Source organism: Paracoccus sp. (in: a-proteobacteria), from assembly GCF_032007265.1.
Lineage (GTDB): Bacteria > Pseudomonadota > Alphaproteobacteria > Rhodobacterales > Rhodobacteraceae > Paracoccus.
Window position 1 is genome coordinate 1 of record NZ_DALZMB010000018.1, and the last position, 48336, is coordinate 48336.

General features: G+C 61.6%; 45 protein-coding genes. 16 read left to right on the top strand and 29 right to left on the bottom strand.

The window, feature by feature from the left end:
* The coding region (locus tag RTS12_RS05825) for a GTP-binding protein (protein ID WP_312526472.1) at positions 1-103 on the bottom strand (103 nt) is incomplete at its 3' end.
* Positions 104-317: 214 nt separating this feature from the next.
* Between RTS12_RS05825 and RTS12_RS05830 the strand changes: the two genes are divergently transcribed.
* Positions 318-1295: a tellurite resistance TerB family protein gene (locus tag RTS12_RS05830; RefSeq protein ID WP_312526390.1), complete on the top strand. Its 978-nt coding sequence runs from the start codon at positions 318-320 to the stop codon at positions 1293-1295.
* A gap of 24 nt (positions 1296-1319) precedes the next feature.
* Here RTS12_RS05830 and dinB read toward each other — a convergent pair whose 3' ends face one another.
* Genes dinB through RTS12_RS05845 form a run of 3 tightly spaced genes read right to left on the bottom strand, consistent with a single transcriptional unit; the run spans position 1320 to position 4889 of the window.
* On the bottom strand, positions 1320-2429 hold the full coding sequence (gene dinB, locus RTS12_RS05835) for a DNA polymerase IV (RefSeq protein ID WP_312526392.1): 1110 nt from the start codon (positions 2427-2429) through the stop codon (positions 1320-1322).
* Complete coding sequence (locus RTS12_RS05840) at positions 2426-3145, bottom strand: folate-binding protein (protein WP_312526394.1); 720 nt, start codon at positions 3143-3145, stop codon at positions 2426-2428. The genes dinB and RTS12_RS05840 overlap by 4 nt, the downstream gene beginning before the upstream one ends.
* A gap of 7 nt (positions 3146-3152) precedes the next feature.
* Positions 3153-4889, bottom strand: a complete 1737-nt coding sequence (locus RTS12_RS05845; RefSeq protein ID WP_312526396.1) for an ABC transporter transmembrane domain-containing protein — start codon at positions 4887-4889, stop codon at positions 3153-3155.
* A gap of 519 nt (positions 4890-5408) precedes the next feature.
* Between RTS12_RS05845 and RTS12_RS05850 the strand changes: the two genes are divergently transcribed.
* The gene (locus RTS12_RS05850) at positions 5409-6578 is read left to right on the top strand and encodes an aminotransferase class V-fold PLP-dependent enzyme (protein WP_312526398.1); all 1170 of its coding nucleotides are present in this window, start codon (positions 5409-5411) and stop codon (positions 6576-6578) included.
* Between the two features lie 72 nt (positions 6579-6650).
* On the opposite strand, the gene RTS12_RS05855 is transcribed toward RTS12_RS05850, so the two are convergent.
* Genes RTS12_RS05855 through RTS12_RS05870 form a run of 4 tightly spaced genes read right to left on the bottom strand, consistent with a single transcriptional unit; the run spans position 6651 to position 10412 of the window.
* Complete coding sequence (locus RTS12_RS05855; protein WP_312526400.1) at positions 6651-7424, bottom strand: heme ABC transporter ATP-binding protein; 774 nt, start codon at positions 7422-7424, stop codon at positions 6651-6653.
* Entirely contained in the window at positions 7421-8491 is a 1071-nt protein-coding gene (locus RTS12_RS05860) for an iron ABC transporter permease (protein ID WP_312526402.1), read from the bottom strand. The genes RTS12_RS05855 and RTS12_RS05860 overlap by 4 nt, the downstream gene beginning before the upstream one ends.
* On the bottom strand, positions 8491-9375 hold the full coding sequence (locus tag RTS12_RS05865) for an ABC transporter substrate-binding protein (RefSeq protein ID WP_312526404.1): 885 nt from the start codon (positions 9373-9375) through the stop codon (positions 8491-8493). Before RTS12_RS05865 ends, RTS12_RS05860 begins: the two co-directional genes overlap by 1 nt.
* The gene (locus tag RTS12_RS05870; RefSeq protein ID WP_312526406.1) at positions 9372-10412 is read right to left on the bottom strand and encodes a ChuX/HutX family heme-like substrate-binding protein; all 1041 of its coding nucleotides are present in this window, start codon (positions 10410-10412) and stop codon (positions 9372-9374) included. The genes RTS12_RS05865 and RTS12_RS05870 overlap by 4 nt, the downstream gene beginning before the upstream one ends.
* Before the next feature lie 145 nt (positions 10413-10557).
* Between RTS12_RS05870 and RTS12_RS05875 the strand changes: the two genes are divergently transcribed.
* The 4 genes from RTS12_RS05875 to RTS12_RS05890 all read left to right on the top strand — a co-directional run bounded on the left by RTS12_RS05875 (position 10558) and on the right by RTS12_RS05890 (position 15747).
* Positions 10558-12612, top strand: coding sequence for a TonB-dependent receptor domain-containing protein (locus RTS12_RS05875; protein WP_312526408.1), 2055 nt, complete (start codon positions 10558-10560; stop codon positions 12610-12612).
* A gap of 393 nt (positions 12613-13005) precedes the next feature.
* Positions 13006-14370 (top strand): tonB-system energizer ExbB, encoded by a 1365-nt coding sequence (exbB, locus tag RTS12_RS05880; protein WP_312526410.1) that lies wholly within the window; start codon positions 13006-13008, stop codon positions 14368-14370.
* A 1-nt stretch (position 14371) separates the two neighbouring features.
* Entirely contained in the window at positions 14372-14884 is a 513-nt protein-coding gene (gene exbD / locus RTS12_RS05885; RefSeq protein ID WP_312526412.1) for a TonB system transport protein ExbD, read from the top strand.
* Positions 14881-15747: a TonB C-terminal domain-containing protein gene (locus RTS12_RS05890; RefSeq protein WP_312526413.1), complete on the top strand. Its 867-nt coding sequence runs from the start codon at positions 14881-14883 to the stop codon at positions 15745-15747. Before exbD ends, RTS12_RS05890 begins: the two co-directional genes overlap by 4 nt.
* A gap of 90 nt (positions 15748-15837) precedes the next feature.
* Here RTS12_RS05890 and RTS12_RS05895 read toward each other — a convergent pair whose 3' ends face one another.
* On the bottom strand, positions 15838-16788 hold the full coding sequence (locus RTS12_RS05895; RefSeq protein ID WP_312526415.1) for a hydrogen peroxide-inducible genes activator: 951 nt from the start codon (positions 16786-16788) through the stop codon (positions 15838-15840).
* A gap of 103 nt (positions 16789-16891) precedes the next feature.
* On the opposite strand from RTS12_RS05895, the gene RTS12_RS05900 reads away from it, so the two are divergent.
* Positions 16892-18400: a catalase gene (locus RTS12_RS05900; protein WP_312526417.1), complete on the top strand. Its 1509-nt coding sequence runs from the start codon at positions 16892-16894 to the stop codon at positions 18398-18400.
* A 312-nt stretch (positions 18401-18712) separates the two neighbouring features.
* Here RTS12_RS05900 and RTS12_RS05905 read toward each other — a convergent pair whose 3' ends face one another.
* The 8 genes from RTS12_RS05905 to RTS12_RS05940 all read right to left on the bottom strand — a co-directional run bounded on the left by RTS12_RS05905 (position 18713) and on the right by RTS12_RS05940 (position 25966).
* On the bottom strand, positions 18713-19618 hold the full coding sequence (locus RTS12_RS05905) for an ABC transporter permease (protein WP_312526418.1): 906 nt from the start codon (positions 19616-19618) through the stop codon (positions 18713-18715).
* Positions 19615-20688, bottom strand: a complete 1074-nt coding sequence (locus RTS12_RS05910) for an ABC transporter permease (RefSeq protein WP_312526420.1) — start codon at positions 20686-20688, stop codon at positions 19615-19617. Before RTS12_RS05910 ends, RTS12_RS05905 begins: the two co-directional genes overlap by 4 nt.
* Entirely contained in the window at positions 20678-22198 is a 1521-nt protein-coding gene (locus RTS12_RS05915) for an ABC transporter ATP-binding protein (RefSeq protein WP_312526422.1), read from the bottom strand. The genes RTS12_RS05910 and RTS12_RS05915 overlap by 11 nt, the downstream gene beginning before the upstream one ends.
* Positions 22199-22202: 4 nt before the next feature.
* The gene (locus RTS12_RS05920) at positions 22203-23294 is read right to left on the bottom strand and encodes a BMP family ABC transporter substrate-binding protein (protein WP_312526424.1); all 1092 of its coding nucleotides are present in this window, start codon (positions 23292-23294) and stop codon (positions 22203-22205) included.
* Between the two features lie 125 nt (positions 23295-23419).
* Entirely contained in the window at positions 23420-24079 is a 660-nt protein-coding gene (locus tag RTS12_RS05925) for a glutathione S-transferase family protein (protein ID WP_312526426.1), read from the bottom strand.
* Entirely contained in the window at positions 24076-24921 is an 846-nt protein-coding gene (locus tag RTS12_RS05930) for an aromatic ring-hydroxylating dioxygenase subunit alpha (RefSeq protein WP_312526428.1), read from the bottom strand. Before RTS12_RS05930 ends, RTS12_RS05925 begins: the two co-directional genes overlap by 4 nt.
* Positions 24918-25550 (bottom strand): Rieske (2Fe-2S) protein, encoded by a 633-nt coding sequence (locus tag RTS12_RS05935; RefSeq protein WP_312526430.1) that lies wholly within the window; start codon positions 25548-25550, stop codon positions 24918-24920. The genes RTS12_RS05930 and RTS12_RS05935 overlap by 4 nt, the downstream gene beginning before the upstream one ends.
* A gap of 146 nt (positions 25551-25696) precedes the next feature.
* Positions 25697-25966: an acylphosphatase gene (locus RTS12_RS05940; RefSeq protein WP_312526432.1), complete on the bottom strand. Its 270-nt coding sequence runs from the start codon at positions 25964-25966 to the stop codon at positions 25697-25699.
* 273 nt (positions 25967-26239) lie between these two features.
* Here RTS12_RS05940 and RTS12_RS05945 point away from each other — a divergent pair, with 273 nt between their 5' ends.
* On the top strand, positions 26240-27196 hold the full coding sequence (locus RTS12_RS05945) for a glycosyltransferase family 2 protein (protein WP_312526434.1): 957 nt from the start codon (positions 26240-26242) through the stop codon (positions 27194-27196).
* Between the two features lie 3 nt (positions 27197-27199).
* Here RTS12_RS05945 and RTS12_RS05950 read toward each other — a convergent pair whose 3' ends face one another.
* Genes RTS12_RS05950 through RTS12_RS05960 form a run of 3 tightly spaced genes read right to left on the bottom strand, consistent with a single transcriptional unit; the run spans position 27200 to position 29996 of the window.
* The gene (locus RTS12_RS05950; protein WP_312526436.1) at positions 27200-27961 is read right to left on the bottom strand and encodes a glycosyltransferase family 2 protein; all 762 of its coding nucleotides are present in this window, start codon (positions 27959-27961) and stop codon (positions 27200-27202) included.
* Positions 27961-29664, bottom strand: a complete 1704-nt coding sequence (locus RTS12_RS05955; protein WP_312526438.1) for a hypothetical protein — start codon at positions 29662-29664, stop codon at positions 27961-27963. Before RTS12_RS05955 ends, RTS12_RS05950 begins: the two co-directional genes overlap by 1 nt.
* Positions 29661-29996, bottom strand: a complete 336-nt coding sequence (locus tag RTS12_RS05960) for a lipid-A-disaccharide synthase N-terminal domain-containing protein (protein ID WP_312526440.1) — start codon at positions 29994-29996, stop codon at positions 29661-29663. Before RTS12_RS05960 ends, RTS12_RS05955 begins: the two co-directional genes overlap by 4 nt.
* A 143-nt stretch (positions 29997-30139) precedes the next feature.
* On the opposite strand from RTS12_RS05960, the gene RTS12_RS05965 reads away from it, so the two are divergent.
* From RTS12_RS05965 to RTS12_RS05975, 3 genes are all read left to right on the top strand, one after another.
* Positions 30140-30799 carry a response regulator transcription factor gene (locus RTS12_RS05965; protein ID WP_312526474.1) on the top strand — a complete coding sequence of 220 codons (660 nt, stop codon included), beginning with the start codon at positions 30140-30142 and terminating at the stop codon, positions 30797-30799.
* Positions 30786-32078 carry an ATP-binding protein gene (locus RTS12_RS05970; protein ID WP_312526442.1) on the top strand — a complete coding sequence of 431 codons (1293 nt, stop codon included), beginning with the start codon at positions 30786-30788 and terminating at the stop codon, positions 32076-32078. The genes RTS12_RS05965 and RTS12_RS05970 overlap by 14 nt, the downstream gene beginning before the upstream one ends.
* Positions 32079-32217: 139 nt before the next feature.
* A complete protein-coding gene (locus tag RTS12_RS05975) occupies positions 32218-33513 on the top strand; it encodes an FAD-dependent oxidoreductase (RefSeq protein WP_312526444.1) in 1296 nt (431 codons plus the stop codon).
* Between the two features lie 118 nt (positions 33514-33631).
* Here the strand turns inward: RTS12_RS05975 and RTS12_RS05980 are convergent, their stop codons facing one another.
* Positions 33632-34279, bottom strand: coding sequence for a carbonic anhydrase (locus RTS12_RS05980; protein ID WP_312526446.1), 648 nt, complete (start codon positions 34277-34279; stop codon positions 33632-33634).
* A gap of 141 nt (positions 34280-34420) precedes the next feature.
* Here RTS12_RS05980 and RTS12_RS05985 point away from each other — a divergent pair, with 141 nt between their 5' ends.
* From RTS12_RS05985 to RTS12_RS06000, 4 genes are all read left to right on the top strand, one after another.
* Positions 34421-34804, top strand: coding sequence for a hypothetical protein (locus RTS12_RS05985; protein ID WP_312526448.1), 384 nt, complete (start codon positions 34421-34423; stop codon positions 34802-34804).
* A gap of 104 nt (positions 34805-34908) precedes the next feature.
* Positions 34909-36312: a leucyl aminopeptidase family protein gene (locus RTS12_RS05990; RefSeq protein ID WP_312526450.1), complete on the top strand. Its 1404-nt coding sequence runs from the start codon at positions 34909-34911 to the stop codon at positions 36310-36312.
* A complete protein-coding gene (locus RTS12_RS05995) occupies positions 36309-37175 on the top strand; it encodes a C40 family peptidase (protein WP_312526452.1) in 867 nt (288 codons plus the stop codon). The genes RTS12_RS05990 and RTS12_RS05995 overlap by 4 nt, the downstream gene beginning before the upstream one ends.
* Before the next feature lie 161 nt (positions 37176-37336).
* Positions 37337-38536 (top strand): PQQ-dependent sugar dehydrogenase, encoded by a 1200-nt coding sequence (locus RTS12_RS06000; protein WP_312526454.1) that lies wholly within the window; start codon positions 37337-37339, stop codon positions 38534-38536.
* A gap of 108 nt (positions 38537-38644) precedes the next feature.
* Here RTS12_RS06000 and RTS12_RS06005 read toward each other — a convergent pair whose 3' ends face one another.
* Both RTS12_RS06005 and mutL read right to left on the bottom strand, forming a co-directional pair.
* Entirely contained in the window at positions 38645-39016 is a 372-nt protein-coding gene (locus tag RTS12_RS06005) for a DUF3775 domain-containing protein (RefSeq protein ID WP_312526456.1), read from the bottom strand.
* 56 nt (positions 39017-39072) lie between these two features.
* A complete protein-coding gene (mutL, locus tag RTS12_RS06010; protein WP_312526457.1) occupies positions 39073-40971 on the bottom strand; it encodes a DNA mismatch repair endonuclease MutL in 1899 nt (632 codons plus the stop codon).
* Positions 40972-41096: 125 nt separating this feature from the next.
* Between mutL and RTS12_RS06015 the strand changes: the two genes are divergently transcribed.
* Positions 41097-41273: a hypothetical protein gene (locus RTS12_RS06015; protein ID WP_312526459.1), complete on the top strand. Its 177-nt coding sequence runs from the start codon at positions 41097-41099 to the stop codon at positions 41271-41273.
* A 184-nt stretch (positions 41274-41457) separates the two neighbouring features.
* Here the strand turns inward: RTS12_RS06015 and RTS12_RS06020 are convergent, their stop codons facing one another.
* From RTS12_RS06020 to RTS12_RS06045, 6 genes are all read right to left on the bottom strand, one after another.
* Positions 41458-42789, bottom strand: a complete 1332-nt coding sequence (locus RTS12_RS06020; protein ID WP_312526461.1) for a pitrilysin family protein — start codon at positions 42787-42789, stop codon at positions 41458-41460.
* Positions 42786-44324, bottom strand: a complete 1539-nt coding sequence (locus RTS12_RS06025; RefSeq protein WP_312526463.1) for a pitrilysin family protein — start codon at positions 44322-44324, stop codon at positions 42786-42788. Before RTS12_RS06025 ends, RTS12_RS06020 begins: the two co-directional genes overlap by 4 nt.
* A gap of 227 nt (positions 44325-44551) precedes the next feature.
* Positions 44552-45127, bottom strand: coding sequence for a DUF3035 domain-containing protein (locus RTS12_RS06030; protein WP_312526465.1), 576 nt, complete (start codon positions 45125-45127; stop codon positions 44552-44554).
* Positions 45128-45164: 37 nt separating this feature from the next.
* Positions 45165-45881 carry a signal peptidase II gene (lspA, locus tag RTS12_RS06035; protein ID WP_312526467.1) on the bottom strand — a complete coding sequence of 239 codons (717 nt, stop codon included), beginning with the start codon at positions 45879-45881 and terminating at the stop codon, positions 45165-45167.
* Positions 45882-47471: a bifunctional phosphoribosylaminoimidazolecarboxamide formyltransferase/IMP cyclohydrolase gene (purH, locus tag RTS12_RS06040; RefSeq protein WP_312526469.1), complete on the bottom strand. Its 1590-nt coding sequence runs from the start codon at positions 47469-47471 to the stop codon at positions 45882-45884.
* A gap of 27 nt (positions 47472-47498) precedes the next feature.
* Positions 47499-48336, bottom strand: an 838-nt coding sequence (locus tag RTS12_RS06045) for a heparinase II/III-family protein (RefSeq protein ID WP_312526470.1), incomplete at its 5' end; no start/stop codon positions are given.

Genomic DNA, 48336 nt, shown 5'->3' on the forward strand with positions numbered 1-48336 from the left:
AGCGCGTGATCGCAGCCGTCAGAGTGGTCTTGCCGTGGTCAACGTGGCCAATCGTGCCGATGTTGACGTGCGGTTTGTTACGTTCAAACTTTGCCTTTGCCATCATGGCCTCCTATCGGGGGACCAAAGCAGCCTGGCCCCCATGAATCATCCGCCGCGACTTATAAGCGCCAAGGATAAAAATCAAGGGTCGGCAGGCCTTTGCCTAGCCTTCTGCTGAGATAGGAACCCGGATGCCTCAGTGACGTTGCTTTGCGGGATTGAAACCGGGCCTCGTCTTGATGCCCGGCCAGCACGACCCGCAGGAGGAAAGTCGTATGAGCCTCGTTAAAACACTCGCCCGCGTGGCCGCAGGGGTGGTCCTTGCCAAGGGAATCGGCACTGTCATGCGCAATGCCCAAAACCGGCCCGCCGAAACGGGCAGCGCCTCGGCCGGGCGCAGCCGTCAGACCGGCGGCGGCATTCTGGGCGACCTGCTGGGCAACAACACCCCCAGCGGCACCGGCGCGCAAACCGGGCGCTCGGGTGGCGGTCTGGGCGACATTCTGGGTCAGGTTCTGGGCGGCGGCGCAGGCGCCGGTGGCGCTGGAACGGGTCGGCGCTATGGCGGGCCCAACTCAAGCGGCGCAAGCGGTGGCCTTGGCGGGTTGTTCGACCAGATTACGCGCGGTGCAAGCAACGGCCCCTCCGCAGGCAACCCCAGTTCGGCGGGTCCGGGACGCAGCACGCAAGGCGGACTTGGCGATATTCTGGGCGGCGCGATGACGGGCGGTCTGGGCGGTGTGCTGGGTGGCCTTTTGGGGGGCCGCGGTGCCCAATCCGGCCCGACCGACGGTCTGGCCCATAAGGATTCGCAGCCCCATAGTGATGCAACCTTCGGCGAGGTCTTTAACGAATCCATCTCGACGGGTGCCGAGCCAAGCGTGCCGCCGACCCCGGAACAAAACGCCGTCGCAGGCCTTTTGCTGAAGGCAATGATCCAGGCTGCCAAATCGGATGGCAAGATCGATGACGCTGAAAAGCAGCGCCTTTTGGCTGAGGTGGGCGAGCTGGACGATGCTGAGCGCAGCTTTATCCGCGATCAGATGGCGGCCCCGGTCGATCCTGCGGCTTTGGCCAGTGAAACCCCCGCGGGCCTTGGTCCGCAGGTCTATCTGATGTCGCTTATGGCCATCGATTTCGACAATGAGGCCGAGGCGCGCTATCTTCATGCGCTGGCGCAGGCACTGAAACTGGATCAGGCGCAGGTAAATGAGATCCACGAAAAGGTGGGCGTACAGAATCTGTACGCCTGACCCCAAGGCCAGCTTGGATCGGGTCTAGCCCTGATCAAAAAGGCCTAGCTGGCGCGGCTCTTCGTCCTCCCGAAGGGTCGCGCCCTCTAATGCGGACAAAGTGACACCCAACAGCCGCACCCCATGCGGATCGACAAAGACCGGGCCAAGCAGATCCTGCGCGATCAGCAGCATTTCCTGGGCATCATGCACGGTATGCGGGATTGAACGCGCGCGGGTGATCTGGCGAAAATCACCGTATTTGACCTTGAGCGTGACCGTGCGCCCCCGGATCTGGGTCTTTTCGCAATGTCGCCAAACCTTTTCGGCCAAGGGGCGCAATTCCTCGCGCGCCTCGGCCAGGTCGCGCAAATCGGTCAAGAAGGTCGTCTCGGCCCCAATCGATTTTCGAACCCGATCGGGGCGAACCTCGCGCAGATCGACACCACGGGCGATGTTCCAATAATAATTGCCGGATTTTCCGAAACGTGCGGTCAGAAACTCAAGCGATTGACGTCGCAGATCGGCCCCGGTGCGAATACCATGCTCTTCCATCCGGGCGGCGGTCGCAGGGCCGATGCCGTGGAATTTACCAATCGGCAGCCGTGCGACAAATTCCTCGCCTGCTTCGGGGGGAATGACGAAAAGCCCATCCGGTTTGCGCTGATCCGAGGCCATTTTCGCCAGAAACTTGTTATAGCTTACCCCCGCCGAAGCCGTCAGTCCCGTTTGCGCCAGGATACGCGAGCGGATCTCTTGCGCGATCCGGGTGGCGGTACGCCCGTTCAACCTGTCGGTCAGATCCAGATAGGCCTCGTCCAGCGACAAGGGCTCGATCAGATCCGTATATTCCGCGAAAATTGCCCGGATCTGCTGGCTGATGGCACGATAGATCTCGAAGCGGGGTTTGACAAAAATAATCTCGGGGCAGAGCCGCAACGCCCGGCTGGAGGGGATGGCCGAGCGCACGCCGAAACGGCGCGCCTCGTAGCTGGCAGCGGCCACCACCCCGCGCTGGATGCCCCCAACTGCAACTGGCTTTCCGCGCAACTCTGGGTTGTCTCGCTGCTCGACCGATGCGTAAAACGCATCCATATCGACATGGACGATCCGACGGATACGCGCGGGCGTATCATCGGAAGGCGCCACGCTCACGGCAGGATCTTGGCCCCGGCAGCGGTCAGCCCCTCGACCATGCGGTCAAAGCGCATATAGGCAATCGCCCGATCTTTGGATTGGGTGTAAAGCGTGCCCGCCTCGCGTCCGTCCGCCATTAGAATGGGAGTGCCCGGCGAAGCAGCACCCTCGATCCCGACATTGACCAAGCCTTTGCGCAATTCGGTCTTGTGGCGCATCCGCGCAGTGACCTCTTGGCCGACATAGCAGCCCTTGCGAAAATCGACCCCGTTCAGACGGTCAAAGCCCGCCTCAAGGATAAAGGTCTCGTTCGGGATCAGCTCGATCAGCGTCTCTGGAATGATATGGGCCACGCGGATCGCGTCGAAATCCGTGCCGTCATCGCCGGCCGCCGCACCATAAAGCCGCCAACCAAGGGCCGCATGGCGTGGATCGGCAATCGCCCCCTCGGGGGCCGGTCCCGTTCCACGTGTAACATTCAAGTCCATTATGGCTAGATCGACCTTAGAGCGCAGCTTGTACATCGACAGCCTGCGCAACAGATCATCCGCCAGTCGGGCATCGACATCCACAACCAAAGCCTCGCCCTGCGGCACGATCAGGAAATCCACCAGATACTTGCCCTGCGGCGTCAGCATCGCCGCCCAGATCGGCGCGCGCGATACATCATTGCTGACCAAACCCTGAAGAAACTCGATCCGGTCCGGTCCAGTGACCGAAATCATCCGTCGCATCATTGCCTCACTTCCCGAATTGCAGCCGGACCAGCGCCGCATAGGCACCGCCCTTGGCCATTAGCTGGTCGTGCGTCCCCTCCTCGACAACCCTGCCCGCCTCGATCACGACGATCTTATCTGCTTGGCGAATGGTCGACAGACGATGCGCAATCACCAGCGTCGTGCGCCCGACCGACAGCGTGTCCAATGCCTGCTGCACCAGCCGCTCCGAGGCCGCATCCAGCGCCGAAGTCGCCTCATCCAGCAGCAAGATCGGGGCATCGCGCAAAATCGCACGCGCAATCGCCACTCGCTGGCGCTGTCCCCCCGACAAGGCAGATCCGCGCGGCCCGGCTGCCGTATCCAGGCCCATGGGCAAAACATCGGCAAAATCGGCAACATGCGCCGCATCAACCGCGCGCCGCAACGCATCCTCTTGAGCAATCTGTCCCAGCAGGATGTTCTCGCGCAACGTCTCGTCAAACAGGGCCGCATCCTGGCTGACGGTCGAATATTGATCGCGCAGCACATTCAGATCGTAATCCGAAACCGGCAGCCCGCCCAACAAAACCTGCCCCGAAGCCGGGTCGATCATGCGGGTCAGCAGGTTGAACACGGTCGATTTGCCCGCACCCGACGGTCCGACCAAAGCGGTGGTCTGCCCTGCTTCCGCCGTAAAGCTCAGCCCGTTCAGCACCGGATGGCCATCATAGCTCAAATGAACATCGCGCAGCTCGATCCGGGTCGAGGGCGGTGCCTCGCTACGTCCCCCCGAGACGATCTTGGGACGCAGATCCAGCACATCATAGATCCGCTCCAGCGAAGCCGCCGCGGTCTGCCACGTGCCTGCCAGCCCACCCAGGCGACGCAAGGGCTGAAACGCCAGCGCGATCGCGGTGAAAAACGACATGAAATCACCGATCGAGCGCGTGCCCTCGGTCACCTCCGTGCCCCCCAGCGCCAAGACGCCGACAAAGCCGATCCCGGTCACAATATCGACCAGCGCGGGAATGATCGCACCAATCGCCGACATCTTGATCTGACCCTTGCGGATCGAATCGACGATGCTCGAGAAGCGCGCGGATTGATATGCCTCCATCCGGTTCAACTTGACCGCATGAATGCCGTGCAAAACCTCGTCGATACGGGTGGTTCGCTGGCTGGCGATCTGGCGGTTTTGCCGCATCTTGCGCCGGATATAGCGCTGGACCAGAATCATCGGCAGCACCAGAAGCGGCGCACCGATCAGCGCCGTGACCGTCCAGCCCGGATCAATCGTAATCGCCACCGCGAAAAGCGAGACCAGCGAAACAATGTCGCGCCCCATCCCTGAAATGAAGGTCGACCAGACCCCCTGCACGGCCTGGCTGTCACCCTGAATGCGCTCGATCAGCGCGCCCGGCGGATGCGCTTGGAAAAAGTCCCCGTCCAGCGTCATGATGTGATCCATCATATCCTTCTGGATCTGCGACGAGACCGACAGCGACACCGAGGTCATCAAGCTGCGGTTAATGACATAGGTCACGGCCCGGACCATGAACAGCGCGAAAATCGCGCCCCCGACCCACCAGATCGCCGAGGTCTGCCCGCCCACAAAAACCTTGTCGAACAAAGGCTTAAGAAGCCAGCTCAACAGGCCAAGCGTCGAACCTTCGACGATCAGAAACAGCAGCGCCAGCCCAATGCGCGCCCAATAGGGCCTAAGGTAATCTTGCCACATCCGGCCAAAAAGTCCGGCCCTGCGCTTAGCCCTGCCCTGCATCCTGATCCTTGCCGGTAAAGTCGTATCAAACCTCAGGGATACTTGTCGCAGCCTCAGGGGGCAAGCTGGCAGATCGCCCGCCCCACAGCAGCCCCCGCCTGCAATCGGTGCCTTGCGCGTTCTTCATCACCCAAATACCCAAAAAACTGGCCTGCAAACCATGCTGCCGCATCTGTGAACGATGGGCCTTGCAACCGGGTCAGATAGCCCTTGGGTGCGCAAGGATATGCGGGGCTGCCCTCTCGATCACGCTTTGCTTGTGTCGCGCGATCTATCAAGCCTGCCTGCCAGCCCGCATCAGACCAGCCCCGTCCCCATGGTCAAAGCCTTGATCTTGATACAGGGCGGCCCGCCGCAGCACCGCCAGTCATGCCGCAGCCCCACTCTCTCATACTGGCACCTGCCCGCCATAGACCTGCACTTTTTGATCCACCTAAGGCGCCAACTGTGGCTTGGTGATTGACCGCAAGCCGCCGCAGGGCTTACCGCTAGGGCATTCCAAATCAAGGCGTTGATGCAATGAGTTTCGCCCAAGGTCGTCCGGTTGTCGCCATTCCCGGTCCCTCTCCCCTGCCTGACCGTGTCAGCCGCGCCATGGCGCGACCTTCGCCCGATATCTATTCGGATGAACTTGCCCGCCTGAATCTGCATATGATGGGCCAGCTCAAGCGACTGGCGGGCACCCAAGCCCACCTTGCAGCCTATATCGGCAATGGTCACGCCGGATGGGAGGCCGCGATCGCCAACCTGTTCCAGCGCGCCGATCAGGTCCTGGTGCTGACTTCGGGCCAGTTCGGGCAGGGCTGGGCACAAGCCGCCCGCGCCATGGGCCTCGAGGTCGAGACGATGGATTTTGGCCCCCATGCCCCCTGCCCCACACGCCTCAGCGAACGTCTGGCACAGGATCTTGATCACCGGATCAAAGCGGTCATGGTCTGTCAGATCGACACGGCCAGCTCGGTGCGCGCAGATATCGCCGCGCTCAAATCCGCGATGGGCAGCCATCCCGCGCTTGTGGCGGTCGACGCCATTGCCTCGCTTGGCTGCGAGGTCATGCACATGGACGACTGGGGCGTGGATGTCCTGGTTTCCGCAAGCCAAAAGGGGCTGATGCTGCCTCCGGGCATGGCATTCGTCTGGTTTTCCGACCGTGCCAAGGCGCTGGGTCCGACTGACCTGACCACCCCCTATTGGAACTGGCACCCCCGCGCCGAGGCGACACAGCTTTGGCAATTCTGGGATGGCACACCCCCGGTCCAACATATCTATGGCGCGATCGAGGCCCTAGCTATGTTGCTGGACGACGAGGGGCTGGATGCCGCCTGGGCCCGCCACGAGGGGCTTGCCCAAGCCGTATGGGCCGCTTTCGAGGCTTGGTCACAAGGCTCTGGCATCGCGCTGACGGTGGCTGACCCGGACGCGCGCGCACGCTCGGTGACCGCAGCGACCGTGCCGGGGGCAGATCAGTTGCGCGCATGGTGTGCAGACAAGGCCGGGTTGGTTCTGGGTGTCGGCTTGGGGGCCGCAGATCCGGCCAATGCCTTACGACTGGCGCATATGGGCCATTGTTCGGCCCATCAAGTTCTGGGCAGCCTTGCCGTCATCGAGGCCGGGATGATTGCCCTCGCCATTCCCCATGGCCCGGGCGCGATCGAGGCCGCGGCACGCGTCATCGCCCTACGCGCCTGACGGGCGCATCATCCGCCAGCCGACAAGATCAGGGGTGGGCGCGATCTGATGCGCACCACCCCTGACCCCGCTTCAGGCGGCAGCATGAGGCAAAATCCAGATCCCCTGCTTGGGCAGCGTATTCACCGCAAGCGTGCAACCATAGGCCGCCGACAGGCTGTGGTTGGTCAAAACCTCGTCCGGACGACCTTGCACGACCACCTGCCCCGCGGCCAAAAGCGCAATGCTATCGGCAAACATCGCGGTCAGGTTCAAATCATGCATGACCGCCACAACGCCGCCGCCACGTTTGGCGTAATCGGCGGCCAATCGCATGACTGTCAATTGATGGGCAATGTCCAGACTGCTGACCGGCTCGTCCAGAAACAGCCAGCGTGGGCCATCATCGCCCACAGGCTGCCATACCTGCACCAGAACCCGCGCCAGCTGCACGCGCTGCTGCTCGCCACCAGAAAGCTGCTGGTAATAGCGCCCGGCAAAGCCCGCCAGATCGACCCGGTCCAGCGCCGCCAGGATCAGCGCATCCGCCGCCGCACCGCGCGCGTCATGGCCCAGCCGCACGACCTCGGCCACGGTAAAGGGAAAGGACAGAACCGTGGCCTGCGGCAGGACACCCCTGATTTGAGCCATTCTTTCGGGCGCGGTCGTGGCAATGGCATGGCCATTCAGCGAAATCTGGCCCTTGGGCCGCAACTCGCCGGTAAGCGCACGCAAAAGCGTCGTCTTGCCCGAGCCGTTGGGGCCGACGATTGCAGTGAACTGTCCGGCTTGGGCGCGAAAATCGATCCCGCGCAGGATCTCTTTGCGACCCAGAGACAGATGGATATCCTTGGCAATCAGGCTCATAGGTCAATCACCCCGCGATTACGCAGCAAGATCCACAAAAAGATCGGCCCGCCCAGAATGGCGGTGATGATGCCGATCGGCAGCTCGGCCGGGGCGATGATCGTGCGGCTGATCACATCTGCCAAAATCAGCATGGTTGCCCCCATCAACCCGGCATTGACCAGCAACCAGCGGTGATCTGGTCCCGTGGCCAGGCGCAAAAGATGCGGCACGACAATGCCGACAAAACCGATCCCGCCCGAGGCCGCAACCGCCGCCCCTGTGGCCGCTGAAACCGTCACAATCGCCAGGTTCTTGACCCGCTGAACGCGGATGCCGGTATGCGCGGCGGCGGCCTCGCCCAATGCCAGCGCATTCAGCCCGCGCGACAGCATTGGCGCAAATGCCAGCGCCCCGCAGATGACGGGGGCCGCTGCCATGACCTTAAGCCAATTCGAACCCGCCAATGAGCCAAGACCCCAGAATGTCAGGTCACGCAATTGACGGTCATCAGCCATATAGACCAGCACCCCCGAGATCGCCCCGGTCAACGCCCCCAGCACGATCCCGGCCAGCAGCATCGTAGCGATCGAGGTCCGCCCGCTGCGGGTCGCGATGCGATATAGCACCATCATACTGGCCCAACCGCCGACAAAGGCCGCGACCGGAACCAGATACCAGCCGAAAAATCCGGCAATGCTGACCGGCAATAATCCGGCCAAGACAATCGCCGAAATCGCCCCAAGCGAGGCCCCGGCACTGACGCCCACCAGCCCCGGATCAGCCAGGGGGTTGCGAAACAGCCCCTGCATCACCGCGCCCGACACGGCCAAAGCCGCGCCGACCAGCACGCCCATGATCAGGCGGGGCAGTCGGATATCCAAGATGATGATGCGATCTTGCGCGGCAATCTCGCGACCGGCCAGCAGATCACCCAAAAACCGCGTCACCGAGGTTCCCGATGCGCCCCAACCCAAGGAAAACAACCCCGCCCCGATCAAGATCACGATCAGGGCCAGACAAACCAGCCGGGCCCGATGGCTACGATCGCCATCCAGCCGCAGCGTTTCAGGACAGATCGCCACCATCACTCGGCCTTGTAAATCGCGTGATGCAATTCCCGCGCGGCCTCGGCGGTGCGCGGACCAAAGCCCAAAAGCAAAAGCCCGTCCATAAAGACCACCGCGCCATTTTGACCCGCCGGAGTGGTCTTGATCGCCGCCAGATCAAGCGCATTCTGGCTTGCCTGCGCATGGTCCGAGCTGCCATTGGCGGCCGCATCGGCATCCGCCGCCCCACGATCCATCATCAAGATGACATCGGGCTGCGCGGCGGTGACGGCTTCATCGGTGATTGGCTTATAGCCCGAAATCCCTTGCAAGGCATTGGTGCCCCCGGCAAGCGAGATGATTGCATCAGCTGCGGTGCCTTCTCCGCCCGCCATGATGCGGCCGCCCTGCAAGGACAGGATGAACATCACCTTTTTCGGGGCCTCAACCTTTGCGCCCAGATCTGCGATGTCAGACAGATCCGTGCGTACCTTGCCCGCAAGCGCCGCCCCTTTATCGGGAACGCCAAGTGCATCGGCGACCAGCGTGATCTTGGTGACAATGCCCTCGGCCGAGTAGGTATCAGGCACTTCGACAAAGGGGATATTTGCCCCCTTGAGAACCGAAAGCGCCTCGGGCGGGCCTGCGCCTTGATCGGCAATGATCAGATCGGGACCGACCGACAGCACCCCTTCAGGCGACAAGGCACGGACATAGCCGACATCGGGCAAGGCCAAGGCCGCCGCTGGATAGCTCGAGGTCGTGTCACGCCCCACCAGCCGGCCTTCCTCGCCCAAAGCATAGACGATTTCGGTCAATGTGCCGCCAATCGACAGCACTTTCTTCGCTTCGGGATAGCTTTCGGCCATCGCCGATGCGGCGGGCGCGGCCAAGATCATGGCCGCGAGCGCCGCGCGGATCATTCCGCAGCCTCTGCCAATTGCGGCAGATTGCGGGCCAGATTGGCCCATGCCGCTGCATCCCCGCCCTTTTCCTCGCGCATGCCAAAGCATTGGAAGATCAAGGCACCGGCTTCGTCAAAAGCCTCGACGGAAATGGCCGGGCCGCGCTTGGTGGGCTTTTCGACCAGCCAAACCTCGGCCACGTGATCGCCGCGCAGATGCAGGTTGAACCGCGGATCCATGACGTTGATCCAAGGCCCCATCGGCTTCACCGACAAAATCGGGCCCGAGTGGATCTCGATACAGCCCATGTTGCCCACAAAGAACATCACCTGCGTCCCCGAGGCCAGCACCTGATCGAAAAGCTGGGGCACGGCCTCGATCGCCAGCGGGCGCGCCAAAGGCGTGCCAGCGATCCGATAGGCGCCCAGTCGATTCATCTTCAGGCTGCGCATCAGCCCGTTGAACTGATGGGTATCGGTCATTGCCTGCCATTCACGGCGCAGCTCATCGACCTTATCCAGCGCAGCCTTGGGTGCATCGACTGCAGCGCGCGGGGTAAAAGTGATCTCATCGGATTGGTCTTGCAGCGCCAGATCGCGCTTCAGCGCTTCCCAAGCATCCAGATCCGAATTTTCGCGCAAGTGGATTTTGTGAACCGCATCACCTGCCGCATCGAAAACCTGGACCGAGCGGCGCGTGCCCTTTTCGGTTTGGGTTTCGACGGCCATGGCGTGGACAAACTGGCGCGGAAAAAACCGCAGATCAATCTCGGGATCCAGCGTCATTGCCGCATGATCACCGTCGTGAAAGTTGTTGTAGGTGCCGATCTTTTCTATGACGCACGAGCGGTTACGGGTCAAAGCCATGACCTCGCCCAGGGAATGAATTGCCGGAATCAGGCGTCCCGGCGCGGCTTCGATGCGCGTGGTGCCATGCCCCACCTCGGCCGCGACCAACGCGGCTTCGGGCACATCCAGCTTGGCAGCAAGATCAAAAGGACGGCCGGTATCTTCAGATTTCAGCTTGCGCAGTTCGACCGCAGTATATTGCGTCATCGTCTTCCCTCATGTGGCTAGTCGCAGAGCACTGGCGGGGATTTGCATCGTGGCTGTGTGCTTGACAATTTTACTCAGAATTCCTATCGGACGCAAGACAGCCAGCACACCTGCCAGCCGAACACCTCTTCGCTGAGTAGGGACAATGATTTCAAAGACAATCCGCGCGGCCCTGCTGGCCAGCGCCTCTGGGCTGATTGCCATGCCCGTTCTGGCACAAGAGCCCGCCGCCGTTTCTGCCGATGATAAAGCGGTATTCGTGCTGGATCCGGTCGTGATCCGGGCAGGAAAACCCAAGGTTGCCTCGGATGTGCCGCAATCGGTTTCCGTGGTTGGGAGCGAACAGATCGACGAGATCGACCCGATCCATATCGGCGAGATTCTGGCCACGGTTCCCGGGGTTGCGGGCGTCGGCTCGGGCAGCTTTTTTGGCCAGGGCTTCAACATCCGCGGCTTTGGCGCTTCGTCCTTGGCCGCATCTGAGGCCGGGATCGTTCAGCTGATCGACGGCGAAAAGAAGTACTACGAATCATATCGTCAGGGCTCTCTCTTCGTCGAGCCAGACTTCCTGCGCCAGGTCGAGGTTCTGCGTGGCCCCGGCTCATCGACGCTTTACGGCTCGGGTGCGCTAGGTGGCGTGATCGCGATGGAGACGATCGAGGCAGGGGATCTGATCGCCGAAGGCGCCACCTCGGGCGGGCGGGCCAAGCTGGGTTATGCCTCTAACCCCAACACGCAATTTGGCTCGATCGCATATGGCTGGCGCCCGACCGAAGATTTCGAGGCCTTGGCCGCCTTCGCCTATCGCAAGCTGGGCGACACCAAAGACGCCGATGGCAATGTCACGGTGCGCTCGAATTCTGATACGCCGAACCTGTTGCTGAAGGCAAAAAAGACCCTGGGCGATCACTATGTTGCCTTTTCTTATCAGCACCTTGAGGCCAAAGGCGACAATCAGGACTTCAACCAGCTGGAAGGGGCGCAAGTTGGCGTTTTCTATCCTGGTTTTCCGGGTTGGGGCGTGGGCGACATCACCACGCGCGATCAGACCGCCCGTCTGGTCTGGGGATGGAATCCCGCCGATAACCGCTACATCGATATGACCGCCACGCTGTCTTATTCGAATACGGTCAAGGATATTCGCCAAGGTGACGACCCGTCCGAGCCGATCATGGCGTCGCTGCTGGGCCGTCGCGATTATGCTTTGTGGAAGTTGAGGCTGAACAACGTCGCCGATCTGTCGGGCGAGACCTACGAGCATTTCCTGACCACCGGGGTCGAGCTGTCCAAGCAAGACCGCAGCTCAAGCGTGACCTCGGCCTCGCATCCCGAGGCGATGACCCGGACCTGGTCGGCCTATGCATTGTCGCAGGTGACCTGGGGCGATCTCAGCGTGAACTCTGGTCTGCGCTACGAGCGTCAACGCACCGAGCCCAAAGGCACCGTCAGCTTTGACGCAGATCGCCACAGCTTCAAGGCCGTCGAGCCGCAAATCGCCGCGATCTATCGCCTGAACGATCAATGGGCGGTCTTTGGTTCGCTTGCTTTCGTTAACCGCATGCCCAATGTCGACGAACTTTATGACGGGTCGATGGGCATGGCCCCCAACCCCAATCTGAAGGACGAAAAGGGCAAGAACGTCGAGATTGGCACCTCGTATCGTGGTGAATCGCTGATCCGCGACGGCGACGAGGCGGTGATGAAACTGACCCTGTTCCGCAACCATATCGACGACATGATCGTGCGCGAAGGCGGCGGTGGGCCTAGCTCTTACTATACCAACATCGATCGCGCCTATCTGCGCGGTGGCGAGCTAGAGGCAAGCTATCTGACCGGCGCATGGGAGCTGGGGGCCGCTTTTTCGGTCGTGAACGGTGTGGATCAAGATGGGGCCGATCTGGACAGCCTGCCCAATAACCGCGTGACCCTGTCGGTCAATTGGCGTGCCAATGATGACTGGAAACTGGGCCTGCGCTCGACCTTGGCTGACGGGCGCGACAAGCCGTCGGGTGCGCATCGCGGAGGCTATGGCGTGCATGACGTCTTTGCCACCTGGACCCCGCAGGATGGCGCGGCAAAAGGGATCGAGGTTCACATGGGCGTCGATAACCTGACCGACCGCGACTATACCCCCGCCACTTGGGTCAGCGGTCCGGCACCAGGGCGCAACTTCAAACTTGCGGTCTCGCGCGCGTTCTAAATCTTGGGATCAGGCGTCACGCCTGGCGCTGGCCAACGACATTGGCCCTTATCATTCGGTGAAAGGCCGCCCTCGCAAGGGGCGGCCTTTGGCATGTCGCTGGCATTTATTGCACCGCATTCTCGCCCCCTCTTGGGGGCCGTTACACGGCTTGCGTGAGCTGTTTTGCACGGACAGAATGGCCGAAAATGGTGGGGCAAGTCGCGCTGGAATGGCCTGAATAGTATACAGAAACACTCTGGCCTAATAGTTGACAATTTTACAAAGATAGACGTAAAAAGCCACATATTGCCGCCGAGCCGCGAATCCAGCGTCGCTTTGCCTGCCACTGCGGTGCTGTGTGAACCTGCCGGGAGCCAAGTCCCGGATCTGCCAAGAGGAATAAGAAAGCCTATGCCCGATCAGCCAAAGTCGCTTGCACGGTCCAAGGCTCAGGCCTCAGCAATCGCCGGCCTGTCATTTGCTTGCATGCTGCTGGCCAGCCCGTTGATGGCACAAGAAGCCGCGCCTGCAGCGACAGCCCCCAGTGCCAGCGCCCCCGCTGTCGGCGCGCCCGTCATCACTGCCCCCGCCATCACTGAACCCTCCATCAGCGCGCCTGCAACCGATGCACCGGCAACGCCCGCGCAACCTGCTCAAACCGATCAGGCGGGAACCGGAGCCGCTGTTGCCCCCTCTGGCACGACATCAAGCACGACGCCCGAAGCGCCCCGCGCCGATGCCGCAACGACGCAAAATGATGCCGCCCCGCAATCTGGCGCACAAGCGCCTGCGGCCCAGCCCATCCCGGCCGCGACGGGCGCCACAAGCACTGACCCGAACGGGGCTCCAAGCGCGACCGGTGCCGATGGGGCCACTCCTTCTGCGGCCCCGCAACCCGCGACACCCGATTCTGCCGCCAATCCGGCCGCGGCGGGGGTCGCAGCCGATGGTGCCGCCGTGGCCCCGGCCACCACAACTGAAGCTGTGACAGAACCCCAAGAGGTTCCCTTTGCCCCGAATGCAGACTCGCTTCTGCCGGATGCGGTGCAGCGCGTCTTGGCCCCTGTCCTAAGCCAGACACCGCGCGACCCGAACCTGCCGCATGACCTGTCCCCCATCGGCATGTTCATGGCCGCCGATATCGTGGTCAAAGCCGTGATGATCGGTCTGGCCTTTGCCTCGGTCGCGACCTGGACTGTGCTGGTGGTAAAGCTTCTTGAGCTGGGCCGCGCCTCAAGTAACGCTCTGCGCGCGCGTCGGCGCATCGATGCGGCCTCTTCGCTGTCCGAAGCCGTCACGGCCACCGGCAAGCGCAATGATCCGGCCTCGCGGATGGTTCGCGCCGCAATGGAGGAATATCAGCGTTCCGCCCCCGCGCTGGACCGTGCAGGCGACGAAGGCACCAAGGACCGCGTCGGCTCGATCCTGTCACAAATCGAGGCAAATGCCAGCCGCCGCATCGCCCGTGGAACCGGCGTGCTTGCCACCATCGGCTCGACCGCGCCCTTTGTCGGCCTGTTCGGCACGGTTTGGGGCATTATGAACAGCTTCATCTCGATTTCGGAATCACAGACCACCAACCTTGCCATTGTCGCCCCCGGTATCGCCGAGGCCCTGCTGGCCACCGCGATCGGTCTGGTTGCCGCAATTCCAGCGGTGGTGATCTACAACGTCTTTGCCCGCGCGATCACCGGCTATCGCCTGCGTCTTGCCAATGCTTCGGCAGGGGTGCAGCGTCTGGTCAGCCGAGATCTCGATTTCCGCACGGAGAACTGACATGGCAGGCGGCATCCGCGAAGGACATGGCCACGGCGGCGGCGATGATCTGGTCGAAAACCACGAAATCAACGTGACGCCCTTTATCGATGTCATGCTTGTGTTGCTGATCATCTTTATGGTCGCAGCGCCTTTGGCCACGGTGGATGTCAATATCGACCTGCCGATTTCGAACGCAACCCCGGCGCAACGCCCCGACAAGCCGCTTTATGTGACGGTCCAGCCCGATCTGACGGTCAATCTGGGCAACGATCCGGTGCCGCGCGAGGGCTTGCAGCAGGCGTTGGACATCGCGACTGGCGGGGCGCGCGATCAGCGCATCTTTTTGCGCGCGGACAAGGTCGTGCCTTACGGTGATCTGATGGAAGTGATGAACGAGCTGCGCCAGGCAGGCTATCTGAAGATCGCATTGGTCGGGTTGGAAACCGCAGCCACGGGCGCAATCGCGCCGGCAACGGATGCGGCGACACCGGGGGCTGTGGCAGGACAGGCAAGTCAAGGGGTGGCACCATGAGCGCATCAGCGGGATGGTTGCGCGACAGCGCGGCTTGGGGGACTGCGGGCGCAGTCGTTCTGGCCGCTCATGTCGCCGGGGCGGTATGGCTGATGAACCGCGCTGAGGCCGCGCAGGTCGCGGGCCTGCCCGAAGCGGTTTACGTCGATCTTGCGCCGATGCCGATGGCTGCGGCCCCTTTGGCCCAGCTTGAACAGGTGGACCAAAAGGAATCGCTTAACGACGATCCAGAGCCCGAGCCCGAGGAAGAGCCCGAAGAAGCCGAGATCTCGGATTTCACGCCGCCGCCCCTGCCCGATCTTGAGCCGCTACCGGATATGTCGACCCTGATCGCGGCGCAGGATGCTGTCGTGCTGGAACGCTCGGAACTGCCGCCCAAGCGCCCCGAGCGCGAAGAGCCGCAGCGCGAGGAGCCGATCAAAAAAATCGTCGAAAAGAAGATCGACAAGAAAAAAGACGAGCCGAAAAAGCGCGAGAACAAGGCCCAGCCCTCGACGGAAAGCCGCCGCACGACTCAGGTGCAGGCCCCTCAGGCCGAGCGTACCGCCGCCCCGAATGTCGCCAGAGGCACGACCAGCAATCCGCGTCAGATCGCGACTTGGGAAAGCAAGATCAACAGCGCGGTCGCACGCCACATGCGCCGCACCCGTGTTGGCAATGCGCGGGGCAATGTGACGGCCACCTTGGTCTTTACCTTGACGCCGGGCGGTCAGGCCTCGGGCATGCGCATTGCCAGCTCGACCGGCAATCCGACCATTGATGCCGCGATCAGCCGTCAGGCCGCGCGCATGCCCAATCTGCCGCCCCACCCGTCAGGCACCTCTCGCCCGCTTAGCATTCCGGTGCGCATCAGCTTGCAATAAATGCCAAGCCGGGCTGGTGATCCTGGCCACGGACGGCATCAGAAAAGGGGCCTGCGCTATTTCCAGCCGCAGGCCCTTTCTTTTGTGTAGCTAAAGCGCAGGGCGCGGCTTGCTTGTGGGTTCGGGCAAAGCAGCGACGCCAAGTGCCGGGGCAAGCTGGCGAATGATGCGGGCAAGCGCCGTGGCATCTGCCTCGGCCGGGCCACCTTTGCGCCGCACAACGGCCAGATTGCGCGACGGCACGGGCGCGGAAAACGGCACGATCCGAAGCCGCCCATCCCGATTTTCATCGGCCAAAGCCAAGGTCGGGATCAGCGTGGTGCCCATGCCTGCCGCGACCATCCGCATCAATGTCGCCATCGAGGTCGCCTCAAGATTGACCTTGCGACGCGCTTCGCGGCGACCGCAAATCTCTAGCGCCTGATCGCGCAGACAATGCCCATCCGCCAGCAGAAGCAGCCGATCCACCTCGATCATCTCGGGTTGCGCGGGGCCGACCAGATAGGTGGTGTCATCTTCGGCCAAAGCGATCAGGAAATCATCGCGCAAGACCGGCTCGACGCTAAGGCCCTGACCCGCAATGGGCAAAGCCACGATACCGACATCCAGACGCTGCATGGCGATTTCCTCGAGCAACTCATCGGTCGTGGTTTCGTGCAGCTCAAGCAAAACTTCGGGATAATCCTGGCGCAGGCGTGGGATCAGTTGCGGAATCAGATAGGGCGCGACCGTCGGAATGATTCCCAGCCGCAACGGCCCCGAAAGCGGGCGGCGTGGCGACAGAGCCGCCGCCTGAAACCGTTCGGCCGATTCGATCAGATTGCGCGCATGGGGCAGCAATTCGCTGCCCAACTTGGTCAGCACTACCCCCCCGGCCCCGGGCGCGCGCACGAATAGCTCGGCGCCAAGACGATCCTCGAGCTGGGCGATCTGGCTGGACAGTCCCGGTTGCGAAACATTGACGCTCTCGGCGGCCAGTCGGAAGTTTCCAAACCGGGCAACCGCAAGAAAGTAAGTAATCTGGCGCAGTGTAAAATTCATAACCTTTACTTATCACCAACATTGCAAATAACAACTTTTAATTCAGTTCGCGCCACTGCAATCTAGCGTCACAGCCTCCAGGAATGTCCCAGAAGGAAACCACGTGACCGACCGTAAAACTCTGACGACCAGCGCGGGCGCCCCTTGGCCCAACAATCAAGACAGCATCACCGCAGGCCCCCGTGGCCCGGTCCTGCTGCAAGATTACCAACTGCTGGAAAAGCTGGCCCACCAGAACCGTGAGCGCATTCCCGAGCGCACGGTTCATGCCAAAGGCTGGGGCGCGCATGGCGTTCTGACCATCACGGGCGATTTGTCGAAATATACCAAGGCGGCGGCGCTACAGCCGGGCGCACAGACCCCGATGCTGGCCCGCTTCTCGACCGTGGCCGGCGAGATGGGCGCGGCAGACCACGAGCGCGACGTGCGCGGTTTTGCCCTGAAATTCTACACCTCCGAGGGCAATTGGGATCTTGTTGGCAATAACACCCCGGTGTTTTTTGTCCGCGATCCGCTGAAATTCCCGGATTTCATCCACACCCAAAAGCGCCACCCGCGCACCCATATGCGTTCGACCACGGCAATGTGGGATTTCTGGTCGCTGTCGCCGGAATCGCTGCATCAGGTCACGATCCTGATGTCCGACCGCGGTTTGCCGATCGATCCGATGCATATGAATGGCTATGGCAGCCATACCTATAGCTTCTGGAACGATGCCGGAGAGCGTTACTGGGTCAAGTTCCACTTCAAGACCCAGCAGGGCCATGCCCATTACACCAATGCCGAAGGCGATCAGATCATCGCCCGCACCCGCGAGGGCTATCAAGAGGCATTGTTCGGCGCCATCGAAGAGGGTCGCTTCCCGCGCTGGACGGTTCAGGTTCAGATCATGCCCGAAATGGACGCTGAAAAGACGCCCTATAACCCCTTCGATCTGACCAAGGTTTGGCCTCATGCCGATTACCCGCCGATCGAGATCGGCCATTTCGAGCTGAACCGGAACCCCGACAACTATTTCGCCGAGATCGAAACTGCGGCCTTCTCGCCCTCAAACATCGTGCCGGGCATCTCTTATTCGCCCGATCGCATGTTGCAGGCGCGGCTGTTCAGCTATGCCGATGCCCATCGCCACCGCCTTGGCACGCATTACGAACAGATCCCGGTGAACCAGCCGAAATGCCCGGTCCATCACTACCACCGCGACGGCCAGATGAACGTCATGGGCGGTCTGCAATCGGGACATCCGGACGCCTATTACGAGCCGAACTCGTTCAACGGTCCGCTTGCCGATCGCAGCGCACAAGAGCCGCCGCTGCGCATCTCGGGCGATGCGACGCGCTATGACCACCGTGACGGCCATGACGATTACAGCCAGGTGCGCGAACTGTTTGTCCGTGTCCTGGAGGATGACGAAAAAGAGCGCATGTTCGGCAATATTGCTGGCATGTGGGAGACCGTCCCCGAGGTGATCTGCGAGCGGGCCATCTCGGAATTCACCAAGGTTCATCCCGAATATGGCGCGGGCGTGCGCCGCGCTTGGGACAAGATCAAGGCCGAGGGTCGCTACAAACCCACGATCACCGTTCCCGATCCGAACCCCCAGATCCTGTGATCAAACGCGGGCGACACCATCGCCCGCCCCTTAAAAAAAACGCGCCCGGACTTTTTCCGGGCGCGTCTTTTTATGGGGATCTTGGATCGCTTTTCCGCCCAGCATACAGCCGTCGCGGGATAGGCCGCCCTGCCAAGACCAAGCGATGCCGTCATCTTTGCTGGCCTTGGCCAGACCATGACGCGGAAAAGCCCGTCTCGCACCAGTCACACGATTTTCCGGGCGCGATCAGCTTGTATCAGGCCAAATGGCCACCGACGGTTCTGGACCGTCGGCCGCCGCATCGCCAAGCGGAATTGGCGGTGCGCCCCTTTAGAACGGCTTACCCAATGAGGCGACGGAATTGCGCTTCATTCGCAGCTTGTTCGAGGAAATGATCCCCAAAATCACGATGGTCACGATATAGGGCATCGCCGCAAGCAACTGCGAGGGCAGATGCACGCCTTTGGCTTGTGCGGCCAGCTCGGCCAGCGACAAAGCCCCAAACAGGATCGCGCCGGCAAAGACGCGGCCCGTGACCCAGGTGCCAAAGACCACCAGGGCCAATGCAATCCAGCCCCGTCCGGCGATCATGCCATCCGCCCACATCGGCGTGTAGACCGTTGCAGCATAGGCCCCGGCAAAACCCGCCATCGCCCCGCCAAATGCAATCGCGCCATAGCGGATCGCGATCACGGGATAGCCGATGGCGCGTGCCGCATGGGGGTTTTCCCCAACGGCGCGGATCACCAGACCCAGCCGCGAATATCGCAGGACCACCGCAATAGCGACTGTGGCCAGCAACGTCAGCCACACCACAAGATCTTGTGTGAACAGCCCACCCACTAGCGGAAGTTTGGACAGAACCGGCAACTGGATCTTGTTCAGCCCCGTGGTGATCAGGCTTTCGTAAGGCTTACCGATCAGCGCAGCCAGCCCTTGGCCAAAGATGCCGATGGCCAGCCCGGATGCAACCTGATCGGCGCGAAATTCCAGCGCCAGAACCGCAAAGATCAGCGCGACGGCGATACCTGCAAAGCCTGCGCCGACAAAGGCCAGACCATGCGGGCCGCCGTGATAAACGATGATAAAAGAGACAACTGCGGCCAGCGACATGATGCCCTCGAGGCCAAGGTTCATGACACCCGATTTTTCGACCACCAGCTCGCCGAGGGCGGCCAGCAAAAACGGCGTCGCAGCCGCCAGCATGCCTGACAGTATGAACTCGAAACCGCTCATGCTTTGGCCCCTTTTCTGCGCCACTGAACGCGGTAGCGAATCCAGGTCAACGCCGCGAGATAGGCGATCAGCACCAAGCCTTGGAACACGCGCACCGAGGCCACGGGCAGACCCGCCGAAACCATCGCATTATCTCCGCCGATATAGATCACGGCCAGAAGGAAGGCCGAAAAGATCATGCCAAGCGGGTTCAGCGCCCCCAGATAGGCCACGATAATCGCGGCAAACCCATAGCCGGTCGAAATCGAACGCTGCAATTGGCCCACCGGGCCCGCAACCTCGGCCGCACCGGCAAGCCCTGCGGCCAAACCGCCTGCCAAAAGCGAGATCCAGACCGCACGGCTTTCGCGAAAGCCGGCATAGCCCGCGGCGTCAGGCGCAAGGCCGCCCACCATCAGCTGATACCCCGAGAAGCTGCGCTTGACATAAATCCAAGCCAGCGCCGTCGCCGCCAGTGCAAAAAGGAACGAGATATTCACCCGGGTGCCCGAAATCAGGGTCGGCAGCATCGCCTCGTATTGGAACATCACGCTTTGGGGGAAATTGAACCCCATCGGGTCTTTCCAGGGCCCAAGCAGCAGATAATTCAGCAATTGCGTTGCGATAAAGCCCAGCATCAGCGTGACCAAAATCTCGTTGGCGTTGGTTTTCACCCGCCACAAAGCCGCAATGCCCGCCCAAAGACCGCCACCAATCGCGCCCATGACCATCATGGCAGGCCACAGCCAGATCGAGGTCGATTCCGGGAAATAGACCGGCAGGGCCGAGGCAAAAATCGCCCCCAGAATGAACTGCCCCTCGGCGCCGATGTTAAAGATCTGCGCCCGAAATCCAATCGCCAAGCCCTGCGCGATCAGCAAGAGCGGGCCCATTTTCAGCAGCACCTCGGAAAAGGCCGAGCGCGTCATGAAGGGCTCGATCAAAAGCGCGTAAAGGGCGGCGCCCACGGGTTTACCGGTCAATGCAAACAGCCCCGCACTGGCCAAGGCGGCCAAGGCCACCGCAATCAGCGGCACCAGCAGCATGAGCGCAGTCGAGGGGCGCTCGCGCCGGATCAGTTCAAGCCACATTCTTTGCCTCTTTGGACGCGTGGCCCAGCATATATTCACCGATTTCGGCAGAGTTGGTCTGCGCGGTCAGCAGCGACGGCGACAGCTCGCCATGGTGCAAAACCTGCAAGCGGTCACAAATTTCAAACAGTTCGGACAGTTCATCCGACAAGATCAGGATCGCGGTTCCCGCATCGCGCAAAGCGACCAAACGCCGGCGGATCTCGATCGCAGCGCCAATATCCACCCCCCAGGTCGGCTGCGAACAGACCAGCAATTGGGGGGCCAACAGGATCTCGCGCGCCATGATGAACTTTTGCAAATTGCCGCCCGACAGGTTGGCGGCCTCGACATCAGGTCCGGCGGTGCGCACGTCGAAATCCTGAATGCAGCGGCGGGTATAGTCCCGCTCGCGGGCGCGATTGATCAGCCCCGCGCGAACCATGCCGCGCGAATGGGCCGTCAAAAGCGTGTTATCCGCCAAAGACATGTCCGAGACCGCCCCACGGCCCAGACGCTCTTCGGGGACGAAAGCAAAGCCCAGTTCACGCCGGGCCGATGCCCCAAGATGCCCGACGGGCTGACCCATCATCTGCACCTTGCCGCGATCTGCGCCCGAAAGCCGCGCCTCGCCGGAGATCAGGCGCACAAGTTCTTTCTGGCCATTACCAGAAATCCCCGCCAGCCCCAGAATCTCGCCGCCTTTCAGGTCCAGGCTGATGCCCTTGAGTGTGACACCGAAAGGATCGTCGGGGCTGTGGTCCAGATCGTTGATCGCCAGGCGAACCTCGGCCAAAGCATGGGGCGCGCCGGGTGTGGCCGCAACCATATCGCGACCGATCATCATCCGCGCCAGATCGGCCGAGCTGGCCTGACGCGGATCGATCTGACCCACGACCTGCCCGGCCCGCAGCACCGTCGCCGCATCACAGATCGCCCGGATCTCATCCAGCTTATGCGAGATGAAAAGGATCGAGACCCCCTGATCGCGCAACAGCTTCAAAGTTTCGAACAGACGCAGCACGCTCTGCGGCGGCAGCACCGATGTCGGCTCATCCAGGATCAGCAGCTTGGGGTTCAGCATCAGGCAACGGATGATCTCGACGCGCTGACGTTCGCCCATGGACAAGGAATGAACCAAGGCAAAAGGATCGACCTCTAGCCCGAAACGCTCGCCGAATTCTCGGATGCGCAGGGCCAGATCACTGCGCTTGCCGAGAACGACAAGCGCAATGTTTTCAACGACATTCAAGGTCTCGAACAGCGAGAAATGCTGAAAGACCATGCCAATGCCAAGGCGTCGGGCAGCGGCGGGGCTATCGATATGCACGGTTTTGCCGCGCCATTCGATTTGCCCCTGATCGGGCTGCTCGACCCCATAGATCAGCTTCATCAGCGTCGATTTTCCCGCGCCGTTTTCGCCCAATACAGCATGGATCGACGCCTCACCGACCGTCAGATCGATGGCTTTATTGGCGGCAACCGTCCCATAGCTTTTCGAGACGCCGTGCAGGCGAAGCAGCGTTGTCATCGGATCACTTCGGCAGCGGGGTGACGATGCCCTGAACCTGCCAGTCCATCGACCACAGCTGTTCATCGGTCATATTGGTGCCCGCAGCAGCTAGTTCAGTGCCGTCGTCCTTGATCACCGGCCCGGCAAAGGGCGGGTGAGAGCCATCGGCAATCGCGGCCTCGGCGGCTTTGATCTGTTCCATCGCCGGAGCAGGAATATCTTTGTTCCAATCCGTGCATTTGATCACGCCATCTTTGATGCCCAGCCAATGCGAGGCGCCTTTGAACGTGCCAGCGATATGGGCCTCGATCTCGGATTTGAAATAGGGGGTCCAATCGGTGCCGACATTGCCCAGATATTTCGTGGGCGCATAGCTGACCATGGTCGAGTTCAGGTTGAAGCTATAGACGCCTTCTTTTTCGCAAAGTGCCACCACCGAAGGGGTGTCCTGCGCGTTCGAGAAGATCACATCGCAACCCTGCGAGATCAAAGCCTTTGCCGAATCCTGTTCCTTGGCCGGGTCGAACCATGTGTTCACCCAGATCACCGAAACTTCGATCGTCGGATCGATCGAGCGCGCGCCCAGGGCGAATGCACTGTTCGAGGCCAGCAGCTCGGGGATCGGGAAAGCCCCGACCACGCCCAGCTTCTTCGACTTGGTCACCGCCGCAGCAGCCATACCCATCAGGTAGGTGCCCTCATAGTTGCGGGCAGTGAAGTTCGAGAAATTCGGCATGATCTTGAAGCCCGAAGCATGCAGGACCGTCACATCGGGGTGACGGCGCGCCAGCTGCATCGCGCCATTCATATAACCGAACGAGCCCGCGATGATGACCTTATTGCCATCGGCCACGGCCTTTTCCATGATGCGATCCGCGTCCGGGCCTTCGGTGATATTATCGATCATCGTCAGCTTAAGCGTGCCACCCAGCTCGGCATTCAGCTCTTCCAGCGAGGCCGCCAGCGAACGCGACCAACCCACATCCGAGATGGGCGAGGGCGTGACCAGCGCAACATGCAGCGGCTCGGCCGCAGTTGCACGGCTTACGCCCAGCCCCGCCAAAGCTGCTACGGCAGAGGCAGCGCCCAGAAAGTCGCGGCGATTGAAACTCATCTCGGTCTCTCCTGTCGAACCCGGCTTGGTGATCCAGCGCGGGTGGTTTTGAATAGTATCGCAGTTTCCTTGCGGGATGCCCGTCCCGGCGGTTTGCGAAGGCGGGCATCACTTTCAGGAACAGGTCATGTACCGTGCTGGCTTGGCTCTGGCTCGGCATGCATATCATGCAAGCGGTGAATGCCCGGCATCTCGACAAAGCCCGCAAGCGCGCGCACCGCACGCATCCACAGACGGATCGCAGGATAGGCATCGATCGAGACGCCCCCGTCACCGGCAAGTGCCACATGCGGGAAGCAGGCAATATCGGCGATGCTGGGCTGATCGCCCAGCAAGAAGGCATGACCAGCCAAATGCGCCTCGAAAAGCGCGGCTTCCAGCTGACGCAGGCAAACCACGCCATCCGCCCGCGCGGCGTCGATATCCAGCGGCGCGTTCAGCATATCATGCAGGCGCGCTTGCCCCAGACTGTCGGACAGGCGCTGCGCGAAGGCCAGCCAGTTTTGCAGCCTGGCTGCATCGGCCGGGGTATCATCCCCCATCCAAGCGCCGCCAGCCAGCTTAGCCAGATAGACAAGGATCGCTGCGGAATCGGTCAGGGTCAAATCGCCCTGCTGAAGCACAGGCAGGGTGCCTGCCGGGTTCATCGCCAGAAATTCGGGCTGGCGATGGGCGTCGCCCGGATAGACATCAAGTGCCTGGGTTTCCAGCTTCTGCCCCGTCAACGCCGCCAACAGGCGGACTTTGTAGCAGTTCGGGCTAAGGACGTAGTCGTAAAGAATCATGCCGCCACCAATTGCGCGCCATAGGTAAAGCCGCGTTTCTTAAGCCAGCGCCGATAGGCAATCGAGGTCATATCGGCACGGGTCGGAATTTCCAGGCCCGGATCCAGCGGCAGCTTGCGCGGCAGCTGGTTTTCCAAAATTGAGCGGTCCTGCAAAAAGATCATCTGCTGGAACTGGATCATATCCGCCATCGACGATTCGTCGTCGAAAAGCGCCATCCAAGGCCAAGCATCGCACAGCTCTTCGGTCAAAGGCTGGACGAAAATGCCGATCACATCCATCTCGGAGGGGCGCGGCGGACAGGTTTTATACAAAACCGCACAGGTCGGAGCAGGGACACGATATTGATAATCGGTCTCGATGCCGCCTTCTGCCGATTTCGCGGCCTGAGGCTGGTAGAATTTGATCTTGGTTGCCCAGACCTCATCGACCTCATCGCGGATCTCGACCTGATAGCGATAGACCTCGGTATGAGGTTCCGCGCCCAGAACATCGGTGTGCACAAACGGGAAATGGGCGATATCAAGGAAATTCTCGACGGCGCGAAGCGGCGAGCATTTGACCCGCACGGCACCCACATCGACCAGACGGCGGCCGGGCTGGGTGGCCTCGGGGATCGCGAAAAGCTCTCCTGGCGTTCCAAGCGAGGCCCAGACATGGCCATAGGCCAGCTTGACCGCCAGCTGCGTCCCATCGGTTTTCTCGACTGCCGGGCCGTTCGCGCCAAGATAGACACGAATATCTTCGCCCAGCAGCATGGTCTGACGTTCCTGTCCCTTTTCAACAAAGGCAGAAATCGCGACCGGATACCATTCGTTGCGAATGACGGGATCGGTGATCATGCAGCACTCCTGGACACTGTGGCTTCGATCTGCAGGCGCAGGGTTTCCAGTGCGCGCGAGGCCTTGATTCTGTCGGCCGGGGTGGCGGTTTCGGCCGCAATAAGTGCGTGCAGCACTGTTCCATCCTTACCCGGCTGCGCCAGCAAGGTCAGCCCTTCATGCGTCAGGATCATAGCCTTGGGCTGGGCGCAGGCTGCAGCGATCTGCGCCACCGTCGCCTGAACCGGGATCGAGCGCAGCGCGTCCAGGCCCGGCAATGCGGGCGGCAAATCAGCATTCTCGCTGTCTTCCTGCGGGGCGATCCAGATCACGCCATCCTGTTCGTGGCAGCGCCAGGCGGTGGTGCGGATCGTCGCCGGCGGCTCCAGATCGGGGTGAGCCGGGATCTTGCGGCAAATGCCAGCGCCGTCATAGCGCCAACCGTGATAGATGCAGCTCAAAAGCTCGCCGCGCACAAAACCATGCGACAACCGCATCCCACGATGCGGGCAGCGATCGATCCAAGCCTGCACTTTGCCAGATTCACTGCGCCAAAGCGCCAGATCCTGATCGTTGCAGGTGACCGGGATAACCAGTCGCGGTGGCAGATCGCGCGCTAGGGCGACGGGCGTCCAGACTGTAGAGGGCATATGAATTCCGTCCAGCTTATTCAGGCTCTGCCCTACGTCGAAAGACAGAGAATTTGAAGATGACAGTTAAGAATACTGCAAATCTGACAGCCATCTTTCCTGTCTTTGGCCGCGAATAGGCGACCGACTATAGTTTACACCGCCGCTTACTGCTCGGGTAGGCTGTTCAGCGGGCGGCGTTCGATCTGATCAACCCAGACCTGAAATGGCCCCAGAAGGCAGGCCATTTCCATCGCATCTAACAGCTCGACCGGCCCCGTCAGCACGGCCTCAAGGGTGGCGCGGTCCTGTCGGTCAATGTGGCACGCAACCCCAAGCTTGCGCGCATGCCGTTCAATCCACGGCGGAAATTTGTCGGAATCGACGCGCCCCTGGATGAAGAAGCGCTCATGGGCGACGTTCGCTGATGCAGTCACGGCAGATCTTTCGCTGGTGGTGCAGGTTAAACCCTGAGCCAGCCCATGGCGGAATTCAAGCGCCAAGGTCAAGCGCAAGCAGCCCCATTCCGGTCAGCCAAGCCAATCTGGTCCAAGATCGCTGCGTCATTTTAGCCACAACCCAAAGAAGAATTCGGTCAGGCTTAATCGATTGCCCCCGCGTTAACCTTCAAAGCCGGGCGCGGGCTTAGGCTTGGGCGACCAGATGGGCCGTGAAACGCAGGGCGGTCATCACGTCAAAGGAGGATTGCCATGCCACAGGATCTGCCTGTCCTGATCGCGATTCCCGTTCTGGAAAGACCCGCCCAGATTGCAGCAGCGATTGCGGCGGCGCTGGATCAGTCGCATCCCGATTGCATCGTGCTCGCCATTGATGACGGTTCACGAGACCAGACCTGGCAGGTCATGCAGCGCTTTGCCGATCACCCCCGCCTTAGCCTGATCCGCTTGCGCCGCAATCTGGGAACGGCGCAGGCCAAGAACATTGCCGTTCTGCTGGCCGGATCGCGCGCCCTCAGCTTTCACGATTCCGACGACCGGCCCCATCGCGACAAATTGCTGCGTCAGGCTCGGGTTCTGGCGCAGCCAGGGTTGCGCAGCGATGAGGGGCTGAACTGGCGCATCATCGGGCGCGCAGCCGGGGCCGAGCTGCGCGTTGATGCGGTGTTTTGCCATCACGATCTGATCTTGCCCGATGGTCGCTGTCAGACCATCCGGCGCGAGATTTCGATGTTTGACGATCTTTTTCCCAATGCGCAGCCTCAACCGGCGCCGGGCGATTGGCTGCATGTCAACTCGGGCCTGTTCGATCCGCGCGTCTTTCGTGAGCTGGGCGGCTATTGCGACAGCATTGAAGAGGATCGCGAGTTTCGCAATCGCCTGCTGATGTCGGGCCAGATTCTGCGCGTGATCGAGGAGCCGCTTTTGACCAAGATCGAAACCGCAGGTTCGCTGACGCAGGCCGCAACGACCGGCTATGCCAGCGCGCGGCGCAAAAAGGATCGCCAGCTGGCATGGCAGCGCGTCGAGGAGTGGCTGAACACCCGTCAAGTGCCGCCCCAGCCCATCGATCTGCCCTATGACGCGATTGCCGAGGCGACGAATACCGCCATCCTGTCGCCCTCGCAGGCGCTGATGTCGCAAAAAAGCCGGGCCTTGTTGGCCGCGACGTTCAAGCAGCCCGCAGCCCCATCGCGCGCCAGCGTCTAGGCCTTACTCGGCAGGCAAGGTGCTGGGTTGCTCGTGCTGCGCCTCGGGCTGAGGAACGGATTTCTGGCCGCTGCGGGCAATCAGCCAAGCCGCCCCCAGCAAATCGACCGCGCCCACCAGCCCACGTTGCAGGTTGTTGTAATTCGAGCGGCCAGTTTCGCGGGCGCGGTGCTGAACCGGCGCGGTAAGAACCTGCCAGCCCTCACGCTTGATCATGGCGGGGGTAAAGCGGTGGATGTGGTCGAAAAAGGGCATGGCCAACCAGGCCTCGCGGCGAAACAGCTTTAACCCGCAGCCCGAATCCTGCACCCCATCAGACAAAAGCGCGCCGCGAAGCCGGTTGGCAAACCGCGAGGCCGCGCGCTTGCCCCAGCTGTCCTGCCGCTTAAGGCGCTGCCCCTGCACGATGCCGATACTATCGGGGCAGACCGGCAATGCCTGGATCAGGGTCAGAATCTGATCGGGCGGATTTTGCCCGTCCCCGTCCAGGGTCGCCACCCAATCATAGCTCGCCGCGCGCACACCGCTGCGGATCGCGCTGGACTGGCCGCGCCTTTGACTATGGTGAATGACGCGGATGCGTGCATCCTTTGCGGCAGCACGTTCCAAGATCGCGGCGGTCCCATCATCCGAGCCGTCGTTGACGGCGATCACTTCGACCCGGCCAACTTGGTCAAGCGCGGCCAGGGTTTCGGTAAGCAGGGCCTCGGCGGCACCTTCTTCGTTCAGAAATGGGATGACAACGGAAAGCGACGAAATCTGCATCACTGAACCTCGGGTTGGATGGATGGCGCGGAGGGGCTAAGCCAAAGCCCGTAATCCCGTCCGCGAAAGTTGATGGTCTGGTGGGGCGGCATCTGGGGGTGGCCCTCGTCCATGCGACCCATGACGACGCGGTTGGGCTGCTCGGAAATCCAGACCTCTGCCTCGGCTGGGGTGCTTAGCCGCACCACCGGATCTGCAAGGCGACCCGCAAAGCCAAATTCCCCGGCATAACCGCTATCGAGCGTGGCAATGCCCGCCGCATCGTGATCGCCAAGCTGGCCCCCGATGATCGCCGCATCATAAACCGTGCCGGCTTTGCCCAGAAACAACAGGCTAAGCACGACGATCATCAAAGGTGACATCAATGCCAGCGGCGCGCCCTGACGCCAGATGGCGAGGGCCGCGATCGCAAACATCGCCAGTGCCGTCACGATCAGCAGCCAGTTTGGACCCAGCACCGTCGCCGCATCTCCGCCCGCAAAACCCAAGCTCAGCGCGAGAAAATAAAGCCCCACCCCAAACGGCAAAAGTGCCGAAACGGGGGCACGGGCGCCCTGGGCCAAGGCCGGAGCTGCCAAAATGGCCACGGCGGGCAGCATCGGCACCAGATAGTGGATCTGCTTGCCGCTGATCAGGCTGAAGATCACGACCGTCGCAACGATCCAGACCGCCATCGGCCCTTGCGACAACAGCCCATAGCTGTGCGCAGGCTTTAACCCAAGCTCTGGACCGGCCCCCTGACCCAGCCGGATCAGGCTGCGCCAGAAATCACGAGACCAACTCCAGGGCCATGTCAGGATCGGCAATAAGGGCAGAAAGAACCAGAAGGGCTTTTGATGGGCAAATGATGAAACCACGCGCCCCGCGCTTTGGGTCCACAGGATTTCCTCGCGGTATTGCGCGCCGCCCAGCAAAAGCGCGGGCACCAGCCACAGCAGCACCAACAGCACCGCAACGCCCAGCCCGATTGCAATTCCCCGCGCGGTTCGGCGCAAAGGCAGACCGGCCCAAAGCGGCATGGCCAAGGCCACTGGCAGCAGGTGGATCAAGATCACCGGCCCCTTGCTGATGACCCCCAGCGCGATTGCCGCGCCATAACCGGCCCAAGGCAGCCAGCTATCTGCCCAGGTATCCGCAACGCCAGCCACAGGATCGGTGGTTGCGGTCTGTGGAATGCGCGCGGCATGAACCAGCGCCAAAACGCCCATGACAGTCGCAAAGCACAGCATGGCGTCGAACATGGTCAGCCCGGCGAAAAAGGCAAAACCCGCCATGCCCGCCAATGCCAGCGCCGCATAACCGCCCAGATCCTCGCGCTTTGGAAACAGCGCCTGCGCCAGACGCGAGGTCAACGCAATCGACCCCAGCCCGAACGCGGGCCCCACCAAACGCGCCGCGAAATCCGAAGGACCAGTGACCGCCCAAACCAGATTGATCAGCCAAAACAGCAATGGCGGCTTATGGGCATAAATCTCGCCATTCAGATGGGGAACGATCCAGTTGCCATAGCTGCGCATCTCCCATGCGACGGTCAGATAGCGCGTCTCGTCGATCGGCATGGCCGGGCGCAACAGCACCCCCAGCACCGCCATTGCAGCAAACAGCGTCATCGCAAGAATGGTCAAAGGCAGGCTGCGGCTTTTGCGCCCGGCAGGGGCGTCAGTCGTGACGCGGGCTTGGGGCAAAATTTCCGAGATGCTCATGCGCCCACCTCTGCGGTTGTCGAGGTGAGCGAGGCATCGGCGGTTTCCTGCGAAGGCAATGGCTGGGCCGAGCGGCGTGCCTCACGGCGGATCAGCATCAGATTGCGCAGATAAACGACCAATCCCATGCCCTGACCCAGGCTAAAGACCGGATCGTGGCGCGACAGCGCATACAGAAACAGCAGCACACCGCCCCCGATGCTAAGCCACCAGAATGCTGTGGGAATAACGCTTTTCTTCAGACGCTCACTGGCGATCCACTGCACCAAAAACCGCGAGGTGAACAGCGCCTGCCCCATAAACCCGACGATCAGCCAAAGCTTATCCGTCATGCCCATAACCATGTTCTGTTGCACGTCCTTGTCGCCTCATTGTGACAAGGATAACTTCGAATGCTGACAGTAAGCTGAACATATCTTGCTAATGCGTTAAGCTTGCTGTCAGCCTGATAGGGCACTGATGCAGGATGATGGTATTGCGAGTTCTTTTGATCGAGGATGATCCTGGCTTAGGCAGCGCATTGCGCGATCAGGTGCTGGCTGACAACCATGTGCCGGATTGGGCACAGACATTGTCAGAGGCGGACGATTTCCTTGCGACGACACATTATGATTTGGTCTTGCTGGATGTGAATTTGCCCGATGGAAATGGGTTGGACTTTCTGACTCAGCTGCGTCGCAGGGGCAAAGATATGCCGATCATCATGCTGACCGCGCGCGACCGCGTGACCGATCGCATCACCGGGCTGAATGCCGGTGCGGATGATTACCTGATCAAGCCCTTTGATCTGGCCGAACTATCAGCCCGGATCGGGGCAGTGGCGCGGCGCTATAACGGTCGCCCCAATCCGGAAACCCAACTTGGGGACAATCGCATCAACCTGGCCAAACGCTCGGTAACGGCTCCGGTGGGGCGCATCGATCTCAGCCCGCGCGAATGGGCCATTCTCGAGGCGTTCCTTCAAAATCCGGGCATCATCATGACCAAATCCCGGCTGGAAGAACGGCTTTACGCATTCGATGCCGAGGTCGAAAGCAATACGATCGAGGTCTATGTCAGCCGTCTGCGCAAAAAGCTGGGCCGCGACTCGATCGAGACGCTGCGCGGTCTGGGATACAGACTTGGCCAATCCTAAACAGACCGCCCCAAGCCTAAGGCGCGATCTGGCGCTGCGGCTTGGGCTTTTGATGACCCTGCTTTGGGTGCTGGCGCTGACGGCGGGCTGGCTGACCATGCGCCATGAGGTCGACGAGATCTATGACGCCTCGCTAAAGCGCACCGCTGAACGCATCCAGTCGCTGATCGAATCCTCACCGACCGAGCCCCCCTCAAGCCTGATTGTCGGCGGCGGCTTGTTCTTGCAAATTCGTGCGCCAGATGGCCGCGTTCTGATCGAAACCGACCAGCAGGACGACGCGGTTTTTGCCGGCCCCGACAACAACGGTTTTGGCGAATCCGGTGATGCGCGTACCTATACCCGTCGCGCCGCGGATGGCACGGTGATCCGGCTGGCCGATCCTTTAGCCGAACGTCGGACCGCCGCCTGGGATACGGTCAGCGCGTTTTTCATCGCGGCTGGGCTGATGCTGCCGCTTAACATTTTGGCGCTGCTTTGGCTGACGCATTCCCGACTGCGTCCTGTGACGCGCTTTGCCCAGGACGTTTCGACCCGCGATGCCCGCGATCTTGAGCCGCTCTCGACCCCCAACCTGCCGCAAGAAATCTTGCCGATCGAGGCTTCGGTCAACCGGTTGATGGAACGGGTCGAGCTGGCGCTTCAGATCGAGCGCAGCTTTTCCGCCAATGCCGCGCATGAGCTGCGCACGCCGATTGCCGCGCTTTTGGCCCAAACCCAACGGCTGATCGCCGAAGCCCCCGAGGGGCCGCTGCGCGAACGCGCCACTCGCATGGCGGACGAACAAAAGCGGCTGGCGCGTATCTCGGAAAAGCTGCTGGATCTGGCCCGCGCCGAGGGCGGTGGCGCCCCACCCCAGCCCTTTGACATGCGGGCGGTCGCACAGCTGGTGATCCGCGACTTCAAAGAGGTGACCTGGCAGCCCCCGCCGACAGGCCCGATCTTGATCAGCATGGACCCTGACGGCTTTGCGATCTTGCTGCGCAATTTGCTGGAAAATGCCGTTTTGCACGGCCAGCCCCCCATCACCGTCACGCTTGACCGCGACCGTCTGACGGTCAGCAATGGCGGCCCGGCGATCTTGCCCGAGCTGCTGCCCACTCTCACCCGCCGCTTCGAACGCGCGGGCAGCCGCGCCAGCGGTTCGGGGCTTGGCCTTGCAATCGTTGACACATTGGTGCGCAAGTCTGGGGCCAAGCTAGAGCTGACCTCGCCCCTGCCCGGACGCACCGATGGCTTTGCCGCGACGGTCCATTTTCCGCCTCATGCTTCGGTCTGATGTCGCGATTTTTTGCATAGATCGGACTTGCAGCCTCGGCGCCAAATATGTCTAGTGTTATTCGCTAATCAGAGGCTTTGCCGTATCAGGGCGTAATCGCCAGTGACAATCGGTGTCCCCTCTCTCAGGAGAACGCCACATGGCACATGCAATCATTATCGGCGCAGGCGTGTTGGGCTGCGCCACGGCCTTGGAGCTGGCAAAATCAGGCTGGCAAGTCACCGTCGTCGACAAGGCCCCCGAGGCGGGCTACGGCTCGACTTCGAACTCATCGGCGGTGATCCGTATCAACTATTCGGTCTACGAATCCTGTGCTTTGGCCTATGAAGGCTGGAATTACTGGAGCAATTGGGCCGAATATCTGGCCTTGCCCGCCGATCGTCCGCTGGCCCTTTACCACGAGACCGGAAACCTGGTCATCAAGGCGCAATCTAACGGCTATCTGGAAAACGTCACGGCGATGATGGACCAGATCGGATGCCCCTATACGCAAGTCGCGACCGCCGATATTCCCAACTATTTGCCGGGTGCCGATCTGCAAAGCTATGCCCCCGCCAAGCGCCCCGAGGATGACGGCTTTTGCGAGCCGACGGGCGATGCCGTTGCCGGCGCGGTGCATTTCAAGCTGGCAGGCTATGTGAACGATCCGAAACTGGCTGCGCAAAACCTGCAATGGGCGGCCGAAGCCCATGGCGCCACCTTCCGCTTTCGCACGAAAATCACGGCGATCGAAACCGAGAATGGCCGCACCAGCGGCGTGCGCCTTGAGGATGGCTCGGTGCTGGCGTCGGATGTCGTGGTCAATGTCGGCGGGCCTTGGTCAGCCGGGTTGAACCGGATGGCGGGCGTGGATCAGGGCATGACCATCAAGACACGCGCCAATCGCCAAGAGGTCGCCTATATTCCCGGCCCAGTGAACATGGACTATCGCAAGGACGGCCTGATCGTGGCCGATGCCGATACGGAAATCTATCTGCGCCCCGATCCGATCGGCATCTGTATCGGCTCGACCGATCCGCAATGCGACGAGCGTATCTGGGTGGATGATCCAGATGAGGTCGATACCCGCTTCACCGATGAATGGACCACCATCGTCATGCGTGCGGCGCAGCGCCTGCCCGAGCTGCGCATTCCCGGCCAGGCAAGCGGTGTCGTGGCCATGTACGACGTGTCTGATGATTGGCTGCCGATCTATGACAAATCCGACCTGCCGGGCTTTTACATGGCCTGTGGTTCGTCAGGGAACCAGTTCAAGAACGCCCCGGTGGCTGGCAAGATCATGGCGAAGATCATCTCGGAATGCGAAAATGGCCATGACCATGATGCCGATCCGCTGAACTTCCATCTGGATTACATCGACCGCGACATCAGCCTTGGCACCTATAGCCGCAAGCGCAAAATCAACGCAGATTCCAGCTTTTCGGTGATGGGCTGACCCCATTTCGGCCTAGATCAAAGCCAAAGAAAAGGCCGCGCTTTCGGGCGCGGCCTTTTTGATGGGCTTGGGTGGTCTGGCTTGCCATGCGTGCCGCTGTCAGGGCACCTCAAGGCAATCAGACGTATTCGAAGGACTCTTTGTCGGGGTCGTATTGCAACAAGCCCCCTTCGCCAATCTCGTGCAGGACGCCGTGCAACGATAGCTCTCCCGCCTCGACTGCCGCTTTGACAAAGGGGAAAGTCATCAGGTTTTCCAACGAGATCAGAACCGCTTCACGCTCAAGCGCGCTGATTTGCTGATCCTCGGGCAATGCAACGACACGTTCATAGCCGGGACGCAGGATATCCATCCAGCGACCGACAAAGCTGGTCTTTTCTTCCAGCTCGGGCGCATGGCCCGAACACATGTCGTGGCAGCCCTGAACGCCGCCGCAATTGGTATGGCCCACAATCACCAGATGCGCGACCTTGAGGGTTGTTACCGCATATTCAACCGCCGCCGAGGTCCCGTGCTGCTGCCCATCCGGGGCGTAAGCGGGCACAAGATTGGCAATATTGCGGTGAATAAAGAACTCGCCCGATTCAGCGCCAAAGATCGAGGTGACATGCACGCGCGAGTCGCAGCATGCAATCACCATGGCGCGCGGTCGCTGGCCATCATCTGCCAAGCGTTTGAACCAAGCTTTATTTTCCATAAAGCTCGTCGCCTTCCAGCCATGATAACGATGGACCAGGTAATGCGGTAGAGTACGTGCTTCTTTCATGCTGTCTCACCTTGTTTGAAGGTGTTGATAGACCCCGAACGCATAAAGTTCGAGGGTTTTATTCAATCCGACATAACCTTTTCTTGACCTCGATCTGCGACACAGACCCTAACTTGCGAACAGATAGATGGTGAAATTGTTATGTCCAAAGTGGCAGTGCTGGCCGTGCAAGAGGCGGTCCAGATCGATCAAGCCCGTGTCACCGAGATCGTGACCGAGCTGGGTGAAGGTGCCGGCCAGACCCTGATTATCGCCGCGATGGAGCAGCTGGCCCTTGCCCTGCGCCAGACATTGCGCGCCGCGGCCCAGGATGACGGCGCCCAGGTTTTACTGCATGTCGAACACCTGTCTCGGCTGGCGTGGCAGGTTGGCTTGGTGACGCTGGCCGGGGTCGCGGTTGATGTCGGTCGTTGCGTCGACAGCCACAACCGTCAGGCGATGGCCGCCACCCTTTCCCGGCTCGAGCGGGTGGCAAACAGCTCTCTGATGGGGATCTGGGATGACGATCTGCCGATAGAGCCGTGACCCCCTGACGCGCCGCGCGCAGCAGCCATGCACAGCCAGCACCTTGCGGCTGCGGTGTGTCACGCTACCCTGTCGCGCATCAACCGAAGCGACCGAGGTCACCGATGACACCCGAATTTGCCCCCGCCAGCGCGACCAGCCTGCCCCTTTGGCTTGTGCGGTCAGGCGAGAACGGCCCAGAATTCCCCTCCTCTGCCAGCGCGCAGGCGCGCAACTGGGCCACGGTCAATGGCTTTAGCGCCAAAGCCGGGCAAAGCTGTGTTTTTGCCGCCGAAGATGGAACAATCGCCGGGGCCTTTTTCGGAATCGGCGCCGCGCCCAAGGCCGACAGCCCACCCGCCCGCGAACGCTATAGCCTTGCGCGCGCCGCAGAAGCCCTGCCTGCGGGCGATTGGCATATTGCCTCGGCCCCCAAGGATTTTGATCTGTCGCTGGGTGCGCTTGGTTGGCTTTTGGCCTGCTATCGCTTTGATCGTTACAAAAAAAGCGAAGGCGCACGCGCGCGCCTGATCTGCCCCGAAGGCGTGGACGGGGCGCGCATCATTGCGCTGGCTTCGGGCGAATATCTGGCCCGCGACCTGATCAATACGCCAACCTCGGATATGGGGCCTGATGATCTTGAGGATGCGGCCCGGGCCTTGGCCAACCGTCACGGCGCCACCATCACGGTGATCAAGGGCGAAGAGCTGCTGGCACAGAATTTCCCCATGATCCATGCGGTCGGGCGCGCGGGCGAACAGGCCCCTCGCCTGCTGGATCTGCGCTTTCCGGGCAATGGTCCCAAGGTGACGTTGGTGGGCAAGGGCGTGTGTTTCGACACCGGCGGATTGGACATCAAGCCCCCCTCATCCATGCTTTTGATGAAAAAGGACATGGGCGGTGCCGCCAGCGTTCTGGGCCTGTCCGAAATGCTGTGCCAGTTGGGGCAACATCGCAATATCACATTGCGCGTGCTGCTGCCCGTGGTCGAAAATGCCATCTCCAGCAATGCGTTCCGCCCCGGCGATGTCCTGATCAGCCGCAAGGGTCTGACGGTCGAGGTCAACAACACCGATGCCGAAGGGCGTCTGGTGCTGGCAGATGCGCTGGCGCTGGCCGAAGAGGAGCGCCCCGACCTTCTGATCTCGATGGCGACGCTGACCGGTGCCGCGCGTGTCGCCCTTGGGCCGGATCTGCCGCCGTTCTTTTGCGATGACGATCAAATCGCCGCCTTGATCCAGAACGCGGGCACCGAAGCCGCCGATCCGATCTGGCGCATGCCCTTCTGGGAGCCCTATGAGACCATGATCGAGCCTCAGATCGCCGATCTGGACAACGCCCCCTCCGGTGGCTTTGCCGGGGCAATCACAGCGGCGCTGTTCTTGCGCCGCTTTGCCAGAAACGCAAAAACCTATGCGCATTTTGACATCTACGGCTGGCAACCTGCCTCTGCTCCGGGCCGACCCAAGGGCGGCACGGGTCAGGCGATGCGCGCTATTCTGACCGCTTTGCCCAAGGTGTTGAAATGACAGCTATTGTGACCACTGACCGCCGCCTGACCCCCGCAACCGATCGCGTGGCGCTTGCGGATCTGCGCTCTGTGCTGGATCGCCCCAGCTATACCCAAGGCCGCCCCGCGCGTCTTGCGGTTGCCGTGGCAGATCTGTGCCGCGACATCGAAGGGGCCCGCGATCGTCAGGTGAATTTCGGCGCAGATCTGACCGTGATCGAAGAGCGCGATGACTGGTGCTTTGTGCAGGCCGCACTGGACGGCTATTGCGGGTGGCTGCGCCGCCACGAGCTTAGCGAGGCGGGCGCGACCTTGCCCGCGATCACCCATCGCCTTAGCGCGCCTGCCAGCCATATCTATCCCGGTCCCAACCTCAAGTTGCGCGAAACTGGTGCGCTGTCCTTGGGAGCGCGCGTCAGTGTCATCGCGACCGAGGGTAAATTCTCTCAGCTGGCCACCGGGGGCTGGGTGCCCTCGATGCATCTTAGCCAGGCAGCCGCTGCCGATCCCGGCGATGTCGCCGAAAGCATGATGGGCACGCCCTATCTTTGGGGGGGCAACAGCCGTTGGGGCATCGATTGCTCGGGGCTGGCGCAGGCGGCATGGTCGGCCTGTGGCGTGGTCTGCCCGGGCGACAGCGACATGCAGCAAAAGGCCTTTGCGGTGGTCGAAGGCCCCTATCAGCGCGGTGACCTGCTGTTTTGGCCGGGCCATGTCGCGATGGCGCTGGATGAAACGCGTATGATCCATGCCACCGCCTATGTGATGGGCGTCGTGATCGAGCCGATCGCCGACGCCATCGCGCGGATCGATGCCGGGGGCGAGGGGCCGTTTTTAGGCGCGCGCCGCCCCGATGCCACGAACCGCGCGGTCTTTCCCTAAGAAAGGGCCTTTCCCTAAGAAAAACAGGGGGGCTTGCTGGCACGCACAGCCAGGCCCCGCGACAATTTGCCCAACCCTACTTGCGGAACTGGCGCCTCTGGCGGCGGTTGATGATTGGACCACCACCCGGCGTAACCGCCCTTTTGACCAAGGACGACACCATGACCCGCGCGGCCCTTTTTCTGCTTGCTGCTTGCCTGGCCAGCACCCCTGCCTTGGCTGATTTCAACGCCGAGCCGCCGCATGTGCCCAGCCAGAAACCTGCCTTTGCCGGTCAGACCCGTGCCCCGGTTCTGGCCCCTCAATTCGCGCTGCAAGCCGAAGTCGTGGCCGATGGATTGGACTTCCCCTGGGCTGTGACGCGCCTGCCGGACGGCTATTTTCTGGTTACCGAACGCCCGGGCAAGATGCGTCTGATCGGCCCCGACGGTCATATCGGCGCGCCAATCGCGGGTCTACCCAAGGTGGATGACCGACAGCAGGGCGGCCTTTTGGATGTCGCTATCGCCCCCGACTTTGCCCAGACCCGCCAGATCTGGTGGAGCTATTCCGAGCCGCGGTTTCGCAAGCGCAACAATACCGCCGTCGCCACCGCACGCCTGTCCCAAGATGGCACCAAGCTGGAAGACGTCAGGGTGATCTTTCAGCAATCGCCGAAATGGGCCTCGACCATGCATTTCGGATCGCGTCTGGTTTTTGACCGTGACGGAATGCTTTTCGTCACCCTGGGCGAGCGTTCTTACGAAGAGCCGCGCCAACTGGCACAGGATTTGACCACCCATCTGGGCAAGGTCGTGCGTATTGATCCAATGACAGGAAAACCGGCAAATCCGCAGGGGAACTTCCCCCCCGCGGCCAAAGCGCAGCCCGAGATCTGGTCCTATGGTCACCGCAATATTCAGGCCGCGGCGCTGGACCCGGCAAGCGGCAAATTGTGGACTGCCGAACACGGTCCACAAGGCGGCGATGAGTTGAATCAGCCCGAGGCTGGCAAGAACTATGGCTGGCCGATCATCACCTATGGCGAGGATTATGACGGCTCACCCATGGGTGAAGGGCTGACCGCCAAAGAGGGGATGGAGCAGCCAGTCTATTACTGGGATCCTGTCATCGCCCCCTCGGGCATGGCCTTTTACCAAGGCGCCATGTTTCCGGAAATGCAGGGTGACATCTTGCTGGGTGGCTTGCGCAGCATGGCACTTGTGCGGCTGAAAATGGCAGATGGCAAAGTCATCGGCGAAGAGCGCTTCTTAGAGGGTGAGAACCGCATCCGCGATGTCGAAATCGGCCCGTCTGGCGAAATCTATGTCCTGACGGATGATGCCGAGGGTCAGCTTTTGCGCCTGACCCGCAAACCCTGACGCGAAGGCCCCACCCCGAAAGCGCCGACCCGCAAGCCGTGATCCGCAAACTCTGACGATGCCCCCGTGAGCGGGCATCGCGACTGATGCCATGCGCTGCCGGCGGGATCACACCGGGTGCTGCACCGCGTCGGTTTCATCTTCGGGGGAAAGGCCCAATGCCTCCATCCCCGATTCAAGAAAATCGGCCAGCTGCGGCTCGGCCATCAGGTAATCCTCGGCGCGATCGCCCCGCTCGGTCCGTGCGGTGGTGATGGCCTCGGACAATTCCTCGGGGCCAAAGGTTTCGCGCCCGATCCACATCACCGCAACCAGCCCGGCCTTTTCATCGTCATTCAGGCCGTCCAGAAATTCGTGCAATTCGGTGCGCGCGCCATGCTGCCTGCGACTGCCCTGATGCGCCCAGGCATTGATCCCGCTTTGATATTCGCGGGCACGCAGCACGACATAGGCAATCTTATCTGCAGTTATCTCCAACATGGCATTCCTCCTTGGACCAGCTTCGGAGCAAAGCAAGTTGGCGTCAACGGATTCCTCTAGCGACCGAAAAGTCGTTCGATATCGGTCAATTTCAATGCGACCCAGGTTGGCCTGCCATGGTTGCACTGCCCCGAGCGCGGCGTGCGTTCCATTTCGCGTAAAAGGGCGTTCATTTCATCCGCATTCATCCGCCGCCCCGAGCGCACTGACCCATGACAGGCCATCGATGACAGCACCGCATCCACGCGGCCTTTCAACCGATCCGAGGCCCCATGTTCGGCCAGATCATCCAAAATATCGCGCACCAGCCCCTTGGCATCGACTTTGCGCAGCAAAGCAGGAACCTCGCGCACCGCGACCGCGCCACCGCCAAAGGGCTCGATCACCAGCCCCAATTCGGCCAGCTCATCCGCAATCGCCAGAATACGCGCGGCATCCCCTTCGGAAAGGTCGACGATCTCGGGGATCAGCAAAGCCTGCGAGGCGATGTTTCGGGCCTCGGCCTGAGCTTTCAGCCGCTCATAGACCAGCCGCTCATGTGCGGCATGCTGATCGACGATGATAAAACCGTCCTTGGTCTGGGCGATGATCCAGTTTTCATGCAATTGCGCCCGCGCCGCGCCCAAGGGCGCGTCTTCGGGGATCATGGCCGCCCCCTCGGGCTCGACCCGCGCGCTGGGGCCCTCGGCAAAGCCCGTGGGGGCAAAATCGGGAGCATCGCCAGGGGCATATTGGCCGGGGGGATAGGTCGGTGCCTGCCAGTCATGCACGGCCTCGATCATCTGGCCGGAAGGGCGCGGCTGTGACCAGGATGGCGTCGAGCGATAATCAGCCTGATAGGCCGGACGCAACATCGGCTGATATTGCATTGGCTCGGCGCGGATCGCATTCAGCACGGCCGTGCCCCCGGTGCTTGAGGCGCGGTGCCCAGCCCCGGCCAAGGCGTGGCGCAGCGTTGACACCACCAGGCCCCGCGCGACATCCGGCTCGCGAAAGCGGACCTCGGCCTTGGCGGGATGGACGTTCACATCGACCTGATGGGGATCACAGGTAATGAACAGCACCGCCGCAGGGTGGCGACCACCGGCCAGCACATCCATATAACCTGCGCGCAATGCCCCGGTCAGCAGCTTGTCACGCACGGGCCGACCATTGACGAAAAGGTGCTGCGCCACGGCCGTGCCGCGCGAATAGGTCGGCAAGGCTGCAAAGCCTGTCAGGGTTATCCCCTCGCGCGTGGCATCGATGGGAATGGTATTTTCGATGAACTCGCGCCCCATGACCCGCGACAATCGGGTCTGCATCGCGCCAAACAGCTCTCCTTGTTCGGCATCTGCGCGAAACAGCACCCGACCCTCATCCTCATCGGTCAGGGTAAAGCTGACATAGGGCTCGGCCATGGCCAGTCGGCGCAACACCTCGGTGATAGCCTGAGTTTCGGCGCGCTCGCTGCGCATGAACTTCAACCGTGCGGGCGTTGCAAAGAACAGATCGCGCAATTCGACCACCGTGCCGCGATTGCCCGCCGCTGGCTTGACCGGCGACATTCGCCCCGCCGAGACGGTGATCTGAGCCGCGTCATGGCCGTCGGCACGGCTGGTGATGCTTAAACGTCCCACCGCACCAAGGCTGGGCAGCGCCTCGCCGCGAAAGCCAAAGCTGCGGATGTCCAGCAGGTCCGAGCCGTCGATCTTGGAGGTCGCATGGCGCGACAGCGCCAGGGGCAGGTCCTCGGCGGTCATGCCACAGCCATCATCGCTGACCCGGATAAGGGCTTTGCCACCCTGCGAAATCGCGACATCGATCCGCGCAGCCCCCGCATCAAGGGCATTTTCAATCAGCTCTTTCACCGCCGAGGCTGGACGCTCTACCACTTCGCCCGCGGCAATGCGGTTGGCGGCGGTTTCGTCCAATTGGCGAATGATCGGGCGCATCTTGAGGGGGTCTGTATCCATACCCCCAGATATAGCAGCCGGGGCAGGCCGCGCAAAGATTTCCCAAGCGAAAATCAGCTAAGATGCAACCAGAGGCGCAATTTCGAGTTGGTTCAACCAGATACATATCGAAGAAGGAGCGTTACATGAAACATGCCATCGCCTTCCTTATCTGCAGCTTGACCCTTGGGCTTGCCGCTTGTGGGCCCAATACCGCCACCCGCGCCACGACCGGGGCGGCCACGGGCGCCGTTGTTGCAGGACCAGTGGGTGCAGTCGCCGGCGCGGCCTTGGGCGGCACGGGGGCTGTCCGGGTCAAATAACAAGGCCCGCCCCGACCATCGCGCACGGGATTCCCCTTGCCAAAAGGGCCCGAAAACCCACCCGCGACAAAGAAACTGAAACGCCCGCAGACCGGATAGCCGATCTGCGGGCGCTGCTTTTTTCATAGACCTGACCGCGCGGGCCGATCGATTGACCCAATTGCGCGGCAGACACCCAAATGCCCTAGTTGGGAACGGGGGCCTTTTCTGCGCTGGCATCCAGACCTTCTGGGCGACCGACCAGCACGAAGCGCAGCTGATCGGGATGCAGCAGCCGGGTGGCGACGCGTTTGACATCCTCGGCCGTGACCGCATCGATCTTGCCGTTGCGGGTATTGACGTAATCGGCTGGAAAACCTGCCAGCTGCATCCCTGCCAGAATGCTGGAAATTCGGCCATTGCCATCAAAGCGCAGCGGATATTCCCCGGTCAGATAGGTCTTGGCATCGTTCAGCTCTTTGTCGGTGACGCCTTCGGCCATGCGCCCCCATTGCTCGCGCACCAGCCCGATCGCTTCGGCGACCTTGTCATTGCTCAAGGACATTCCCCCCTGCCAAGCATCCCCGTAAAGCCCGTTTGAAAGCGAGGTGCCGACACCATAGGTCAGGCCACGCTTTTCGCGGATCTCATCCATCAGCCGCGAGGCGAAACCGCCGCCGCCCAGAATATGGTTGGCGACAAAGGCCGCAAAGTAATCGGGGTCCGTGAGCGGCAGGCCCTGTTGGGCGAAAACGGCGACGGTTTGCGGGCTATCCCAGTCAATCACCGTCTCGCCGCCGGTCAGCTGAAATGTCGCGGGCTTGGGCAAAGGTGCTGCGCCATCGGCGGGCAGATCGCCCAGAATGTGATCGACCAGCTTGCCCAATTCCTCGCCGGTGATGTCACCCGAGGCGGCCACGATGACGCGGTCGCGCGCCAGAACCAGGTTTTTGGCGTTGATCATGTCATCGCGTGTCAGCGCGCTCACCGATTCCACCGTGCCGCTGGTCGAGCTGCCATAGGGATGATCGCCCCACATCTGGCGTGCCATCTCTTTCGAGGCCATGGCGCTGGGATCGGTTTCTGCGGCGCGAATATTCAGCAAGACCTGAGCACGTACCCGGTCCAAGGCTTCGGTATCGAAACGAGGCTCGGTCAGCGCCACATGCACCAGATCGCCAAGCTGGTCGCGGTTCTCGGTCAAGGCGCGCGCCGAAACCACCAGCGCATCATCGCTGACATCAAAGGTCACGCTGGCGCCCAAGCCCTCGATCGCCTCGGCGAACTGGGTCTGATCCATATCGCCCGCACCTTCCTCTAGCGTGGCGGTCATCAGATTGATGGCTCCGCGCTTGCCCGGTTGATCAAGGCTGGCCCCGCCCTTGAACATCAATGTCAGCGCGGTGAAAGGGATCGAGTGATCCTCAACCAGCCATGCCTTGATCCCGCCGGGCGAGGTGATTTGCTGAATATCAATGGCGCGCGCAGGCAGCGTGGCCATCAACACGAAAAGCACAGAGGCAAAGACGCGGATCATTGGGTAAGCTCTTGCGATTGGGGTTTCGGGGCGGGCGGAGTGTCGGTGACGACTTCGGGCTGGGTCTCGGGCTGACCTGCGGGCGCTGTCTGCTCGGCGGCGGGATTGGCCACCAGCTCGGGGGCATCAGCCGCTGATGGATCATCACTTGTGCGGGCGGCGTCAGCGGCCTGATCCGTCGTGTTTGGTTGCGCCGCAGCCGGGGCTTGCGCGTCGGCCTGGGCGGGCAAAAGCCAGCCTGTGACGCTTGCCTTGCTGGTCAGAACCTCTTGGGCGGCAAGCTTGATGTCCTCGGGGGTGACCTCGGCCAGCAAAGCGGGCCAATCGTTCACATCCTCGATCCCCAGCCCAACAGCCAGCCCTTGGCCGTATTCATAGGCGCGACCATGGGCGGAATCCTGTTTATAGATCGTGGCGGCACGGATCTGGGTTTTCACGCGCTCCAGCTGGGCGGCATCCGGCCCTTCGGCCAGAAATTCGGCCAAGGCGCGATCCAACGCCGCCTCGGCATCTTCATTCGAGACGCCGGGTGCGGGCACAAGCGAGAACATGAAGGTCGTCGGATCGACCGACAGCCCATCATAGCCAGCATAAACGTAAAGTGCCTTATTGGTCAGAACCAGCTTTTTGCCCAGAACCGAAGTCTGCGGCGATCCGCCCAGCAATTCGGCAAGCACCGTCAAGGCGGCGGCCTTTTTCTGGTCGCCTGCATTGCGCTCGGGGGCCAGAATGCTGCGGGTCAATGTCGGCTGAGGCACCCGAGGATCGCTGCGCTCCATCCAGCGCGGAGAGCTTTGAACAGGCTCTTGCGGTCGCGGCTTGCGGGTCGAATCGGGCTTTGCGGGAATGGGGCCGTAATATTTCTCGGCCAGCTGTCGAACCTTATCGGCCGTGACATCACCCGCAACGATCAGAACGGCATCATTGGGGGCATAGTGGCTGTTATACCAAGCCAAGGCATCGTCGCGCGTCAGCCCCTCCATCTCGTGACGCCAGCCGATGACGGGGCGACCATAGGGATGGTTATAGAACTGAGTTGCGTTCAATTCTTCGCCAAACAGGGCCGAGGGGTCGCTGTCGGTGCGCTGGGTCCGTTCAGCCAGCACAACCTGACGCTCGGCCTGCCAATCATCGGGCCCGATGCGCAGGTTTTCCATGCGGTCGGCCTCCATCCCCATGATCAGGGGCAGGCGATCGCTGGCGATGCGCTGGAAATAGGTGGTGTAATCATAGCTGGTGAACGCATTATCCATGCCGCCATTGGCCGTCACCGTCTTGGACAGCTCGCCCGGCGCCAGCTTTTCCGTGCCCTTGAACATCAGATGTTCCAGATAATGGGCAATGCCGGATTTTCCGGGCGTCTCATCGGCCGAGCCGATCTTGTACCACAGCATCTGCACGACGACCGGGGCACGGTGATCTTCGATGACCACGGCCTCTAGGCCATTGGGCAGAGTGAAATGGCTGATCCCTTTGGGCATCTCGGCCAGCGCGGGCGAGGCAAAAAGCGTCAGGGCTAAGGCGAGGTGGCGCATTGGGTCAGCTCCGGTTCGATCAGGCAGTTCGAACCTGCCAAGCCCGCGCCGCTGGGGCAAGGGCGAAGCCTGTCATGAAAGCGTGATCCGGATCGCTTTCACGCCATCACCCGCGCTTTGGCAACGCATTCTGCGCTTGGAACATGGCCAGATGCGACAAAACCCGACAGCCTGGCGCAAAATCGGCCTGCTCGGAAAAAGGAAAGGGGCGCCAGCGCGCCCCCAGATTATTTCCGCATATGGTCCTTGCCCTCGGGGGGCTTGGGCTTGGTCACCAGACCCGTCGCGCTATAGCCACGCGGCGGCGCCGAAGGTGTCTGAACACCCGTGGTCCGCCAGCGCTCGACCTCGGTCCAGCTGTCCAGCGTCATCGGCTCATAGGCGCGGTAATAGACGTTGGTGCGCGCCATGATTTCCAGCAGCTTGCGCGAATGGCGGCTGCGCCATGCCACATCCTCTTGCGCGGTGATCTGGCGGATATTGCCGTCGCGGCCATGACGCGCGGTATAGGCAAGAAGCGCGCCATCACCTGCGCCGACCCCGGTTTGCGCCAGATGGCCGGGGTTGCCGCCAAGTGCCGCAATCGCATCGGCCTGAGGGTTGGGATCCGTGATATTCGACCCACCCGGCGTCGGCTGCGGCAGCATGTTCAGATCCGGAGGCATTTGCAGCGCCTTGGTCGGGACGATCGCAAATTCGTCAGGGCTTCGTTTGCCCTGCTCGATATTCATCAGATGCGGATCGGTACTGCACGCCGCTAGCGCCAGCACGGTCAAGGTCAGCATGGTTGCCTGCAGCCGCATCATCAGGTCCCTTTCGCCCGTTTGAGCCCTTCTAGCCTTATTTACCCGCGTCGTCACGGGTCTTGTCGCGCGGTTTTGTCACGCGCGCCGCTGGCTTGCGAACCTCCGCCGGTTCGTCCTTCTTGGTCGGTGGCTGAAGAAACAGCCCCAACGCCCCCGCAAAGATCGCAATATCTGCGACGTTGAAACTATAGGGGTTACGCCAATTGGGCAGCGACATGTTCAGAAAATCGGCAACCGCACCATAAGTCAGCCGGTCGATGACATTGCCCAAAGCACCGCCGATCAGCAAACCCGCTGAAATCTGGGCCAGTTTCGAATGCGGCGTCCGGCTAAGCCAGATCCAGACCCAGCCACAAACCGCAAAGGCAATCGCGATCAGCACCCAGCGCATCAGGTTCACATCGCTCGAGAACAGGCCGAAATTCACGCCCTGATTCCACGCCATACGCAGATTCAGCCAAGGATCGATCAAATCCAGCTCGCGGATACGATCAAGCCGCAGCACATGGACGACGACATATTTCAGCAACTGATCCAGAATCAGAATGCCGAATGCGACAAAGGCCACCAGCTGCATCGGAAAGCGCGGCTTGGCTGCCTCGACCAGCGCGGGGCTGGCAGAGGTCGCTTTTGCCGTTACGCGCGGCGCCGCCTTGCGCACGCGCGGTTTCGCTGCCCCGGCCTCATCGCTGAGGGGGGGCTTTTTCGCGCGTGGCTTTTTGGGCTTGGGGGTCAGATCGTCGTCGCTCATTCAATGCCTGAAATGCCGTTGACCAGTAAAGACCATCGCCAGTCCGCGTTCATCCGCGGCGGCGATCACCTCGTCGTCGCGCATCGAGCCGCCCGGCTGGATCACCGCAACCGCCCCTGCATCTGCCAAGGCCATCACGCCATCAGCAAAGGGGAAAAACGCATCCGACGCCACAACCGACCCTTGGGTCAGGGCAGTATCAAGACCAAGCGCCTCGGCCATGTCTTGCGCCTTGCGCTGACCGATGCGGGTCGAATCGATGCGGCTCATCTGGCCTGCACCAATACCGACGGTCGCCAGATCCTTGGCGTAAACAATGGCATTGGATTTGACATGTTTGGCGACGGTCCAGGCGAAAAGCAGGTCCTGAAGTTCGGCCTGGGTCGGCTGACGCTTGGTCACGACCTTCAGATCCGCGGGCAGGATCACGCCATTGTCGCGGCCCTGCACCAAAAAGCCGCCCGCCACTTGCCGGAAAGTATCGCCGCCAGCCGCAGGATCCGGCAGGCCACCCGTGGTCAGCAGGCGCAGGTTTTTCTTGGCCGCAAAGATGGCACGGGCATCCTCGGTCGCATCCGGGGCGATGACGACCTCGGTAAAGATCTCGCTGATCGCCTTGGCGGTTTCCGCATCCAGCGTCGTATTCAGCGCAATGATGCCGCCAAAGGCCGAGGTGCGGTCGCAATCAAATGCGCGGCGATAGGCCTCGCCCGCGCTGGCGCCGGTTGCCACGCCGCAGGGGTTCGCGTGCTTGATGATCGCGACAGCCGGGCCTTTTGCGGGATCGAATTCCGCAACCAGCTCGAATGCGGCATCGGTGTCGTTGATGTTGTTATAGCTCAGCTCTTTGCCTTGCCACTGCTTGGCGGTGGCTACGCCGGGGCGATTGGTGCCGTCGGTATAAAAGGCCGCCGCCTGATGCGGGTTTTCGCCATAGCGCAGCCCTTGGGCCAGGGTACCTGCAAAGGCGCGGCGGCGCGGCGTTTGCTCGCCGATCGCCTTGGCCATCCAGCCCGACACTGCCGCATCATAGGCCGCCGTACGGGCATAGGCATTCTGCGCCAGCTTTTGACGGAAGCCATAGGTGGTATCGCCGTCATTCGCGTTCAGTTCGGCCAACAGCGCCGCATAATCCTGAACATCAGTGATAACGCTGACAAAAGCGTGGTTTTTCGAGGCCGCGCGGATCATCGCCGGGCCACCGATATCGATATTTTCGATGCAGGTATCGTAATCCGCGCCTCTGGCGACGGTTTCTTCGAACGGATACAGGTTCACGACCAACAGATCGATCATGCCAATATCATGCGTCTGGGCGGCGGCCATATGCTCATCATTGTCGCGCAGAGCCAAAAGGCCGCCATGCACCACCGGATGCAAGGTCTTGACGCGGCCGTCCATCATTTCGGGAAAACCCGTGACTTCGGACACATCGATGACCTTCAGGCCCGCATCGCGCAGCGCCTTGGCCGTGCCGCCGGTCGAGAGGATCTCGATACCACGCGCCGAGAGGTCCCGGGCAAAATCGACCAATCCGGTCTTGTCGGAAACGGAAATCAAAGCGCGGCGCATCGGAACGCGGTCACTCATCGGCAGGGCCTCCAATTTGTGTTGCCGTCAACTACCCCCAGAGCGCGCCAAGGTCCAGCCGATCTGTATCGCCCGCCCGGTCATAACCGCAGTCAAGACGATCTGCCGCGTGGGAATCGGCCCTGCCTGGGCGGGATCCAGCCAACATGAAGGCTCGATACGCAATTCGGCCGTGCCATCGTGGTTAAAGGACCAGATCTCGCCATTGGGCAGGGTCAGCTGCACCAAATCGCCTTCAACGGTCGGCGTCACCTCGGGATGCAGGTGGAAACGGATGTCAAAGCCGATGCCGCCATGGGGTTCAGCGGTATCGAAGCCGCCGATCTGCGCCGCCAGCTGCGCCTGAGCGGATTCGTCCAGCGCCGCCAGCGAATCCTCGCCATCCAAGGTGAAACCGTCGGGATCAAGCCACAATTCGCGCAGATGGGTCAGTCCGTGGCTTTGCAGCCATCCGTCATGGCCCGCCAGCATATGCGCGACGGTGCCCGAATGGGGCAGCCCAAAATCGGGACCAATGATCTGGCCCTGCCCGTCGTAATCTCCCGCCCAGACGTTCTCGGGTCTTTCGGTCAACAGATCGGGCGCGCTGCCGGCCATCCCTGCAGCCGGACCCAGCCGCGAAGAGGACAGCCCCGCAAGGCAAAGCGCGGAATGGCAGGGGGTGGCACGGCTGGCGCGTGCCCAGATCGGACCAAACCCCTGCCCCGGGCCGCAAGACACGATCAGGGGCTGACGCGCCACCGTCATCTCAAAGGCAAGGGTGGAGGCATGGGCCGTGGCCGCAGCGGCGCCGGTGGGCGGGGGGGCTGCATCGACAATCACGGTGCTGCGCCCGCGCACCAAACGGGCAAAACCCAGCGCCATG

Coding starts and splice junctions, on each gene's coding strand:
- RTS12_RS05830 (WP_312526390.1), top strand. CDS start 318: ATGAGCCTCGTTAAAACACTCGCCCGCGTGGCCGCAGGGGTGGTCCTT.
- RTS12_RS05840 (WP_312526394.1), bottom strand. CDS start 3,145: ATGCGACGGATGATTTCGGTCACTGGACCGGACCGGATCGAGTTTCTT.
- RTS12_RS05845 (WP_312526396.1), bottom strand. CDS start 4,889: ATGCAGGGCAGGGCTAAGCGCAGGGCCGGACTTTTTGGCCGGATGTGG.
- RTS12_RS05850 (WP_312526398.1), top strand. CDS start 5,409: ATGAGTTTCGCCCAAGGTCGTCCGGTTGTCGCCATTCCCGGTCCCTCT.
- RTS12_RS05855 (WP_312526400.1), bottom strand. CDS start 7,424: ATGAGCCTGATTGCCAAGGATATCCATCTGTCTCTGGGTCGCAAAGAG.
- RTS12_RS05860 (WP_312526402.1), bottom strand. CDS start 8,491: ATGGTGGCGATCTGTCCTGAAACGCTGCGGCTGGATGGCGATCGTAGC.
- RTS12_RS05865 (WP_312526404.1), bottom strand. CDS start 9,375: ATGATCCGCGCGGCGCTCGCGGCCATGATCTTGGCCGCGCCCGCCGCA.
- RTS12_RS05870 (WP_312526406.1), bottom strand. CDS start 10,412: ATGACGCAATATACTGCGGTCGAACTGCGCAAGCTGAAATCTGAAGAT.
- RTS12_RS05875 (WP_312526408.1), top strand. CDS start 10,558: ATGATTTCAAAGACAATCCGCGCGGCCCTGCTGGCCAGCGCCTCTGGG.
- exbB (WP_312526410.1), top strand. CDS start 13,006: ATGCCCGATCAGCCAAAGTCGCTTGCACGGTCCAAGGCTCAGGCCTCA.
- exbD (WP_312526412.1), top strand. CDS start 14,372: ATGGCAGGCGGCATCCGCGAAGGACATGGCCACGGCGGCGGCGATGAT.
- RTS12_RS05890 (WP_312526413.1), top strand. CDS start 14,881: ATGAGCGCATCAGCGGGATGGTTGCGCGACAGCGCGGCTTGGGGGACT.
- RTS12_RS05895 (WP_312526415.1), bottom strand. CDS start 16,788: ATGAATTTTACACTGCGCCAGATTACTTACTTTCTTGCGGTTGCCCGG.
- RTS12_RS05905 (WP_312526418.1), bottom strand. CDS start 19,618: ATGAGCGGTTTCGAGTTCATACTGTCAGGCATGCTGGCGGCTGCGACG.
- RTS12_RS05910 (WP_312526420.1), bottom strand. CDS start 20,688: ATGTGGCTTGAACTGATCCGGCGCGAGCGCCCCTCGACTGCGCTCATG.
- RTS12_RS05915 (WP_312526422.1), bottom strand. CDS start 22,198: ATGACAACGCTGCTTCGCCTGCACGGCGTCTCGAAAAGCTATGGGACG.
- RTS12_RS05920 (WP_312526424.1), bottom strand. CDS start 23,294: ATGAGTTTCAATCGCCGCGACTTTCTGGGCGCTGCCTCTGCCGTAGCA.
- RTS12_RS05925 (WP_312526426.1), bottom strand. CDS start 24,079: ATGATTCTTTACGACTACGTCCTTAGCCCGAACTGCTACAAAGTCCGC.
- RTS12_RS05930 (WP_312526428.1), bottom strand. CDS start 24,921: ATGATCACCGATCCCGTCATTCGCAACGAATGGTATCCGGTCGCGATT.
- RTS12_RS05935 (WP_312526430.1), bottom strand. CDS start 25,550: ATGCCCTCTACAGTCTGGACGCCCGTCGCCCTAGCGCGCGATCTGCCA.
- RTS12_RS05945 (WP_312526434.1), top strand. CDS start 26,240: ATGCCACAGGATCTGCCTGTCCTGATCGCGATTCCCGTTCTGGAAAGA.
- RTS12_RS05950 (WP_312526436.1), bottom strand. CDS start 27,961: ATGCAGATTTCGTCGCTTTCCGTTGTCATCCCATTTCTGAACGAAGAA.
- RTS12_RS05955 (WP_312526438.1), bottom strand. CDS start 29,664: ATGAGCATCTCGGAAATTTTGCCCCAAGCCCGCGTCACGACTGACGCC.
- RTS12_RS05960 (WP_312526440.1), bottom strand. CDS start 29,996: ATGACGGATAAGCTTTGGCTGATCGTCGGGTTTATGGGGCAGGCGCTG.
- RTS12_RS05975 (WP_312526444.1), top strand. CDS start 32,218: ATGGCACATGCAATCATTATCGGCGCAGGCGTGTTGGGCTGCGCCACG.
- RTS12_RS05980 (WP_312526446.1), bottom strand. CDS start 34,279: ATGAAAGAAGCACGTACTCTACCGCATTACCTGGTCCATCGTTATCAT.
- RTS12_RS05985 (WP_312526448.1), top strand. CDS start 34,421: ATGTCCAAAGTGGCAGTGCTGGCCGTGCAAGAGGCGGTCCAGATCGAT.
- RTS12_RS05990 (WP_312526450.1), top strand. CDS start 34,909: ATGACACCCGAATTTGCCCCCGCCAGCGCGACCAGCCTGCCCCTTTGG.
- RTS12_RS05995 (WP_312526452.1), top strand. CDS start 36,309: ATGACAGCTATTGTGACCACTGACCGCCGCCTGACCCCCGCAACCGAT.
- RTS12_RS06000 (WP_312526454.1), top strand. CDS start 37,337: ATGACCCGCGCGGCCCTTTTTCTGCTTGCTGCTTGCCTGGCCAGCACC.
- RTS12_RS06005 (WP_312526456.1), bottom strand. CDS start 39,016: ATGTTGGAGATAACTGCAGATAAGATTGCCTATGTCGTGCTGCGTGCC.
- mutL (WP_312526457.1), bottom strand. CDS start 40,971: ATGGATACAGACCCCCTCAAGATGCGCCCGATCATTCGCCAATTGGAC.
- RTS12_RS06015 (WP_312526459.1), top strand. CDS start 41,097: ATGAAACATGCCATCGCCTTCCTTATCTGCAGCTTGACCCTTGGGCTT.
- RTS12_RS06020 (WP_312526461.1), bottom strand. CDS start 42,789: ATGATCCGCGTCTTTGCCTCTGTGCTTTTCGTGTTGATGGCCACGCTG.
- RTS12_RS06025 (WP_312526463.1), bottom strand. CDS start 44,324: ATGCGCCACCTCGCCTTAGCCCTGACGCTTTTTGCCTCGCCCGCGCTG.
- RTS12_RS06030 (WP_312526465.1), bottom strand. CDS start 45,127: ATGCGGCTGCAGGCAACCATGCTGACCTTGACCGTGCTGGCGCTAGCG.
- lspA (WP_312526467.1), bottom strand. CDS start 45,881: ATGAGCGACGACGATCTGACCCCCAAGCCCAAAAAGCCACGCGCGAAA.
- purH (WP_312526469.1), bottom strand. CDS start 47,471: ATGAGTGACCGCGTTCCGATGCGCCGCGCTTTGATTTCCGTTTCCGAC.